The sequence below is a fragment of the Sporichthyaceae bacterium genome (genome assembly GCA_036493475.1).
In the GTDB taxonomy this organism is placed as follows: Bacteria; Actinomycetota; Actinomycetes; order Sporichthyales; family Sporichthyaceae; genus DASQPJ01.
Map to the genome: position 1 here is coordinate 1 of DASXPS010000032.1, position 56,772 is coordinate 56,772.

Below are 56,772 nucleotides of genomic sequence, written 5' to 3' on the forward strand. Positions count from 1 at the left end.
CATGTTCGTTCCCCCGACCTTCCCGGTCGACGCCAAGGCGTTGGCCGAGGACATCACCGCGGTGCTCCTGGCACCGTTCCCCACCCGGGCACAGGGCAGCGCGGTCGAGCAGGCGCAGTCCGATGGGTTGACCTACCTCGGGCTGCTCGAGCGGGCCAGTTGGATGCTGGCCGGGGAATCACGTCGGGTGATGGCCGTGCAGGTCAACCTGGCCACCGCCGAACCCGATCCGTTTCTGGACGCCGAGCACGCGGAGTGGTCGGCGTGCGCCGACATCGCGTTGATGCTGCAGGTGGCCTGCCGCAGCGCGGATGCCCGCATCAATGACGCGCGCACCCTTTATGAGCGGTTGCCGTTGACGTTGGCCAGGTTGCGGGCCGGGCACCTGTCGCTGTCCAAGGCGATCGTGCTGGTCGTGGAAACGGCGAACCTCGATGCCCCGGAGTGCGCGCGGGTGGAGGCCGAGGTGCTGGCGAACACCGCGGGCACCCGGCACAACTTTCGCCGCCGGGTGCGCGCCGCGGTGCGGCGCGTGGACCCCGAGGCCGTCGCGCGCAGGCGCGAACAGGCGCGTCGGGAACGTGAAATTGTCACTTTCGAGGCCGATGACGGGCTCAACGCGGTCAACGCGCTGATCCCCGCCGAGGATGCCGCGCGGGTTTGGCAGGTCATCGATGACCATGCCCGGACCCTCAAACTCCCCGGCGATGAGCGCAGCATCGGCGCCCGGCGCGCAGATGCCCTGATCGACCTGATCGTCAACCGCCCCGACGCCACCCCCCGGGTCACCTACCAAGTCCAGGTGATCGTGCCGGTGGGCACCCTGCTCGCCATCAGCGACGATGACGGGCACATCCCCGGCCACGGCCCGATCCCCGCCGCGGTCGCCCGCGAGCTCGCCGAGCAGGCCGCACAGTGCCGGCGGCTGCTCGTGCACCCGGACACCGGCGCGCTGCTCGATGCCACCCCCACCGGCTACCGACCGCGGATCACCAAGCTCACCCGGGTCCTCAAACCCGGCGAGCGCGCCACCGGTGAGGACACCCGGGTCCTCAAACCCGGCGAGCGCGCCACCGGTGAGGACACCCGCCTGCGCATCCCCGGCCACGGCCCACTACCCACCGAGGTCGCCGAACTGATCCTCACCGACCCCGAATGGCAGCGGCTGCTCACCGACCCCGACACCGGCCACCGACTCGACGCCCACCCCGACCGCTACAAACCCGGTGACCCCCTGGATCGGTTCATCAAACTACGCGACCAGCACTGCCGCTGGCCCGGCTGCCGGATGCCCGCGGCACGCTGCGATGTCGACCACACCATCCCCCACCACCAGGGCGGGCCCACCATCCGCGGCAACCTGGCCTGCTTCTGTCGACGCCACCACCAGATCAAACAAATACCCGGCTGGACGATCACCCAGGGCGAGCACGGTGAACTCACCTTCACCACCCCCACCCGGCGGATCTACCGCACCCGACCACCCAACCCCGACGGCACAGAACCACCGACCGAGCCCCTGTGAGTCCCCGAGCGGACGCGCCGACGCACGATCCTCGGCGTGTCCGCCGGGAAGTCGTGGAAAAATCACCCCAGAAGGGGACAAGTGGCGTCGGGGGGCGGGGCGGTGAGCCGTCGGGAGACCTTTGCGTGGGTGGCCGGCGCGGCACTCGCGCTGCTGGCGGCCGGCGACGTGGGCATCGGCATCGCGCACACCGGATACGGCGCAACCGCTGAGGCGGTGGACAACGCGTTGCCCATCCCGCCGCTGCCGGTTGCCCCGATTCTCACCGCGCCCCAACCCGCGCCGCCTGCGGCCTGCACCACCGCTCACGGTCCGTTCGTTCCCTCCGAGGTCGCGCTGCCGGGCATCGACCAGCACGTCCCCGTTCTCCCCCTGCATCGCGACGCCTACAACGTTCCCGGTGTCCCGCCGCTCACCAGCCTGGGCAAGACCGAGATGGCGTTCGACCTGGGCAGCGGCATTCGGCCGGGCGGAGCGCAGGGCAACGCGCTGTTGAACGCGCACACCTGGCCGGACGGCAGTGCGCTGGGTAACCGGCTGCTCGACCAACTGCACACCGGTGACCAGATCGTGCTGCAGGGCAGCTCCGGCCGGCTCTGCTACCGGGTGACCGACCGCGTCGAGGTCCCGGCCACCGACCCGGCGAAGCGGTATTTCGCCCTCACCGGTCAACCGCAGATCGCGCTCGTGGTCTGTTCCGGCCGGCGGTTGGGTCCGGGGCACTGGACCATGCGCACCATCTGGTACGCCTCGCCGATCAGCTGACCTGCCCTGCCTCAGACGTCGAGGTGGAACCAGACGGTCTTGCCGAAGGAGTCGGTCTTGGTGCCCCACTCGCTGCTCAGCAGGTCGATCAACTGAAGCCCGCGGCCGTCCTCGGCCTCCACCCCGGCCCGGCGCACCGCGGGCGTCGCGAAACTGGTGTCCCGCACCCGTACCTCGAGGCACTTTTCCCCGACGCACTCCACCGCGACCTCGATGGGTGGCAGCCCGTGCCGCACGGCGTTGCCGACGAGCTCGGACACCAACAGCTGGGCGTCCTCCAGCACCGTGGCCATGTGCTCGGGACACGACGCTTCTTCCAAGAATCGACGCGCGGCCCAAGCCGAGGTCGCATCACTGGGCAGCACCCTCCGCCGCTGCGGCATGCTGCATTTCACGGGCTGCACCGGTGGTTCTCCTCGGGTCGTGCTGGTTCTCCCTCTCTCTGCTCTGCCCCGCGCGGACAGCTAGCATGCGAGCTCGGGCCGCCCGGACCAGGCGTCGGAGGGATCGCGAACCATGGAGTTCCAGGAAACCGACGAGCACCGCGCGCTGCGCGAGGCAGTGCGCACCATCACCGCCAAGTTCGGGTCGCAGTACTACGTGGCCAACGCCGAGGCGGGCCAACCGTGCGACGAGCACTGGGCGGCCATCGGTGATGCCGGCTTCCTCGGCGTCAACCTGCCGGAGGAGTACGGCGGCGGCGGCGCGGGCATGGTGGAACTGGCCATGGTGCTCGAGGAGTCCGCGGCCGCCGGCTGTCCGTTGTTGCTCCTGCTGGTGGCCGTGGCCATCTCCGGGGAGGTGATCGCCGAGTTCGGCTCCGCGGAGCAGCGCGCGTACTGGCTGCCGCGCATCGCGAGCGGGCGCAGCAAGGTCGTCTTCGCCATCACCGAGCCCGACGCGGGCTCGAACACCCATCGACTGTCCACAACCGCACACCGGGACGCCGACGACTGGCTGATCAACGGCACCAAGTACTACATCTCCGGGGTCGACGGCGCCGAGGCGATCCTGGTGGTGACCGCGACCGGTCGCGACGAGCGGACCGGCCGCGGGGAGCTCACCCTCTTCCTGGTGCCCACCGACGCACCCGGCCTGACCATGACGCCGCTGCCGGTGTCGGCGAAGCTGCCGGAGAAGCAGTTCACCTTGTTCTTCGACGACGTGCGGGTCCCTGCCGGGGCCGTGGTCGGGGACGTCGGTCGCGGGTTCCAGCAGGTCTTCCACGGGCTGAACCCGGAGCGGATCACCGGCGCGGCGCTGTGTGTCGGCGTGGCCCGGCACGTGCTGCGTCAGGCATCCGATTACGCCCAGACCCGGGTGGTTTGGGACCTGCCGATCGCGACCCACCAGGCGGTCGCCCACCCGTTGGCCAAGGCGTATATCGAGACCGAACTGGCCGCCCTGATGACCTACAAGGCGGCCTGGTTGCACGACCAGGGCCTGCCGGCCGGCTCGGAATCCAACATGGCCAAGTACGCCGCTGCCGAGGCCGCCCTGGCCGCGGTGGATGCGGCGATCCAGACGCACGGCGGCAACGGGTTGTCCACCGAGTACGGCTTGCTGCCGTACTGGGGCCTGGCCCGGCTGCTGCGCATCGCCCCGGTCAGCCGGGAGATGATCCTCAACTTCGTGGCCCAGCACGACCTCGCCCTGCCGCGCTCGTACTGAGCTGCGGCACGCCGCCGCCGGGTTGCCGGGCTCGCGGCGGGCCGCGTGGGAACATCACCACAGAACGGGAAAAACGCGGCGCTGGGGGGCGGTCGTGGAGACAATCGCGGGGTGGGCCAACATGTGCGCCGGACGGCCGGGGTGCTGAGCCGTCGCGGGGTGACCGCGCTGGTCGGCGCGGCGACCTTCGGGCTGGGCCTGGCCGTGGCGGTCCCGGTGGCCCGGGCGGACGACCCACCGCCACCCAGCGGGTCGATCGGGCCGATCCCGATCCCGATCCCGCCGATCCCGCAGATCCCGCTGTTCCCGAGCCCGGAGAAACCGACCCCGGCACGCTGCAGCAACGCGAGCCAGCCATTCGTGCCCAAGCAGGTCACCATTCCCGGCATTGCCGAGGGGGTTGCGGTGGTGGCCCTGCACCGAGACGCCGCGCGGCACCCGGGGGTCCCGCCGCTGACCACAGCCGGCAAGGCTGAGATGGCCTTCGACCTGGACAGCGGTATCCGGCCGGGCGCCCGCCAGGGCAACGCCCTGTTCAACGCGCACACCTGGCCGGACGGCAGTGCCCTGGGCAACCGACTGCTCGCCGAGCTGCACCCTGGCGATCGCATCCTGGTGTACGGGAAGACCGGTCGGCAGTGCTACCGGGTCACCGACCGCATCGAGGTCCCGGCCTCGGACAAGGGCAAGCGTTACTACGCAACGACGGGCGACCCGCACTTCGCGCTCGCGGTCTGCTCGGGCAAGCGGCTCGGCGCCGGGGTGTGGACCAAACGCACCCTGTGGTTCGCCACGCCGGTGCCCTGACGGCTACTCGTAGCGCAGCGCCTCGATCGGCCGCAGGTCCGCGGCCCGGCTGGCCGGGTACAGGCCGAAGAACAGGCCGGTGAACAGCGACACCGCCAGTGACAGGTAGATCGAGTACGGCGCGATCGAAGGTTGCACCCCGGCGATCTTGAACCGGGCCGCCCCGATGCCCGCGAACACGCCGAGCACACCACCGACCAGACTCAAAATCACCGCCTCGCCGAGGAACTGGCCGATGATGTCCAGCCGACCGGCACCGATGGCCTTGCGGATACCGATCTCGCGGGTTCGCTCGGTGACCGAGACCAACATGATGTTCATGACGCCGATGCCGCCGACGAGCAGCGAGATGCCGGCGACGGCCGCCAGCAGGATGGTCAACGTGTGGTTCGCCGAGCCGGACACGTCGAGCACCTGGGAGGAGTTGAACACGATGAAGTCGGCGTGCAGCAGGCTCACGTGGTGGCGGGCCAGCATGATGGCGGTGACCTCGGCCTGCGCGGCCTTGGTGTCCGCACCCGAGGTGGACTCGACCGCGATGCCACTGATCGGCCCGGCGCCCGGCGGGTTATAGCCGTACAGCGCGTCCTGCACGGCGCTGCCGACCGCGATCACCCGGTCGTCGAGGTCCTGCTGGCCGCTGTACCCCTTGCTCTGGATGATCCCGGTCACCGTGAACGACTGGCCGTTGAGCCGGATCTGCTGCCCATTGAGCCCGCACACGTCGCCGTCGGTCAGGTCCTGTGCCACTGACGTCCCGAGCAGGGCGTAGTGCTTGTGGCTGTCGTAGTCGTCCTGGGTGAACGGCGTCCCGCACATCAGCGGGGAGTTCTCCACCTCGATGAAGTTCGGGGAGCTGCCGATCAGGATGTTCACGCTGTGCGAGGACGTGCCGTGGGTGGCCTGCACCTGCTGGATCACCACGGCCGGCGCCACCGAGGCCACGTGCGGCGCGTTGACCGGATCCTTCAATGCGTCCGCGTCCTCGAAGGTCAGTTCCGCGGCGCGGGTCTGGGTGCCGTTCACCGGCGGGGATTTGATGCCGAGCAGGCGGCGAATCTGGGCGCCGATGCCGCGCCCGGAACCGCCGTTCCCTTCGGGCAGCGGCAGCACGAACAGGGTGTTGGAGCCCAGTCGACTGATCGACGCCTGCACATCGCGCGAGGAGCCGGTGCCGACGGCCACCAGGGTGATCACCGACGCGACACCGATGAGGATGCCGAGCATGGTGAGCATTGATCGCATTTTGTTCGCCAGGATGCCCCCGAGGGCGAACCGGACGCTTTCGGTCAGTCTCATGCGGCCTGGCCGGCGGGCTGGTTGTTCACAAATGCGACCTTAACTGACGCCCCCGGGGGGTGGTGTACGGGTCCGTACTCTTCCGGTCAAGGTCAGTGCGGGGCCTCGCGGCGCTGTAACAGGTGCCCGGGTGCAGGCGCATCGGCGCGGTGGTGGAAAATACCGGGAAACGGTCCTGCGGCGACGATGCCGCCAGGCGGCAACCGGGTACGGCCCGGTGCCGACCGGCCTCCGGAGCACCGGATGTCTTCGGGCATGACCGGGCGCATACCCCGGTCATGGCTGGGCACCAATCCAATACCAACCTCGAGACGGCGTCTCGGTCCACTGCTCGACGAAAGAGAGGTACCGCAGCGATGCCCGCCAGCGCGTCCGACCTTCTTCCTCAGGACACCTCCGCGGCGGCCCCCGATCCCAAGGTGATTCAAGGGCTGCTGCAGGCCTGCGAGGAACTGAAGGCCAACGACACCGAACGCCTGGCGCTGTTCCAGGCCGCGATTGTGGCGTCGAACCTGCGCAATGACCGCGCGGACGACGACCGGCTCGGGGTGCTCGGCCAGAACGCCTTCTGGGGCCCGGCGCCGGCGCGTCGCGATCCCCGCACCGCGGCCGAGGTGTTCCTGCGCGAGGCACGGCGGCTCCGGGAAAGCGGCGGACCGCGCTTCGCGGCCCGCTTGGCGGTTCGCGTGCAGGGCGGCGGTAGCGTGCTGCGGCACCGGATGGCCGGCCGGGCGGCCAAGCACATTCTCACCGACACCGGTGCCCCGGCGCCGGTCGTCGAGGCCGTGCCGGCCGTCGCCCCGCTCGCTGCCGACGTTTGAGCGACGCCCCCGGGTCGATGGTTGACGCGGGGCCCTGCTGCCGGACACGCTGCACGGCGGCCGGCCCCGCATGGCGCGGACCTCGCCGGGTAATCGGGGCGCATGGCGACGATTCTCGGGACGAAGAGCCCGCCCAGTCCGCTGTACCGCGCCGCGACGCGCTTGGAGCAGACCTCGGCCCTCGATCCGCTGGTGCACGGCCTGGAACGGGTGCTGCCCGCGGGTCTGGAGGAAGGGAGGGCGCGGGACCTGTTGGGCGGTCGCTGGCTCGGCCACTCGCTGCACCCACTGCTCACCGACCTCCCGCTGGGCGCGTGGATGAGCGCGTCCCTGCTGGACGTTCTGCCCGGGCGCAACACCGACGCCGCGGCCCAACGGCTGCTCGGCTTCGGCTTACTGGCCACCGCTCCGACGGTGGCCGCGGGCCTCTCGGACTGGTTGTTCGCGGACAATCGGGAACGACGGGTCGGGGTGGTGCATGCGGTGGTCAATACCGGCGCGGCCGCCCTCTACGGGGCGTCTTTGGTCGCGCGGCGGCGCGGTCGGCACCGACTCGGCGTCGCCCTGGCGCTCGGCGGTGGGGTGACCGCGATCGCCGGTGGCTTCCTCGGCGGGCACCTGTCCACGGCGCGGCCGACGGCGCTGCGGGCGAGCGCCAACCTGCTGACGAGCTGACCAACACCTCGTCATCCCCGGCTGACAGGCCGTCAGTACCGGTGGTGTCGGCCGTGGTGGTAGTAACCGTCGTAGGAGTGGCCGTAGTCCCGGCCGTGATCGGTGGGGTAGCCGGAGTACCCGTAACTCTCGCAGCCGTAGCCGGAATCCCAGTCGCAGTAGTAGTTCTCGGTGTGTGCGGCGGAGGCGGCGGCAGCGGGCACACCCACCATCGCGGCGACCAGGGCCAGCCCAGTGAGCGGGCGAACAAGGCAACGCAGGACCGAACTGTTCACGGTGGTCTCCTGAAGTCGAGCGGGATGTGCTGTGGAGTTCGCACACGTGAATCAATAGGGATCGTGGTTACAGGGCCACCCTGATGGCGCGTCAGTTCGGGATGAGATCTTCCAACGGCACGTTCGTATCGGCCAGTCGCTCCCGGTCGATGGGCCGGCGCGAACGCACCATCTGCTGGATCGGGTCGGTGACGTCCCAGACGTTGACGTTCATGCCGGCCAGCACGCGACCGTCCGCGTCCAGCCAGAAGGCGACGAACTCCCGCTTGCCGGGATCACCGCGGTACACGATCTCGGCGACGTCATCGGGGGAGAACCAGCCGGAGAACTCCAGGCCGACGTCGTACTGGTCGGAGAAGAAGTACGGCACCCGGTCGTAGGGTTCGCCCTGGCCCAGCATGGAGCGGGCGGCGGCGGGGCCGGCGTTCAACGCATTGGCCCAGTGCTCGACGCGGATCGGCCGGCCGTACAGCGGGTGGTCGGCGTTCATGCAGTCGCCCGCGGCGTAGATGTCCGGGTTGCGGGTGCTCTGCAGTAGCTCGGTCACCCGGATGCCGTTGTCCACCTCCAGCTCGGCGAACTGAGCGAGTTCGGTCACCGGACTGATGCCGATACCGATCAGCACCGCATCCGCGGCGAGCTCGTCGCCGGCGGTGGTCACCACCACCGGTCCGGGTCGGACCTCGGCCAGACCGACGCCGAGCCGGACATCGACCCCGTGGTCGCGATGCAGGTCGGCGAACATGCCGCCGATCTCCGGGCCCAACACCCGATTCAGCGGCGCCGCTTCGGGTTCTATCAGCGTGACCTCGCAGCCGTAGTGTCGGGCCGCGGCCGCGCCCTCCAGCCCGATCCAGCCGGCTCCGACAACCACCACGCGACCGCCGCCGGAGAGCGCCCCGCGCAGGCGGTCGGCGTCGGCGAGACTGCGCAGATAGAACACGCCGTCGAGGTTGGTGTTCGGGATGCGATTGACCCGCGAGCCCGTGGCCAGCAGCACCTTGTCGTAGCGCTGCCGGGTGCCGTCCAGCAGCCCCACCTCATGGGTGTCCGGGTGTAGCGCGACGACGGGGACCCCGAGCCGCAACTCGACGTTGTGCGTGTCGTACCAGTCCTCGGCGTGGACGTAGATCTTGTCCTGTGCCTCGGCGCCCTGCAGGTAGCCCTTGGACAGCGGTGGCCGTTCGTAGGGGCGGTGGGTCTCCTCGCCGTAGAGGATGACCTGACCGGAGAAGCCCGCCTCGCGCAGAGCTTCAGCAGCCTTGGCGCCCGCCAGGGACGCGCCGACAATGACGAAGGTTCGCTGATCGGACATGGCTCCACGTTAGTCGCCGGTCGGAATCAGGTCCTCCAATGGCACCGTGGGATCGGCCAACCGCGTGCGGTCGATTCCTCGACGCGAACGCACCATCTTCTGGATCGGGTCGGTCACGTCCCCGACGTTGGCATTCATGCCGGCCAGTACGCGGCTCTCGGTGTCCAGCCAGAATGCGATGAACTCCCGGCTGGCGAGTTCGCCGCGGTACACCACGTCGGCCTTGCCGGGTTCGAACCACCCGGAGAACTCCACGCGCAGGTCGTACTGCTCGGAGTAGAAGTACGGCACGCGGTCATAGGGCTCACCCTGGCCGAGCATGGAGCGCGCCGCGGCCGCCCCGCCGTTCAACGCGTTCGCCCAGTACTCGTTGCGCAACGGTCGCCCGTACAGCGGATGGTCAGCGTTCATGCAGGCACCGGCGGCGTAGATGTCGGGGTCCCGGGTGGTCTGCAGCTCGGCGGTGACCCGGATGCCGTTGACCACCTCCAGGCCGGCCGCCTCGGCGAGCTCGGTGGCGGGGATGATGCCGACGCCGACGATCACCGCGTCCGCGGCGATCTCATCGCCGGCCTTGGTAACCACGATCGGTCCCGGTCGGACCTCGTCGAGGCCGACACCGAGGCGGACGTCGACACCGTGGGAGCGGTGCAGGTCGGCGAACAGGTCCCCGATCTCCGGCTCGAACCTCCGGCTGAGCGGCCGGGGTCCCGGTTCGATCATCGTGACCGGGCAGCCGCGCTGCCGGGCCACGGCGGTGGCCTCCAGGCCGAGCCAACCGCCGCCGATCGAGACCACCCGGCCGTGGCGGGAGAACACCTCATCGAGTCGGTGGAAATCCTCGAGCCGACGGAGGTAGAACACGCCGTCCTGGTCGGTGTTCGGCAGCCGGCGTACCACGGCTCCGGTGGCGAGCAGCAGCTTGTCGTAGTGCTGCCGAGAGCCATCGGACAGCTCCACCTCGTGCGCGTCCCGGTGGATGGCGGTAACGGTGGTGCCCAGGCGCAGGTCGATGTTGTGCTTGTCGTACCAGTCCTCGGCGTGGATGTAGATCTTGTCCCGCCCAGCGGTGTCCAACAGGTAATTCTTCGACAGCGGCAGCCGTTCGTAGGGCCGATGGGTCTCTTCTCCGATGAGCACGACCTGGCCCTCGAAGCCGGCATTGCGCAGTGCCTCGGCAGCCTTGGCACCGGCGAGGGACGCGCCGACGATGACGAAGGTTCGGGGGTCGGACATGGTGCAACGGTAGCTGTCAGATGGTGGGGTCGGTGTGGGCCGCCCGTATCTGTCGTTGTGCGGCTTCGACCCCGTGCAGGCCGCCACCGGCGACCCCCCGGGGCAGGTTCGGCGCGTCGGAGATGATGCGGCCGTCGCGCATGACCACCATGCGGGCCGCCCGCGAGCCGACTTCGTTCTCGTGGGTGATCACCATGATGGTGCGGCCCTGGCCGGCCAGTTCATCGAAGAGGTCCAACACATCCTCGGTGGACTTGGAGTCCAACGCACCGGTGGGTTCGTCGGCCAGCAGCAGCACCGGCTCGGTGACGATGGCCCGGGCCACCGCGACGCGTTGTTGCTGGCCACCGGACAGCTCCGAGGGCATGTGATGGCGCCGATCCGCGAGGCCGACCTTCTCCAGCGCCGCCATCGCGCGCTCCTTGCGTTCCTTCGCGGACACCCGCGCGTAGATCAGCGGCAGTTCCACGTTACTCATCGCCGTGGTGCGCGCAATCATGTTGTAGCTCTGGAAGATGAAGCCGATCTTGCGGTTGCGGATCACCGAGAGCTGGGCGTCGTCCAGCCGGCGCACGTCCACCCCGTCGAGCAGATATCGGCCGGCCGTGGGGGCGTCCAGGCAGCCGATGATGTTCATCATCGTCGACTTGCCGGAGCCCGAGGCGCCCATGATCGCCACGTACTCGCCGGGCATCACGGTCATGTCGACGTGGGCGATGGCGTGCACCGCCATGTCGCCCATGCCGTAGGTCTTGCGGATGCTGTGCAGCGCAACCGTCGGCCGCGGCGCCCTCCGGCCCGGCGCAGGTTGGGTCCCCCGATTGCTCATTGCGTTTGCTCCTCGAGAAATGGTGTGCGCCCCAGCGCCTGCACGCGCTCGTTGATCGACGGCTTGTCCGGTTCGACGGCGGCCAGAATCCCCGATGCGATGCGGCGCAACTGCTGCTGTTGGGTGTGGCTCAACGGCTCGAACACCAAGCGGCGTACCTCGTCCAGGTGTCCCGGCATGGCCGCCCGGAGCTGCTCGGCGCCCTCATCGGTCAGGATGCCCAGCGTGTACCGGCCATCGGTGGGATCCGTCGCGCGCCGCATCCAGCCGCGGTCCTCCAGCCGGGTCACCGCGTTGGACAACCGCGACAGGCTGCTGGCGGTGAAGTCGGCCAGCTTGCTCAGCCGCGCGCTGTGCTCGGGTGCCAGCGAGAGTCCGACCAGGATCTGGTACTCGAACAGACTGAAGCCGGAGACCCGCTGCATGCGCACGTCCAGCGCGCCGGGCAGCTGCATCAGCAGATACCCGAACGTCAGCCAGGTTTGTTGCTCGTCCGGATCGAGCAACCGAGGCTCCGCTCTGTCCTCCATGCCCCAACCTCACTTCAAGACCGAAGTCATTCTAAACCGGGTGACTTAAACATTGAAGTCAGGCAGCTGAGTTCACGGTTAACACTCAGCGGATCCGGGCAGCGCGCACCGCCTCGGCATTGACGACGTCGCCGCGTTCGGTCAGCCCGGCGATCACACCGTCCACATCCGCCGTCGGCCGGTTCTGACTCAGCTTGGCCTTGGCCTGCACCCGGCTGATCACCAGCTCCACGCCGACGATCGCGCGCAACTGACCGGCGATGAACGCGGCGGGCGCCTCGTCCACCGTCCAGGGACGCGCCATCCCGGCCTCGTGTTGCGCGGTCAACCGGTTCACCAGGTCGCCCAGCCACACCACGTCGTCATGCACCACCAGCCGGCCGTACACGTGCGCCGTCACGTAGTTCCAGGTGGGCACCACCCGGCCGTGTTCGGCCTTGGACGCATACCAACCGGGGGAGATGTAGGCATCCGGTCCGCGCACGATGACCAACGCCTCGCCGAGGATCTCGTGCTGCCAGTGCTCGTTGCTGCGGGCCACATGGCCGAGCAGAGTGCCGTGCTCGCCGATGCTCGCGTCGTAAAGGAACGGGAGTTGGGTGGCCACCAGCCCGTCCGGCGTGGCGGTGATGAGATCGGTCAGGCCGGTGTTGCGCAACAGGTCCTGCTCGACGGCGGCATCGACGGCGAAGTGGGCGGGTACGTACATCAGCGGCCACGCCAGACCGGGTCGCGGCGTTCGGCGAACGCGGCTACCCCCTCCGCCGCGTCCTCGGTGGCACGCGCGACCTTGCGCATGGTCTCGCCGAAGCGGATGGCGTCCACCATGGGCAGGTCCGCGCCGCGCACGGCCATCTCCTTGGTGGCCCGGGCAGCCAACGGCGCTGCCCGGCACAACCGCGTGGCAAGGTCTTGCGCCGTCGCTAGCAGGTCCTCGTGTGGCACCACCCAGCCGGCCAGGCCGATCTCCTTGGCCCGGGTGGCGTCGATGCGGTCGCCGGTGAGCAGCAACTCCATGGCGTGCTGCCAGCCGATGCGCCCCGGCAGCCGCAGCGCGCCGACGATGGTTGGGATGCCGACGGTCACCTCGGGATAGGCGAACGTCGCCTTCTCCGAGGCGATGACGAAGTCGCACCAGGTGACCAGGGTCAGCCCGTAGCCGATGCACGGACCGTTCACCGCGGCGATCAGCGGCTTGAAGATCTCCCAGCCGCTCTCCAGTGAGTTGACGGTGGGCTTTTCCCAGAACGAGCCCTTGAAGTCACCGGTTGGATCACCGGTCTCCGAGCGCAGGTCGGCGCCGGCGCAGAACGCCGGGTCGGTTCCGGTGACGATGCCGACCCAGGCGTCCTCGTCATAGCGGAATGTGTCGAACGCCTCGTTGATGTCACGGCGCATGGCGCCATCAATGGCGTTGCGGCGCTGCGGTCGGTCGTAGGTGATGGTCGCAATGTGGCTGTCGGTGACCTCGTAGCGCACAGAGTCCATCGGGGCATCGTAGGGATGCTCGCTCAGGGCCTGATGGCCACGTCCTGCTGACTGTGCGTCATGCCGACAGCGGGAGCGGATGAACCGGCTGTCTTGACGCATTGCGCGGCGGGACCTTTCGGGGCGGTCCAGGCGCCGCCCTTGATCTGCACGACGAAGTAGCAGTTGGCGGGGTTGGCCTTGCCCTTGGTGAAGTCCAGCGCGGTGGTCAGGCCGCCGAGGGTCTCGCCACTGACCTTGTGCGCGGCCTTCATGAGCGTGGCCGAGGTGAGTTGGTGATCGGCCAGTGCGGCGTTCGTGGCGATCTTCTGGAACAGCTTGGCTGCGGCCCAGCCCAGGCCCTCGGCGGGGCCGGGCTTGCCGCCCACGTAGGCGGCGAAGTCCCTGGTGTACTCGTCGATCGCCGGGCTGGTCGCGCCCTGGAACGGGAACGCGGTGTTGGCCACGATCAGGTTGTCCAGGCCGGGCACGCCCGGGGTGTCCTGGGTGGTGGTGATGGACAGCTGCGTGTACTGCGGGTTGTAGCCCTGCCGGGAGCAGGACCGGGCCACCCGGGCGAGGGTGTTCGGGTCGGCGGCGACGTAGAACAGGTCGACCTTGGCCTCCTGCGCGTTGCGGCACTCGGCGGTGAAATCCACCTGGGTCAGCGAAATCGTCGCCGAATAGACCAGGTTGGCGCCGACCGATCTCACGTTGTCCGCGCTGAGCAACGGCAGCTGGCTGGTGCACGCATTGGCCTCACGGCAGGTGAGGTAGCCGAAGTTCTTCTTCCCGCTGACCTCGACCCCGGCGCGGATCACGTTGACCACCTGGGTCTCGAAGCCGGGGCACTGTGGGAAGAAGCCGGGGTTGTCGAACCACTGCGGCACCGAACAGTCGGTGCCGATCACCGGTACGCCCTTGCCGTTCAGGTAGGAGATGCCGCCCTTCATGGACAGCGAGGCGCCGTTGCCGACGAAGGCGATCGCGCCACGGTTCTCCACCAGGTCCCGCACCGCGGAGGCGTAGCGGGCCGGGTCGCCACCGTCGTCGACCACGATCACCTGGACCTTGCGGCCGAACAGGCCACCGGTGGCATTGGTCGCGGCGGCCCAGGTCTGCACGCCGCGCGGGATGCCGGCCTGGGCGGCGCCCGCCGGGCCGCTGTAGTTACCGACCGAGCCGATCACGATCGGGCCGGTCTGGCCGGGAGTGCTTGCCGCGACGTTCGCCGAGGAGCCGGCGGGTTTCGCGGCCACCGGTTTGCCGGGCTTCGCGGCCACCGGTTTGCCGGCGGCGGGCACCTGTGCGGCAGTTGTCGCGGCCGGCGCGGCCGGCGCGGCCGGATCCGCGACCGGCGCGTTGCCGGTCGGCTGCGCCGCGGTCGGGGCGCTGTCGTCCGCGCCGGTGTCGATGAGAGTGCCGTTCGATACCGGGTGCTGGGCGGCGGTGCTGATGCCGTTGGCGGCGCGCACCTCGTCGTCGGTGTACTGCCCGGCGCAGGCGGACAGCATCAGGACGGCGGTGAGGCCGGCGGTGAGGGCGACGGGGCGGGCGAGGGGGCGGCGCATCGGTACTCCTTCGTGGTGCGGCTCAGGCGGCGCCGAGATAGCGGGCGGCGAGGGCGTCCGCGTCGAGCTCGCCGGGTTCACCGGCGAAGTCCACGACACCCTTGGTCAGCAGGTAGACCATGTCGGCGAACGCGAGCGCCTTGGTCACGTACTGCTCGACGAGCAGTAGAGCGGTCCCGCGCGCGGCGAGTCGGCGCAGGAAGTCATAGATCGTCTCGACCACGATGGGCGCCAGACCCATCGACACCTCGTCGAGCAGGACGTAGCGGGGTCCGGTGAGGTAGGCGCGGGTGAGCGCGAGCATCTGCTGCTCGCCGCCGCTCATGGTCCCGGCGAGCTGGTCCAATCGCTTGCCCAGTACGGGAAATGCTTCCCGGGCCAGCTCGACGGTGTCCGGGCGTAGTTTGCCGCCGACCATCACCCGCAGGTTGTCCCGCACGGTCAGACCGGGGAACACCGCGCGGTTCTCCGGGATGTGGCACAGGCCCCGGCCGGCGAGCTGGTGTGGCCGGGCGTGGGTGACGTCCTTGCCGGCCAGCGTGATGGTGCCCGCGGTCGGGTGCAGCATCCCGGAGCAGGCGCGCAGCAGCGTGCTCTTGCCGGCCCCGTTCGGGCCGAGCAGCGCCACCACCCGGCCGGCGGGCACGGTGAGGTCGACGCCGCGCAGCACCGGGGTGCCGCCGTAGCCGGCCTTGATGTTGCGCAGCACCAGACTCATGCGCGCACCCCCGCCAGTTCGTTCCGGGTGCGCTCGCGGACCGGGCTGCGGCGGATCCGGTCGGCGTGCCGCGGGGCGTCTGCGGCCAGCCACCGGGACACCGATGGACCGAAGGTGGAGGCGAACACCGCGAGCACGCCGAACGCGATGGTCTGCCACTGCACGGTGTCCGGATCGGTGAAGTAGCTGGGCATGACCACGAGCACGAATGCGGCGAGCACCGGGGCGAGCACCGGGCTGCGTCCGACGAAGGACAGCACAGCCAGCCACAGCAGGCTGTTGAACGACACCAGCGCGGCGGCGCTGGTCCCGGAGCTGGACACCGAACCGGTGACGCCGACGAACAGCGCGCCGCCCACCCCGGCCAGGGCCGCGGAGATGCAAAACACGCCGACCCGGGTGATGTTCACCGACGCACCGTGGGTGGCCAGCGCAACGGGGGAGTCGGCCAGGGCGTTGAGCAGGCGGCCCAGCCGGGAGCGGCGGATCAGCACCACCAGGCCGATCGCGGCGACCCCGAAAACCAGGCAGAGATAGAAATACCCGGTGTCGGTGTTCAGATTGAGCAGGTGCGGGCGGCCGCCCTCGCGCTGCCCGTAGCGGCCGAACATGACATCGCGGTTGTAGAGCAACTGCTCGACCAGGATGCCGAAGCCGAGCGTGGCCAGCGCCAGGAACAGCCCGGACAGCCGGATCGCCGGGATGGCCACGAACGCACCGATCGGAATGGCCACCGCGGCTGCGGCCAGCACCCCGAAGCCCCACGGCAGACCCCAGCCGTGCGTGACGTGGCTGAAGGTCGTCGCGCCGATCGCGACGAATGCGACCTGACACAGCGTCACCTGGTTGGACAGTTCCACCAGCAGGTACAGCGAGGCGTAGATGACGATGAACACTGCGCCGAGCGTGTAGACGGGGACCCGGGTGTTGAACACGTGTGGGATGGCGATGGCGCCCGCGGTGGCGGCGAGCAGCAGGGCGCCGTTGACCGGGCGGGGCAGGCGGATCGGCTCGCGCACGTCGCGGCGCGCGGAGCGTTCGATAAACGAGCCGCTGCGGGTGAACACCAGCACGCAGAACAGCACCAGGAACGGGAGGCTGGTGTCCAGGTTCGGGAGATCCTTGAGGAACCCGACGTTGCGGGTCACCTTCGGTGCGTGCAGCAGCGCCGCGGCCACGCCGATGGCCAGACCGCCGATGAAGGTTCGGCCCAGGTGGGTGAATCGGCCCACCGCGGCGGCGCCGAACGCCTGCACCACCACCAGGGTGAGCAGCAACGCGTCCAGCCCGATGGCCGGTGCGATCAGCAGCCCGGACAGGCCCGCGAACGCCGACCCGATCGCCCACGACTTCACCTGCACGCCCGCCGGTGCGGTGCCCGCAAGGTCGAGCAGGTCGCTGTTGTCCACCACCGAGCGCATGTGCAGGCCCAGAGTGCTGACCCGGAACAGCAGGCCGAGCGCGAGCACCGCGATGACCGCGATGGCGAAGGTGATGGCTTGGTCGTAGCCGATCCGAACGTCGGCGATGGTGAACGTCTTGGTGGGCAGCGGTGTGTCCAACGGGAACGGCGCGATGCCGTACCGCACCTGCAATCCGCCCTGGATGGCCAGCACCACGCCGATGGTGGCGACCACCCGTCGCGCGGTGCCGGCATCGGCCAGCCGGGACGCGATCAGCGCCAGTACCAAGCCGCCCAGTGGGGCCGCGACGCCGACGGCGAGTAGCACGGCCACCCAGGCGGGCAGGCCCTGCCGGTCGCGCAGGTCGTAGAAGATGTAGGCGGTTGCGGCACCCACCGCGCCGTGCGCGAAGTTGAAGATGCCCGAGGTCTTGTAGGTCAGTACCAGGCCGGCCGCGGCCAGCCCGTAGAGGGAGCCGGCGACCAGGCCGATGACGACGAAGGGCAGCAGGTCGGTCATGCGCACCACTCGCACGGGACGCGGCCGGCGCTCTGCGGAGTGCCGGGCAGTCGTTCGATGTCCTTACCGGATAACAGTTCGCAGCCGCGCCGGTGCGCTCGCACGGTGTTGCGCACGGCGTACCAGGCGGTGTCCACGATGCTCGGGGCGACCCGGGTGGTGACGGGCCGCCGGGCGCGCAGCACCCGGTGTCGTCGCAGCGCGATGATCCGGTGCGCCCACAGCACCAGGGCCGCGCCGCCGCCCACCGGCAGCAGCATGGCGGCGACTGCCAGGACCGCCCAGCCGAGTTGAGTGTGCACGTCGGTGGCGTTGGCCGCACCGAGCCAGGACACGGCGATCAGCACGCCGCCGAGGCCGGCGGCGAGAACCACGAACCGAATCTGGGCGTGCGACCAGAGGGTCCGGGTCGAGCTCACCCGGTTCTCGCTTCCGCCCGCTCCGTCGGCAGTACGTCCACGTGATGTACCGCGGGCTTGGCGGCCGGGCGCTCGATGACGGTCTGGTCGTCGTCGAGGTCGTCGAGCTTGCGCCACTCGTCGCGCAGATCCGCGGACAGCCAGAGAATGCCGCCCAGGCCGAGCAGGAACAGCCCGCCGATGCCGCCGGAGACCAGGTACGGCAACTGCTGTGCGGTGAGGGCCTCCTTGGACACCCCGTGCCAGCCGAGGATCAGCGCGATCGCACCGGCGAGCGCGCAGGTGCCGGCGGCGACGCGGTCCCACTGCACCCGGACCCAGCGCAGCAGGTTCATCGTGCCCCCAGCCTTCGAACCATGCGGATCCACAGCACCATCGCCAGGCCGGCGATGGGCAGCACCAGGTAGAAGTGGCTGAGGTCCAGCCGGGTCACCAACGCGTTGGGGGAAGCCACCGGCGCGAAGGTGACAGTGGGGGGTTTCGCCGCGGGTGCGCCCGGCGCAGCGGGCCCGGTCGGCACAACCGGCACGCCGAGGACGGCGCTCGGCGCCACGCCGGTCGGCGACGGCACGCTGGTGTCGATCCCGGCCGGCGACGTGATCGCCGGGTTGCCCGTTAGGAGCGGCAGGGCACGGTTCTCCACGCTGGCTGCGGTCTGACCGATCGTCACCTCGGCGATGACCTGTTCCACGCCCGAAGCCAACTGGGACGGGGGATGCTGCACGCTGCGGATGCGCAGCCCGGCACTGGTGATGCCGTCGGCGGTGCGGATCTCCGGCAGGTAGCTGATGGTGGTGCCGGAAGCCTCCAGCGCCTTGAGCATCGCGGCACCGGCGGCCGAGGTCGCGGTGAGTGCGCCGTCCGGGCCGGACAACTTCTCCCCGAGCGGCACGCGCTGGCCGGCGATGGTCAGCGCTGCCACGGAGAAGTCCGCGGTGAGCTGCAGCTGCCCGGACGGGGCGCGGGTGGCGGTGGCCACGCTGCGCACGCCGTTGATGACCAGCTGGTCGGAGATGGCGATGTCGGTGGCGATGCCCTCGGCGCGGGCGACGAGTTGCCCGGACGAGGGTTCGTAGTGCACGTCGGCCAGGCCGGTGTTCGCGCCGTTGGCGGTGTGGCCGCGGCTGGACGTTTCCGCGGAGTCGGCCTCCAGAACCACCGGACCGGCCTCCACGCGCTGCTCGGGCTGGGTCGGGTTGCTGCTCGACGCGATCAGCGGATAGTTCGGGATGACCTGCGAGGTCTGGCCGTTGGACAGGCCCGCGATCAGGCCGGGCGCGAGCACCGCGGACTGGCTGGGGTACGGGTCGGAGGCGAACGCGGTGGAGGTGCCCAGCGAGGTCAGCTCGGCCTGCACCACAGACGCGCCGCCGTCGATGAGTTGGCCGAACACCACCGCGGGCTCGGCGGTGAAGTTGACCGCGATCAGCCGGGCGTCGGCCAGGCCGCTGTAGGTGGAGTCGGCCCGGGCGGGCGGCGACCCAACCACGCTCAGGACCACGGCACCCGCGGACGCCAGCAACCCGACCGGGCTTGCCAGTCGATTGCGTCGCCCCGGGACTGAGGTCACCATGCCATTCAGCCTCCGAAACACCCCCTGTGTCAAGGAAATCGATGCCTGATTTTCCGCGTCGCGGAGGCGTGATTCCCGTTCAGGGGTGGGTAATCGGCAGCGGAAGGAGCGATCTGGCGGCCGTCCGTGGCCGGAAACCGGTTCAGGCCACGCGTCGGCCTGCGATGAAGGTGGCCACCGTGTGTTCGCCGGGGCTGCGCAGGACCAGGTCGGCGGGACAGCCCACGGTGATCCGGCGCGGTGGACCGCCGGGATCCTCGGGCGGCGCCAGGTAGCCGGCCAGCGCGGTGGCGTGGTCCAGGCATTCGGCGGGACCCAGCGCCTCGCCGTCCGGGGTGCGTCGGGTGACCGCGGCGTCGATCACCGCCCACGGGTCCAGCGGGCCGTTTGGGGCGTCGCTGGACAACGCAACCGGGATGCCCGCGGCGTGCAACGAGGCGCAGCGGTAGAGGTCTTGCTGGTCGGCCGCGGGCACGTCGCGGCGGTAGTCGTGGCCGCGGTCGGCGAGGAAACCGGGTTGGGTGACCACCCGGAGGCGGTGCTTGACCAGCAGGGGGATGGCTTCGGCGGGCACGATGGCGGCGTGCTCGAGGCGGTCGCCGGGGCGGGTGCCGACGGTGTCGAGGGCGGCGAGCAGCAGCGCGAGGGCCTCGCGGGTCACGCAGTGCACGGCCACGGCCCGGTCGGTGTCGTGCGCGGCGTCGATGCGGTTGGCGAGCTCGTCGAGGTCGGGCAGGGCGCCGTCGGCGAGCACGAGCTTGTAGGGCCCGACGCTGACGCCCGGCGGGGGGTGGCTCCCCGGGCCGATGCCCAACGCGGTGACGTGCTGGGGGAGTGCGCCGGCGTCGAGGGTGTCCAGATCTGGGGTGGCGTCGGTGACGGCGGTGATGCCGTGGCTCGCCAGCAGGGCACCGACCGGGGTGAGGTCCGGCGGGGTGGCGGGTAATCGGCTGCGCAGCCAGGGATCCGCGCGCCAGAGCCGGCCGGTGGGGGCACCGACCGGGTCGCGTTCGATGCCGGGGTGGTCGGCGGTGGCCAGGCCGAGGAGGTGCGCGCCGAGGGTGTTCACGCTCCACAGCGCGCCGCTGCGGTGCTGGACGCGGACCGGGCGCTGGGCGTGCAGGGTGTCGAGGGTGGCGGCGTCGAGGTCGTCGGCGCTGCCGGTGGCGCGGATCCAGCCGTGCGCGTCGGGGGTCGCTGCGCCAAGCGCCGTGCGGGCGGCGGTGTGGTCGAGGCCGGCCAGACAGACCGAGGTCAGTGCTGCGGCGAGGGCGTGCAGGTGCAGGTGGTGGTCGACCAGGCCGGGCAGCACGGTGGCGCCCACGGCGTCGAGGACTTCTTCGCCGCGCAGGTCGCTGCCGATCTCGGTGACGCGGCCCTGCGCCAGTCGCAGGTCGACGACGCGGCCGTCCAGCGTGGCGTTGCGGATCAGCATCCGATTTCCTTGCGGACGGTCTCGGTGTCCGCGCCGGAGGTCGGTGCGTCGCCGCGCGGGGTGCGTGCGCGTGGCGCGGCGAGGTCGCCGGTGGCGATTACTGTCGGCTCGGCGTCGATCAGCGTGCTCGCGATCACGTCGTGCATGGACACCTCGACCAGGCTGCCCGGTGCCGCGCTGACCGCGCGGGCGGCCGCGGTGAGGCCGGCCAGCGGATCCGCGATGGCATCGCCGACGAACACCGGCCCGTGCGCGTCGGTGGCGACCAGGCCCGCGCCGGCGGCGACGTCGTCGCCGAAGCCGATGCGGTTGCTGTGGCGGCCGGCCGCCGTGATGGACACCCAGGTGGCGTGCGTGGATTCGGGTCCTAGGCCCCACGCGGCCAGTGCTCGCGGGCGGGATGCCTCGATCACGATGTCGGCTCGTTCGACCAGGGCGTGCAGCAGGCGTTGACCGTCGGGATCTGCCGGATCGGCGACCACCGAGCGGTGCCCGGCGTGCAGCAGGCGGTAGAACTCCGCGTTGCCGTAGCGAGCGCCGTCCGGGCGGTCCGGCGTCTCGACCTTGATGACCTGCGCCCCGGCCAGGCCGAGCAGGTGCGCGCACAGCGGCCCCGCCCACAGCGCGCTGAAGTCGACCACCAGCAGCCCCGGCACCGACCGCGCTGCCGCCCAATCTGTCGTTGCGTCCGAAGAAGAGTGTCCGGGCACCCGCACTTCTTCGGACGCTACGGCAGTGGCGGCGACGCCGAGGAGCGCGGCGCGCTCGGCGAGGTCGGCGGCGGGGCGTTCGCGCAGCCAGGCGCCGACTGCCGGCCACGGGTCGCCGACCACCTCTCGGCCGATGAGTGCGCCGAGCAGGGCCGGGTCGTCGGGCCGGGTGCAGGACACGGCCGCCCAGCCGTGGGCGGTGGGCAGCAGTCGGCAACTGCCGCCGAGCGAGATGGCGCCGTTGCGTCGATGGCCGGTGAATGCGGCCCGCTCGGCCAGCAGCCCCGCGCCGTCCACGCCGAGGTACTCGCCGAGTTGGCGCGCCCGGCTCGCGGCGTCGCCGGGGGGGATCAGTGCCGGGCCACCCTGACGCCCCGTCAGGTGTGCGATTCCGCCGGCCAGCCAATCGGTGATGCGCTGTCCGGCCGGCACCGCGCGACCATACACTCGGCGCCCGTGAGCGCTCGGCAGGCCGTGATGGTGGGCAAGCTCGCGATGGCGTTCGTCCCGCGGGGTGCGGAGAGCTCGCCCGACGAGATCGGCGTTGACCACCTGCGGCACGTCGCGCGGCACCTCGATGAGGTGAACCGGGTCCACCCCGGCGCCGTCGCCGCCGTGGTGGACGTGCTGGACCAGACCCTGGCCCTCGACGTCGAGGCCGCGCTCGAGCTCGAGTCGCGGGCCTACTCGGCTCTGTTGGCCGGGCCCGAATTCGCGCGTTGGCTGGACAACCGCGGCCCCCGCCCACTGCCCCCGCTGGTCGATGACCCGGTGCTGCTGCGCCGCGACCGTGACGTTCTGTACGTCACGCTCAACCGGCCCGAACGCCGCAATGCCTACGGCGCGCAACTGCGCGACGCCCTGGTCGCTGCGCTCGACGTGGCACTGCACGACCCCGACGTGCGGGTGGTGCTCGACGGCGCCGGCCCGTGCTTCTGTGCCGGCGGCGACCTGGCCGAGTTCGGCACCGCGCCGGACCTGGAGACGGCGCACCTCATCCGGACCCGGCACGGCGCCGCCCGACCGCTGCACGCGCTGGCCGAGCGCACCGAGGTGCGGCTGCACGGGCCGTGCATCGGCGCGGGCATCGAGCTCGCCGCGTTCGCCGGGCGGGTCCTTGCCGCGCCGGGCACGACCTTCCGGCTGCCCGAGATCGGTATGGGGCTGATCCCCGGCGCGGGCGGCACGGTCAGCATTCCGCGACGCATCGGGGTGCCCCGCACGCTCTATCTCGCGCTGAGCGGGGTCGACCTCGACGTCCAGACCGCGCTGGCGTGGGGTCTCGTCGACGAGATCAGCCCGGACTTAGCACATCGAGCACGCCCGTGCGGACCAGCTCGGCCCGGCAGGATTCCCGGTCGGTGAACAGGATCGGGTGCAGGCCCAACGCGGCGGCGGCGTCGGTGTTGCGCGGTAGGTCGTCGACGAAGGCGACCTCGGCGGGGTCCTTGCCGAGCCGCTCGCACAGCGCGAGATAGATGCGCGGGTCGGGCTTGCGCACGCCGACCTCGCTGGAGTCCAGCACCACGTCGAACAGCTCGAAGCGGAACGTCTCCCGCCACCCGGCGTCGGCCACGTTGTTGGTGACCAGCGCCACCGGGCAGGACTTCCGCACCTCTTCGACGAGGTCGAGCATGAGCGGGTCGAGCCGCTCGCCCTCGCCCGCGGCCAGCGCCAAGCGGCGGATGTCGATGCGTTGGCCGTGCCGCCGCTCGGCGTCGGTGCACACGTACTTGAAGAACTCCCGCGAGCTGATCTCGCCGATCTCCAGCCGCGCCATCTCCGGGTCGTCGCGGAAGTAGCCGACCAGGGCCGCCGCGGGCAGCCCGAGCTCGTCGCCGTAGGTGGCCAACCCGCCGAACGAGGTGTAGGTCAGCACCCCACCGAAGTCGAACGCCACCGCGGTTACCGTCACCGCCAAAACATAGAACGATTTATTGCCTTTCGCCAGGACGTCGATGGTGCACCCGCTCGCGCTACGGCAAATAATTCGTTACAGTATTTAGCGACTTCAAGACAGGGAGGTCGTCCGTGGCGGGTCCGATGGCGGGCGTGCGCGTGCTGGAGGTCGCGCAGTACACCTTCGTGCCCGCGGCCGGCGCGGTGCTGGCCGACTGGGGCGCGCAGGTCGTCAAGGTCGAGCACGCCGAACGCGGCGACGCGCAGCGCGGCATCGTGAAACTGCTCGGGCATGACCTGTACAGCCAGGGATCGTCGTTCTTCCCGGTGATGGAGGGTCCGAACCGTGGCAAGCGCAGCATCGGTCTGGCGCTGGACAACCCCGCGTCGCGGCCGGTGCTTTCCGAGCTCATTCGGCGCAGCGACGTGTTCCTCACCAACTACCTGCCCGCGGCGCGGGCCAAGCTCGGCATCGACCTTGCCGACGTGCGCGCGCTCAACCCGGACATCGTCTATGTGCGCGGCAGCGGTTTTGGCCAACGCGGGCCGGAGGCGGACAAGGGCGGCTACGACAGCACCGCGTTCTGGGCCCGCGGCGGGTCTGCGGCCGGCGCGACGGCACCCGGCGCGGAACAGCTGGTGCGCATGCCGTCGGGCGCTTATGGGGACTGCACCGGCGGCATGACCATCGCGGGCGGCATCGCCGCCGCGTTGTTCAAGCGGGCGATGACGGGGGAGACGTCGGTGGTCGACGTGTCGCTGCTCGGTGTGGGCGCGTGGACCACGCAGTTCACCGTCAACTTGGCGCTGATGAACGGCGGCCCGTTGCCGCAGAACAACCGGCCCAAGAACGGGTCGGCGGCCAACCCGCTGTCCGGTTCCTATCGCACCGCCGATGACCGGTGGTTGGAACTGACGATGCTTCAGCCGGGTCGGTACTGGCCGGAGTTCTGCGCGGCGGTGGGGCGGCCGGAGCTGGCCGCGGATGCGCGGTTCGCCGATACCGCTGGGCTGATGGCCAATGCCGGGGCGGCTGCCGAGTTGGTCGCGGAGCTCCTCGCGTCGCGCCCGTTGGCCGAGTGGATTGACATCCTGGGCAAGGTTGCGGGGCAGTGGGCGGTGGTGCAGAACTCCTGGGAGGTCGCGCAGGACTCCTCGCTGCGCGCCAACGGCGGCATCGGTGCGGTGGTTGACGCCGAGGGCGTCACCCGCGAGCTGGTCACCAACCCGGTGCAGTTCGACGAGACCGCGCCGAGCTTGACCCGCGCCCCGCAGTTCGCCGAGCACACCGACGAGGTGCTGCGCGAGCTCGGGCTGTCCGACGAGGAGCTGATCACGTTGAAGATCGTCGGAGCGGCCACGTGAAGGCGGGCATCGGCCAGACATTGGCCAGCGCAGTGGATGCCACCACGGTGGTCGTGGTGCGCTGGCCGGATGTCGATCTGGAGCTGACCTGCGGTGGCGCGGCGATGGTGGACGCCAAGGATCCGGCGACGGGCAGTGGTACCCCCGACCCGGCGCACGCGGCGGGTTCGCAACTCGGCAAGCGTTATGTGGATGCCTCCGGTGGCGTGGAACTGCTGTGCACCAAGGCGGGCACCGGCACCCTCGCGGTGAACGGCGAGCCTCTGACCATCAAGGCCGCGCAGGCCCTGCCCGCGTCGGACTGAGGTCGCCGTGCACCTGAGCATGCTGCTCGACATGGCCGTCGACGGCTTCGGCGACCGGGTGGTGGTCGGACCACGCGCCGGTGGTCTGACGCCTACTCAGCTGCAGCGATTGGCCCGCGGGGGCGCCCGTCTGGCCGCGGACGCCGACGCGATCGTGTACCTGGCGGTGAGCGGCCCGGCGTTCCCGGTGGCGCTGTTCGCCGCGGCGTATGCCGGGGTGCCGCTGGTGCCCATCAACTACCGGCTCGGCGCCCAGCAGCTGGCCGACCTGCTGGGCCGGCACCCGCGGGCGTTGGTGATCGCGGACGACACCTCGGAGAAGTTCCTTGTCCATGCGGCGAGCGCGGACCCGGTCGATGCGCCCGCGGACACCGACGCGCCCGCGGTGGTCATCTACACCTCCGGGACCACCTCGGCGCCCAAGGGCGTGCTGCTGCGCCACGCGAATCTGGTCTCCTACGTGTTCGGCACGGTGGAGTTCGCCGCCGCCGATGCCGACGAGGCGGCGTTGATGAGTGTCCCGCCGTACCACATCGCCGGGGTCTCCAACGTGCTCAGCAATCTGTTCGCGGGCCGCCGGGTGGTGTCGTTGCCCGCGTTCGAGCCGGTGGAGTGGCTGGCCACCGTGCGCGCGGAGGGCGTCACCAACGCGATGGTGGTGCCGACCATGCTGGCCCGCATCATGGCCGTCCACGGCGACCGTTGCGTGCCGTCGCTGCGCACCTTGGCCTACGGCGGTGCGGCCATGCCGCCGCGGGTCATCGAGGCCGCGCTACGCCAGTGGCCACACGTCGGCTTCGTGAACGCCTACGGTCTGACCGAGACCTCGTCGACGGTGTCGGTGCTCGGCCCGGACGACCATCGCGCCGCGCTGTCCTCGGACGATCCCGAGGTGCGCGCCCGGCTGCACTCGGCGGGCCGCCCCGTGCCCGGCGTCGAGGTGGAGATCCGTCACGGCCGCATCTGGATCCGTGGTGAGCAGGTGTCCGGGGAGTACGCCGGCGCCGGCCCCGCGGTGGACGCCCGCGGCTTCTTCGACACCCGCGACTCCGGCCGCCTGGACGACGCGGGCTTTCTGTTCGTCACCGGGCGCGTCGACGACACCATCATCCGCGGCGGGGAGAACATCGCCCCGGCGGAGATCGAGGACGTGCTGCTGCGGCATCCCGACGTCGTCGACGCCGCAGTGGTCGGTGTCCCCGACGAGGAGTGGGGCCAGCGACTGGAGGCCGTCGTCGTCTGCACCCCCGGTCCGACCCCGGACCCCGAGGACCTCCGCGCCCACGTCCGCGCCGCCCTGCGTTCGTCCAAGACCCCCGACCGCATCGTGTTCCGCGCTCAGCTGCCGCGCACCCCGACCGGCAAGCTGCTCCGCCGCGACGTCGTTTCCGACCTCGTCACCGCCCACTGACGTTCCCGCGGTAACGCTTTCTGTCGCGTACGGGGACAAGCTCCAACTCGGCTACACCGTCGCGCTGTTGTGCGACGGGGAACGACGCAACGCAGCAAGCCTCAACTGACCGATCAGCGGTCGCGGGTGAGCAGCAGGGCGCCGGCGATGGGGCCGCCCCCGTTGCTCACCAGGGCCACCTCGGCGTCGCGCACCTGACGCGCGCCGGCGGCGTGCCGCAGCTGGGCGATGGCCTCCTGGATCAGCCCGTAACCGTGCAACCGTCCGCCGGAGAGCTGCCCGCCGTTGGTGTTCAGCGGGAGCCGTCCGTCCAGTGCGATGTTCGCGCCGCCCTCCAGGAACGGGCCGGCCTCGCCGTGGCCGCAGAAACCCAACGCCTCCAGCCAGACCAGCGCCAGAATGGAGAACCCGTCGTAGAGCTGGGCCACATCCACGTCGGTGGGGCGCAGGTCGGTGCGGCTCCACAGGTGGTCGGACGCACCCTGCGCGGCCATCGAGGTCAGATCTGCGTACTGGTCCCAGGACAACCGACCCCGTGCCGCGGTGCCCACCGCCTCGATGCGCACCGCTCCGTTCGGGGTGTTCGGTGCATGCGCGGCGGTGGACACGATCAGTGCGGTGCAGCCGTCCACCGGCACATCGCAGTCCAGGAGGCACAGCGGGGTGGAGATCATCCGCGCGGCCAGGTATGCCTCGAGGCTCAGCGGGGCGGTGAACACTGCTGCCTCGGGGTCCAGCGCGGCGTGCCGGCGGAAGGTCACTGGCAGCTGGCCGAGTTGCTCGCGGGTGGTGCCGAACTCGTGCATGTGTCGCATCGCCACCGGGGCCAGCCAGTTCACCGGCGAAGTGCCACCGAACGGCGCGCTCCACACGCCGTAGCTGTGGGCGCGTTCCGACCCCAGCACCGCAGCGCGTCCGCCGCTGCCCTGGGCAGAGGACTCGGTCACCGTCCGGTACACCAGCACGTGTCGGCACAGGCCGGTGGACACCGCCATCGCCGCGGCCACCACCGCCCCGAGTTGGCCGGGAAGCTCCGCACTGCCCTGAAACCACGTCAGATTCAGTCGCAGCGCGTCCTGTACCTCCTGCGGCGGTGGGCCCGCGTAGCCGAAGGTGACATCGGCCGAGCCGCCCGGGTAGGTGCAGATGCCGTCGATGTCGCCCCGGGCCAACCCGGCGTCGGCGATCGCAGCGCCCGCGGCGTCCACGGTGAGGTCCAGGGCGGAGCGTCCCAGCCGGCGGCCGATCGCGGAGCGCGCGACGCCGCTGATCACCGCGTCGTGTTCGAACTTGTCGCTCACGTCGCCTCCGGGACGAACACCGGGTAGTAGGCGTCATTGCGGTCAACGAAGGCGACCCGGACCTGCTGGCCGATACGCACCTCGTCGATCGGGCAGCCGACGACGTTCGTGGTCAGCCGCAGGCCGTCTTGCTCGGGGAACTCCACGATCGCGTAGACGTAGGGCTCCTGGCCCGGCGTCCACGGCTGCACGTTGATGGTGAACGTGTGCACGGTCGCGCGCCCGGACACCGGCTGCGGCGCGACGTTCGCCGACAGGCACTGTGGGCAGCGGGAGGACGGCGGATGCAGCCAGTACCCGCAGTCGCCGCAGCGCAGGAAGCGCAGCACGCCATCGGCACCGGACTGCCAGAAGAACCGGCCCAGCGGGTCGTCCGAGGGGGCCGGTCGGTGCAGCAGTGGATCCTGCATCAGGGTCGGAAGTCCGCGACGTTGAGGTACCCACCGGCGTCGATGCGCAGCTGGGCGCCGCCGGTGATCAGCGCGACCTTGCCCGATACTCGGCCGGTCCGAGCCTGCGTCATGCTCAGTCCATCAGGTCGAGCACGGACCGCGCGCCGGGTGCGGAGAGCAGGTGCGCGTCGCCTGCCTCCAGGTGACGGCGCCACAGCGATTCGGCACCGGCCACGTCCCGCGCGGCGATCAGGTCGATGAGCTTGCGGTGCGCGCGGTGCGCGACCTCCAGGCCCTCACGGGTGCTGGCCTCGGTGCCGTGCGCGGCGAGGAAGCGGTCGGCCTGCACCTGGATGATCCGGTTGGTTACCGAGGTGAGCACGTCGTAGGTCATGCACCCGGTGAGCTGCACCACCAAGTGGTGGAAACGCCCGTGCGCGCGGCTGGCCTGCGCCGGGTCGTCCATCGCCGCGGCCTCCTCGGCCAGCGCGCCGCGCAACACCGCGACGATCTCCGGGGTGCCGCGCTCGGCGAGCAGACCGGCGGCCGGCGCCTCGAGCATGACCCGCGCGTGATGCACGTCGGCGAGCGTCGCACCCTCGTACTGCAGCAGCAGCCCGATGTAGCGGGACACCATCGGCACCGCCGGGGTCCGGATGCGTGCCCCGCCGCCCGCGCCGCGGCGCACCACCAACAGCCCCTCGGACTCCAGGATGCGCAGCGCCTCCCGCACCGTGGTGCGCGCGACCCTCATCTCGGCCATCAACTGGTCCTCGGGCGGCAGCGGGTCGTCGGCCTCGAGTTCCCCGGTGACGATCTTGCGGCGCAGCGTGCGGGCGACGATCTCCGCGGCCTTGGGCAGCCGGATTGCCTCGAGCTTGGGGGTCGCCACGGCCGCTCCTCGGTGATTGGCGAAATAAATCGTAACAGGATTAGGCTATTTCCGTGTCGACCCCCGCTGAGGACCTGCGCGCCACGTTGACGACCCTGCCGGCGCAGCTGCGCCGCGGGTCCGACGCCTCGTTCGAGGAGGCCTTGGAGGCCCAGCGATGGCTGGCCTCGGTCGGCTGGGCCGCGCCCGGCTGGCCGGTCGAGCACGGTGGGCGCGGCCTCGGCGTCGGCGACCGGATTGCCTGCGACCGCGAGTTCTCCGCCGCCGACGTGCCGCTGCCCGCGGGCATTCTCGGCCTGGCCAACGTCGGCCCGGCGCTGATGGAGTTCGGTACCCCGGAGCAGCGCGCGAGCCTGCCGCGGATCCTGGACGGCAGCGAGATCTGGTGCCAGGGATTCAGTGAGCCGGATGCGGGCAGCGACCTGGCCGGGCTGCGCACCCGAGCCCGGCTCGACGACGATGACTTCGTGATCGACGGTCAGAAGGTGTGGACCTCGCACGGCATGTGGGCCACCCACTGCATGCTGCTCGCCCGCACCGACCCGAATGCGCCCAAGCACAAGGGCATTTCCGTGCTGCTGGTGCCGATGGACACCGCCGGCATCGAGCGACGGCCGATCCGGATGATCTCCGGTGACTCGGAGTTCGCCGAGGTGTTCTTCACCGACGTGCGGGTGCCGCGTTCGGCGCTGATGGGACCGTTGCACGGCGGTTGGGGCGTCACCGTGCGCACCCTGGTACACGAACGCACCGGCGTGCTGACCCGGGCTGCGGCGCTGGCGGACCGAGCGCGCCGGATTGCCGCCGGCAGCGGCGATCCGGCCCCGTTGGACCGCGACGAACTGGTGCGCCGCTACGTCGACGCACGAGTGCTCGGTCAGCTGGGTCGGGCGACGTTGGCCCGCGGTGAGGCGGGGGAGGAGACGTCCGGCCTGCAGACGCTGATCAAGCTGTCCTGGGGCATCACCGACCGCGCCCTGGCCGAGACCGCACTCGACCTCGGCGGCCTGCCCGCCGTCACCGGCCTGCGCGAGGACCTCGCCTACCGCTGGCTGTTCACCCGCTGCTCGACGATTGCCGCGGGCACTACCGAGGTGCTCAAGGACCTCGTCGCCGAACGCGTCCTCGGCCTGCCCCGCGCCTGAGGCGCGCTTCCGGCTTGCTCATTCATGAGCGCAGCGGTGACTGTCATACGCAGGGCGTCATTTCCGCGCCCGGTTTGTCCAGGTTCTGTGACGCCTCGGGTATGACAGAGCGCGCTCAGATCATGAATGAGCAACCGAGCGGCGCCCTCGTGCGTCAGTCGAAGAACACCGTGATGGCGCGCTCCGGGCACTCGCCGGCACCGCGAAACGCGGCCTCGGCAAGCTCCTCGGGGATCTCGAACTCGCCGCCGACGTTGTAGCCGTCGTCGTCGAGGGTGTACACCTCCGGCGCCGTGGCGAAGCAGCGGGCGTTGCCCTGGCAGACCGCCCGGTTGACCTTCACACGCACGACAAGCTCCTCACTTCGGGGCCATCCGGATCACGCCGTCGAGGCGGACGGTCTCGCCGTTGAAGTACGAGTTGGTGAGCATCTCCAACGCCAGGGAGGCGAACTCGGCGGGTCGCCCGGGCGCTTGGGGAACGGGACGCCGGCGCCCAGCGACGCCGCCACCCGGGGTCGTTCACCGGCCGCTCCCGTCTTGCCGTAGAAAGAATTCGTTATAAGATAAAGCGACCAAAGCGCCCGGAGCAATCACGAGGTGAGCCGAATGCCGCTGCGGGACGACATGCAGCTGATCTCGGTCGACGATCATCTGGTCGAGCCCCCGCACGTCTGGCAGGACCGTCTGCCCGCCGCGCTGCGCGACGCGGGCCCGCGCATCGTGCGCGAGGGCGGGCCGCAGGGCGCCACCGACGTGTGGGTCTACGAGGGCCGGCGCTACCCGCAGATCGGGCTGAACGCGGTGGCGGGACGCCCTCCGGAGGAGTTCGGCACCGAGCCGATGCGCTACTCCGACATGATCCCTGGCTGCTACGAGCCCGAGGCCCGGATCATCGACATGGACCTCGACGGCGTGCAGGCCGCGATCTGCTTCCCGTCGTTCCCGCGTTTCGCGGGCACGGTGTTCCTGCAGGCCGAGGACTTCAAGCTGGCGCTGCTCTGCGTGCAGGCCTGGAACGACTTCATGATCGACGAGTGGTGCGCGGCCGCAGCGGGGCGCTTCATTCCCATCGCGATCCTGCCGCTGTGGGACGTGGCGGCCTGCGTCGCGGAGATCCAGCGCACCGCGGCCAAGGGCGTCAAGGCGATCTCGTTCACCGAGAACCCGGTGCCGCTGGGCCTGCCGTCGTTCCATACCGACCACTGGGACCCAGTGTTCGCTGCCGCGCAGGAGGCGAACCTGCCGCTGTCGATGCACTTCGGCACCTCCGGCCAGGCGCCCACCACCGCGCCGGACGCCCCGTTCGCGGTGACGATCACTCTCTTCGGCTGCAATTCCATGTTCGCTGCCGCCGACCTGATCTTTTCGCCCGTCTTCCACAAGTTCCCGAACCTCAAGGTTTCCCTCGCCGAGGGCGGCATCGGGTGGGTGCCTTACCTGCTCGAGCGCGCGGACTACGTGTGGGACCGGCACCGCTGGTACCAGAACGTGAACCAGGATGTGCCACCCTCGGAGCTGTTCCGCCGGCATATCTGGGGCTGCTTCATCGACGACGTGCACGGGCTGAACAGCCGTTACGAGATCGGCATCGACCACATCACCTGGGAATGCGACTACCCGCACTCGGACTCCAACTGGCCGAACAGCCGCAAGCGGGCGATCGAGGTGTTTGCCGAGATCCCGGACGACGAGGTGCACCGGATGGTCGAGTGGAACAGTCGCGAGCTGTTCAACTTCCCGCGGGCCATCTGATGCCGCGGCCGGCGGAGAACGCCTCCGATTGGTCCGACCTCGACCTGCTCACCGTCGAGGAGGCCACCGAACGTCTCACCGCGGAAATCGCCGCCACCACCGAGGAACTGACCGGGCTGCCCGACGGTCCTGAGCGCTCGGCCGCCCAACATCGCCTCGGGCTGTTGGCGAAGGCCAAGGAGCGCGCCGCCCGCGGCGCAAGCCGCCCGCTCTATGGGGAGCAGACGTGACCGCCGCGCCTCCCGATCACGTGCCGGCCGAGTTGGTCCGGGACGTCGACCACGTGTTCGGCGCGGACTTTCTCGCCGACCCGTTCGCCGCGTTCCGCACCCTGCGCGACCAGCACGTGCTGTGGAGCCCACACCACGGCGGCTACTGGATCCTCACCCGCGCCGAGGACATCCGCGCCGCGCTGCAGCAGCCCGAGTTGTTCTCCTCGGTCGCCACCGGCATCCCGGCGCATGTCGCCCGCAAGGAGAAGTTGGCCCCGTTGGAGCTCGATCCGCCGGAGCACACCGCCTACCGACGGGTGATCGCGCCGTTGTTCGCGCCGAAGGCGGTGACCGTCCGTACCGCGGCGATCTCCGACACCTGCGTCGGTCTCATCGACGGGTTTTCCGACCGCGGGCGCGCGGAGTTCGTAACTGAGTTCGCCGAGCCGTTCCCCACCCGGATCTTCACCAACATCCTCGGTCTGCCGGCCGCCGAGGCGCCGCGTTTTGTGCAGTGGAACGCCAAACTGCTGCACAGTCAGGACCAGCCCGAGGTCCGCCGCGAGGCCGGTATCGAGATCAACGACTACCTGCGCGAACTGATCGCCGCCCGGCGCGCGGCCCCGCGTGACGACGTGGTCTCCGCGCTGCTCGGCGGCGAGATCGACGGCCGGCCGATCTGCGACGACGAGGTGCAGAACATCTGTTTCCTGCTGTTTGTGGCCGGGTTGGACACCGTCACCGCGGCATTGACCTGGTGCTTCCACTTCCTCGCGCAGAATTCCGACCACCGGCGGCAGCTCGTCGCCGACCCGGCGATCCTGCCCGGCGCGGTGGAGGAACTGCTGCGGGTGCACTCGTTCATCAACCCCGCCCGCACCGTCACCCGAGACCTGGAGTTCGCGGGGGTGTCGATGCGCAAGGGCGAACGGATCCTGCTGTCCACGGTGTTGGCCGCGCAGGATCCCGAGGAGTTCCCGGACGAGGCGCAGGTGCGCTTCAACCGTACCGCCAACCGGCATCTGGCTTTCGGGGCCGGGCCGCACCGCTGCGCGGGGTCGCATTTGGCGCGTGACGAGATCGGTACCGCGCTCGCGCAATGGCACGCCCGCATCCCGGACTACGCGATTGCTGAGGGCGCTGAGCTCTCCATTCACGCGGGCGGTGCCATGGGCATCGACCGCCTGCCCCTGGTGTGGTCGGCATGACCGATCGCCCGGACCGCAACGGTCTGTCCGCGGACGAGCTCGCCGCCGAACTGCGCGTGTTCCTCGCCGAGCACCACCCTGGCCGCACCCCGCCGGCCACAGTCCCGACGGCGGCCGCGGAACGCCTCGCGTTCCAGCGCACTTGGCAGGCCACGCTATTCGATCATGGCTGGGCCGCGCCCGGCTGGCCGCGGCGCTGGGGCGGCATGGGGCTGCCGCTGCGGCTGCAGGCCGTGCACCACCGGGAGATGGCGCTGGCCCGGACCCCGGTGGCGCCGTCCCGCATCGGCTACATCGTCGGGCCCTCGCTGCTCGCCTACGGCACCGAGGCGCAACTGGAACGCTTCCTGCGGCCACTGATCCGCACCGACGAGCTGTGGTGCCAGGGATTCTCCGAACCCGACGCGGGATCTGACCTGGCGTCACTGCGAACCAGAGCTGTGCTCGACGGCGACGTTTACCGGGTAACCGGACGCAAGGTGTGGACCTCCGGTGCGCAGTTCGCGGACTGGATGCTGTGTCTGGCCCGCACCGGACCGGCCGGTTCCGGGGCGGCGGGCATCACCGCGCTGGCACTGGACATGCACGCGCCCGGCGTCAACGCTCGCCCGCTGCGGGACATGACCGGCGGCGCGCACTTCGCCGAGGTGGAACTCGACGACGTGCGGGTACCCGTTGCGTACCGGGTCGGTGATGAGAACGCCGGTTGGGCGGTTGCCCGCGCCACGTTGGGCCACGAACGGTCCACCTCGCTGGCCTCGGCCGGCATGCGCTATCGCCGGGTGACCGGTGACCTGTTGGAGCTCGCGCAACGCCGCGGCCGCACGGACGACCCTTACGACCGCGATGCCCTGGCCCGTGCGGTGACCGATGCCCGGCTGTTGGAGTGGAGCGGGCAGCGGGTGCTCGGCCGGGTGTTGGAGGGTGGCGAGCCCGGGCCGTTGGCCTCGGTGATCCGGCTGCAGCACGCTCTGTTCGAGCAGGGGCTGCACGAACTGGCCACCGACCTGCTCGGCCCGCACGCCGCGCTGGCCGCGTCCGAGGCACACCTGGCCGCGGGCGGCAAGCAGGACGGCGCCTGGCTGCGCGGCTTCCTGCGCACCCGGGCCAGCACGATCGGGGCGGGCACCGCCGAGATCCAACGCACCACCATTGCCGACAAGGTTCTCGGGCTTCGGGAGGTAGGACGATGAGCGCCGTCGACGTTGAGAGCAGCGCGATGTTCGTGTTCAGCGACGAGCAGAACGCGCTGCGCGCCACCGTGCGCCGCTTCCTCGCCGAGCGGTCGCCGGAGACCGAGGTGCGTCGGCTGATGGAGACCGAAACCGGGTATGACACCGCGGTCTGGCAGCTGATGGCGGGTCAGCTCGGCCTGCAGGGCCTGGCGCTGCCGGAGAAGTTCGGCGGGTCCGGGTTCGGCTTCGTGGACCTGCAGATCGTGCTGGAGGAGATGGGTCGCGCGCTGCTGTGCGCGCCGTTCCTGTCCGGCGTGGTACTCGCCGCCAACGCGGTGCTGCTCTCCGGCGACGAGGCAGCCTGCGCGCAGTACCTGCCGGGCATCGCGGAGGGCGGCACGATCGCCGCGCTGGCGGTCACCGAGGCCTCGGGCAGCTGGCGCGCCGGCGACGTCACTACCGCGGCCACCGCGGTCGTCGGCGGCTACGCACTGAGCGGGGAGAAACTATTCGTGCCCGACGGGCACGTCGCCGACCTGTTGTTCGTGCTGGCGCGCACCGCGGTCGGTCCGTCGCTGTTCGCCGTCGACCCCGCGGCGGGCGGCGTCACCCGCGAGCCGATGGGCACCCTGGACGCCACCCGCAAGCAGTCCCGCCTGACCTTCGACGGGGCCCGGGCACGCCTCATCGGCGAGGACGGCGGCGCCGAGCGCCCGCTGTCCCAGACGTTGGACCTGGCCGCCGCCGCGTTGGCCGCCGAGCAGGCCGGCGGTGCCCGCCGGGTGCTGGAGATGGCCGTCGAATACGCCAAGGTGCGCGAGCAGTTCGGCCGGCCCATCGGCTCCTTCCAGGCCATCAAGCACAAGTGCGCGGACATGCTGCTCGCGGTGGAGTCGGCGACCTCCGCGGCCTACGCGGTGGGTTGGGCCATCGACGAGGGCAGCGACGAGGTCGGGGTGCTGGCCAGCCTGGCGAAGGCGTTCTGCTCGGAGGCCTACACGCACTGCACCGCGGAGAACATCCAGATCCATGGCGGCATCGGGTTCACCTGGGAGCACCCCGCGCACCTGTACTTCAAGCGGGCGAAAAGCACGGAGATCCTGTTCGGCAACCCGCGCTATCACCGCGCCCTGCTCGCCGACCGGCTCGGCATCTGAGGATGGACGCCACCGCCGCGCGGGCGCTACTGCCGGGCAGCACGTGTTGGGTCGGTGGTGGCCTCGTGGAGGGCACCGGGCAGAGCCGCACCTACGTGCACCCCGGCGACGGCAGCGTCACCGGCGAGTCCCGCCTCGCCGGGCCGGACCAGGTGGAACACGCGATCGCGGCCGCGCGCAAGGCGCAACCGGACTGGGCGGCCAACGCCGCCACCCGCCGGGACGCACTGTTCGGCGCGGCGCTGACGATCCGTCAGCATGCCGACGAGCTGGCCGCGCTCACCACGCTGGAGATGGGCATGCCGCTGCGTGCGGCGAAGGCGGGCGTGCTGCACGCGGCGGAGTGGTTCGCGCACTACGCGGGCTGGGCGGACAAGCTCGGGGGTGCGGTTGCCCCGGTGGGCGGTGAGGTACTCGACTACACCGTGCCGTCGCCGCACGGGGTGGTCGGCGCGATCATCCCGTGGAACGGACCGGTGATCGCCGCGGCGCTCAAGCTCGCGCCGGCGCTCGCGGCGGGCAACGCCGTGGTGCTCAAGCCATCCGAGCTCGCGCCGTTCGCCGCGGTGCGCCTGGCGCAGTTGCTCGATCTGCCCGACGGTGTGCTCGGCGTGCTGGGTGGTGCCGGTGATGTCGGCGCCGCTCTGGTCGACTCGGTCGACATGGTCAGCTTCACCGGCGGGGAGACCGCGGGCCGCGCAGTGTCCGTCGCCGCCGCCACGCAGTTCATTCCGTGCGTGTTGGAACTGGGCGGCAAGTCCGCATCGGTGGTCTTCGATGACGCCGACCCGGCACGGGTCGGCAAGCTGGGTGTGCTCCTCGGCGCGGTGCAGAACAGCGGCCAGGGCTGCTTCCTGCCCACCCGCTTGCTGGTCCATCGCGGCATCTATGACGCCGTGCTCGAAGCCGCGGTGGCCGCCGCGGGCAGCGTGCGCCTCGGCGACCCGTACGACCGGGCCACCGGGATGGGCCCGGTCGTCGACATCGCGGCGGCCAACCGCATCCTCGCCGTGATCGAGCAGGCGCAGGGAAATGCCGAGGGCCGCCTGGTCGCGGGTGGGGGGCGCGGACCGGGCGAGGCCTACGTGCAGCCCACCGTGTTCGCCGACGTCGACCCGGCCAGTTCCCTGGCCCAAAAAGAAATCTTCGGCCCTGTGTTGGCCGTCACGCCGTTCGACTCCGAGGACGAGGCGGTGGAGATCGCCAACGGCACCCGCTACGGGCTGGCCGGATACGTGTGGACCGCCGACGTCGCCCGCGCCCATCGCGTGGCCGGTCGCCTGGACGCCGGGTACGTGTCGGTGAATGGCCTGGCGGGGCTGCCGCCCGCCGCACCGTTCGGCGGCTGGAAGGCCAGCGGCCGCGGCACCGAGGGAGGACCGCAGGGCCTCCGCGAGTTCCTCAAGGTCAAGAACATTCACGTGGGTCTCGCATGACTCCCGACGAGTTCGAGGCCGAGGTCGTCGAATTCCTCTCCGCTCGGGTGTCCCGGCGCGGCCCGGTGTCCACCGAGTGGGGGCACGGCGAAGAAGGTCTCGCGCTGTTCCACGAGACCACCGACGCGCAGGAACGTGCCGAGGCCAACGCCGCGCTGGCCTGGCAACGGGAGCGCTGGGCCGGCGGCTTCGGCTGGATCACCGGACCTGTCGCCCACGGCGGCGCCGGGCTGCCGGTGTTCTACGACCGGCTCTACCGCACGCTCGAGGCGCAGTTCGACATCCCCGACATGAGCCCGCTGCGCATCGGCCTCGGGACGCTGAGCCACGCCCTGCTCAGCAACGGCACCGACGACCAACTCGCCGCGCACGCCCTGCCGCTGCACCGCGGCGAAACCATCGGCTGCCAGTTGTTCTCCGAACCGGACGCCGGGTCAGACCTCGCCGGCGTGCGCACCCGCGGTGTCCGGGACGGCAACACCTGGCGCATCGACGGACAGAAGGTGTGGACCTCCAACGCCACCTTCGCCGACCTCGGCCTGGCGTTGGTGCGTACCGACCCGGACGCCCCCAAGCACCGCGGCATGACCATGTTCCTGATGCCGATGAACACCCCCGGGGTCGAGGTCCGGCCGTTGCGCCAACTCACCGGCGGCGCCAGCTTCTGCGAAACCTTCCTCACCGACGTGGTGCTCGACGACGCGCTGCGTCTGGGCGACGAGGGCGCCGGCTGGGCCGTCGCCACCGCCGCACTCGCCGGCGAACGCAGGGCGGTCGGTGATCGCTCGCACGAGGCCAACGCGCGCGCCATGGCACTGCTGCGCACCCTCGTGCAGCGCAACGGCCAGGCCGCCGACCCGGTGGTGCGCGACGCCTGGGCCGATCTGCACACCCGACTGCGGGTCGCGCGGTTCCAACAGCAACGCATGCAGGCGCTGCCCGAGGAGTCGATGTCCGGCGCGGAACGGGCGATGGACAAGGTACTGCTGGCGAGTAATCAGAAGCGCATCGGTGACCTGGCCGCGCAACTGCTGGGCCCGGCGTTCGTCGCGGACACCGGGGACTGGGGCACGTTCAATTGGAACCGCTGGCTGATGGGCAGTATGGGCTACCGCATCGCCGGCGGCACCGAGGAAATCCTCAAGACCATGCTCGCCGAGCGCGTGCTGGGGCTGCCCCGTGAACCGAAGGAGACCAAACGGTGAGCGAGTACAACACCGTGCTGTTCGCCCTCGCCGAGGGCGTCGCGACCATCACACTGAACCGACCCGAGGTGCTCAACAGTTTCAACCAGCAGATGCTCGATGAGTTCTGCGACATCTGGAAGCGATGCCGGGTCGACGACGAGGTGCGGGTCATCGTGCTGCGCGCCGCGGGCGGCCGCGCGTTCTCCACCGGCGTGGACCGCAAGGCCGGGCGCACCCGCCACCCCAACCCGTGGAGCGCGGATGACCCCGGCTTCTTCCTCGGTGCCAAGCAGAACCGGGTGTGGAAGCCGCTGATCTGCGCGGTCAACGGCATGTGCGCAGGCGGGGCGTTCTACTGGATCAACGAGGCCGACGTGGTGATCTGCTCGGCCGACGCCACCTTCTTCGACCCGCACACCACTTACGGCATGCTCTCCGCGCTGGAGCCCGCCGGGCTGGCCCGGCGCATCCCGCTGGGCGAGGCGATGCGCATCGCATTGTTCGGCCTCGACGAACGCATGGGCGCCGAACGGGCGTACTCCATCGGCCTGGTCAGCGAGATCGTCGTCGGTGGTGAGGCGGAGCTGTGGAACCGCGCGCAGGTGCTGGCGGAACGGCTCGCCGAGAAACCACCGCTGGCCATCCAGGGCACGGTGAAGGCGGTGTGGGACTCGCTGTCCATGTCTCCGCACGCTGCCCGCGAGGTGCCGCTGGTGTACCCGCAGTTGTCGAATCCGTTGTCCCAGACAGATTTCACGCCCGGCAAGGGCGGGGAACCGGAGATCCGATGAGCGGACGGTTGGCGGGCAAGGTCGCATTCATCACCGGCGCGGCCCGCGGTCAGGGTCGCAGTCACGCGCTCACGCTGGCCAAGGAGGGTGCGGACATCATCGCCGTCGACCTGTGCGCCGACGTCGACACTGCGCCCTACCCGATGGCCACCGGAGAGGACCTCGCCGAGACGGTGCGATTGGTCGAGGCCACCGACCGGCGCATCGTCGCCGAACGTGCCGACGTGCGGGACCTGCCCGCGCTGCAGAAGGTGCTGGAGACCGGCGTCGGCGAACTCGGCCGGTTGGACATCGTGCTGGCCAACGCGGGCATCGCGCAGTACGCGCCCGCCGTCGACCTGACGGCGGATCAGTGGACCACGATGATCGACGTCAACCTCACCGGGGTGTTCTTCACCGTCAAGGCGGCGCTGCCGCACTTGATCGCCGGGGGCAACGGTGGCTCGATCGTGCTCACCAGCTCGGCGGCCGGGCTGCGCGGTATCGCCAACTGCGTGCACTACTGCGCGGCCAAGCACGGCCTGGTCGGCATGATGAAGGGCCTGGCGCTGGAACTCGGCCCGCACCGCATCCGGGTCAACACCGTGCACCCGACCACGGTGAACACCGACATGGTGCACAACGACTCGACCTACGAACTTTTCCTGCCCGGCAAGGACAACCCAACGACCGAGCAGTTCGCGCGCATCGCGCAACGGCTCAATGTGCTGCCCGAGCCGTGGGCGGAGCCGGCAGATGTCAGCGCCGCGATCGCCTTTCTGTGCTCGGACGAGGCCCGGTTGGTTACCGGGGTGAGCTTCCCGGTCGACGCGGGCATGGCTGTCCGCTGGTGAGTCGCCGCGAAATCGACTATATATAGAACGATTTATTTCGGCGAAGGAGCGCGCATGACGACGATGGAAATCCCCGGGTCGGTCGAGGCCGAGGACGAGGAGGCCTTCGGTCGGCTCACCGCCGCCGGCATCGAACGGTTCCGGGAGAAGATCGGCCTGGACTGGCCCTATGACCGCTGGACCACCTGGAACGAGCAGGCCGGCCGGGACGGCATCCGCCACTACGCGCATGGCTTCGGCGACGACAACCCGCTGTACACCGACCCCGAGCACGCCGCCCGCAGCCGCTGGGGTGCGGTGATCGCCCCGCCCGGCTTCCTGGAGGGCGCCGGGCTCACCCCGGAGATTCCCCGCCGCCCGCAGGACAAGGGCCGCGGCAAGGGCGCGCTGTCCGGCGTGCACATGTTCTGGGCCGGCGACGCCATCCGCTACTTTGCGCCGGTGCGCGAGGGCGACCGGCTGTGGGTGCGGCGGTTCTACGTCTCCATCGACGAGAAGGAATCCCGGTTCGGCGGGACGTCCGCGTACTCGGTGCGCCGCCGCGTCTACTGGAACGACGCGGGCGAACTCATCGCGATCTGGGACGCCAACTTCGTGCACACCGAACGGGACACCGCGGCCAAGCGCAACAAGACGCAGACCGAGCCGCCCGCTCAGCACATCTACACCGAGAACGAACTGGCCGAGGTGGACGCGCACTACGTCGCGGAGATCACCCGTGGCGCGGACCCGCGTTACGTCGAGGACGTCGTGGTGGACGAGGAACTGACGCCGCGTTACCGCGGTCCGATGGTCATCGGCGACATCATCGCCTGGCTGCAGGGCAACGGCCGGCACGAGATCTACCCGTACAAGCTCAATCACCGCAACCGCTCGCGGATGGGCGGGTTCTACTCGCGGAACTCCGACGGGGCCTGGGATTCCGCGATGCGAGTGCACTGGGATGACGAGTTCGCCCGCTCCGTGGGGGCGCGGCGCGCCTACGACTACGGCATGCTGCGCAACGCCTGGATGGCGCACGCGGTCACCGACTGGATGGGCGACGACGCCATCCTGGTCAGCTGCGACGACCGGATTACCGGGTTCAACACTCTCGGCGACCTGACCCGCATCACCGGATCGATCACCGAGGTGGACAGCACGGGGGATTGGCCCGAGGTCGGGGTCAGCGTGGCCTGCCACAACCAGTTCGACGAGCGCACCGCGCACGGCACGTTCCGGGTGCGGCTGCCCTCGCGGGAGCGCGGCCTGCCGGAGTTCCCTGCCGCGCCGGCCGACCATGGTTTGCTGCCCGGCATGCCGACCCCGATCAGCGGCCCGTGGGCGAACTGAGCACCCCGCCGACCCCGGCGCTGCCCTGTGCGGCCGCGGGGTTCGTCGACGGCGCTTGGGTTTGCGGGGACGCGGACGTCGAGCAGGTGCTCGACCCGGCGACGGGTGCGGTGCTCGGCGCGGTGCCGCACGCCACGCCCGCGCAGGTCGCGTCCGCGGTGGCCGCCGCGCGTCGGGCCGCGGACGGGGCGTGGGGTCGCGAGACGCCGGCCGGGCGCAGTGCGCTGCTGCGCCGACTGCTGGACACCCTTGCCGCCGAGGCCGACCGCATCCTCGAGGTGGTTGTCGCCGAGACCGGCTGCCCGGTTACCCTGGCCCGCGGTCAGCAGGTCGGGTTGCCGCTGCAGCACCTGGCGTACTGGGCGGACGCCGCGCTGCGCCCCGAACTCGACCCACGCCCGCCGGTCGTCACGACGCGCTCGGACGGCTCCGGCGTGGTCGGGAACTGGGTGGTGCGCCGCGAGCCGTACGGCGTGGTTGCCGCGATCACCCCGTACAACTTCCCGTTCTTGGAGAACGTGATGAAGCTCGGCCCGGCACTGGCCGCCGGGAACGCCGTGGTGCTCAAACCCTCGCCGTACACGCCGTTCTCGGGGCTGCTGCTCGCCGAGGCGTGGCAACGCGCGGACCTGCCGCCGGGTGTGCTGAACGTGGTCACCGGTGGCGCGGAGGTCGGCGTCCCGCTCACCTGCGACCCGGGGGTGGACCTGATCTCGTTCACCGGCGCGGATGCGGTCGGCGCCGCGATCCTCGCCGCTGCCGCACCGCGGCTGACCAAGGTGTTGCTCGAACTCGGCGGGAAATCCGCGCTGATCGTCCGCGCCGACGCCGACCTCGAACTCGCCGCGCGGCTGGGCGCGGCCGGCGTGACCACGCACGCGGGGCAGGGCTGTGTGCTGACAACCCGTCACCTGGTTTATCCATCGGTGCGCACCGAATACCTGGATCGAATGGCGACGCTGCTGAGCAAGGCCGTGGTCGGCGACCCACGCGACCCGGTCACCACCATGGGCCCGCTCATCCGCACCGTGGCCCGGGACCGGGTGGAGGATTATGTGGCCGGGGCGCTCGCGCAGGGCGCAAGGGTGGTGCACGGCGCCGCCCGTCCGGACAACCTGCCGGCTCATCTCGGCGGCGCCTACTACCTGCCGACCGTGTTAGCCGAGGTCGACAACACCTGGCCGGTGGCCCGCGAGGAGATCTTCGGCCCGGTCGCCGTGGTGATCGAGGTGGCCGACGACGACGAGGCCATCGAGGTCGCGAACGACTCGCCCTACGGCTTGGGCGGGCACATTGTCGGCCGGGACACGGCCGCCGCGTTCGCGATGGCCAACCGACTGCGGGTGGGCAGCGTCGACCTCAACGGCGGACCCGGCTGGACCAACCCCGCGGTGCCGTTCGGCGGCATGAAGCGCTCCGGGCTCGGCCGGGAGAACGGACCCGAGGGCCTGGACGAATACACCCAACTCAAGACGATCAAGTTTCCGGCCCGATGAGCGACCGTATCCCCGGCGGTTCGCTGGCGAAGCTGCTCGCTTGGCGCGCGGCGGAGAATCCCGACGCCGGCTTCGTGTTCGTCGAGGACGACGGCCCGTGGACCTATGGGCAATTGGCCGCGGCCGCGTCTCGCATCGCCACTCAGCTCACCGTCACCCCCGGCGACCGGGTGATCGTCCGCGTTGGAAACGACGAACGCTTTCTGCCCGCGCTGTGTGCGGTGTGGCTGCGCGCGGCCGCCGTCGTCCCCATGCACCCCGCAGCACCCGCGGCCGAGGTCACGCGGGTGGTCGAGGCACTGGACGTCAGCGCCGTCATCGCCGACCCCGACGACCCATGCCGCATCGAGGTCGCCGTCCCCGTCACCCCCTTCCCCCGCATCCCCCTCACCACCCCCGTTGCGTCCGAAGAAGTGGGGGTGCCCGGACCCTCTTCTTCGGACGCAAGGCAGGGGGTGGGGTCGCAGCCGGCGCTGGTATTGCTCACCTCGGGGACGACCGGTGCGCCGAAGGGTGTGGTGCTCACTCACGACAATGCCTGGTCCAATGTGCGCGCCACGGTTTCCGCGTTCCGCAGCGACACCACGCCGACCCCGCTCGCCGCCGAGGACAAGCCGCCGAACCTCATCGCGAACCCGCTCTCGCACACCGCGGGCGTGGTGCGGCTGATCTTCGCGCTCTACGTCGGGCGGCGCGTCGTGTTGCTGCGCAAGTTCGACGGCCGCACCACCAAACGACTACTGGACCGGCACGGCATCGACGCATTGACGTTGAACCCGACGATGCTGCGGATTCTGCTCGACGCCCTGGAACCCGGTGCGGACCTCGGCCGGGTGCGCTACGTCGGGTCGGGCACCGCGCCGTTGCCGCCCGCGCTGCGCGAGGAGTTCGAGGCGCGGTTCAAGGTGCCGGTGCTGCAGGCCTACGGGCAGACGGAGGCGTTCGGCGGCATCACGGTGGAGAGCGTCAAGGACGTGTTGGCCGGCCGCCGCCGGCCGGGCTCGGTGGGCCGCGCGCTGCCCGGCGTCGAACTGCGCATCGTCTGCGCCGACGGCTCCGCTGCCGCGCCCGGCGAGCAGGGCGAGATCCAGGCCCGCAGCAGATCCTGCACGGCCGGCTACCTCGGCGCGGAGCCCGGCGCCGGCCCGCTGGATGCCGACGGCTGGCTGCGCACCGGTGACCTCGGGCACCTCGACACCGACGGTTACCTCTACATCACCGGCCGGTTGAAAAACACCATCATTTGCGGCGGTTTCAACGTCATCCCCGAGGAGGTCGAGGCCGCCCTGGAGGAAGACCCACGGGTGCGCGAGGCGGTCGTGGTGCCGCTGCCCGACGACAAACTCGGCGAGATCCCGGTTGCCGTGGTGGAGGCCGACGCCACTCCCGCCGACGTGTTGGCCGCGGTGGCACCGCGGTTGGCGCCGTACAAGCGGCCGCGGCAGGTGTTCGTGGTGACGCAGCTACCCCGGGTGCCCAACGGCAAGGTGGACCGGCCCGCCGCGCAGGCGATGGCCAAGGGCGCGGCGAGCACGCTGTGACAGCTGACGGACGCTCAGATCTCCAGGTCGAGCACGCTGGCGGTGTCCACGGTGGCGGCCAGCCGGTTGTGGATGAACTCCAGGTGCTCCCGCCACACCCGAGCCGCCGCGGCGAAGTCGCCGGCTTCGATCAGGGTGACCACCTGGTCGTGCGCGTCCAGCGACTCCTTGGACCGCGACGGCTCCCGGGTGCGCACCCGCTGGTTCTCGAACCGCGCCGCGTGCGCATCGATGAGCTGCTGCACCAGTTCCTGGAACAGGGTCAGCGCGGGGCTGCCCGCCAACGCGACCAGTTCGGTGTGGAACCGGCCGCCGACGGCGCACAGCTGCGCGAAATCCAGGTCCTGTCGGGTCTGCGCCACCAGGTCGCGCAGCACCGCGATCTGCTCGGCGTTGGGCGGGCGGTGGGCCAGCTCGCTGATCGCCGCCGGCTCCAGCAGCAGCCGCGCGGTGTGTACGTCGTCCAGCGACGTGACGTGGAACATCAGCACGTTGCCCAGGTAGCGCCCGGCCACCTTCGCCGAGGGCCGGTTCACCCGGGTGCCGCCGCGCCGGCCGCGCTGCACGGTGACCAGCCGCTCCGTCTCCAGGATGCGCAGCGCCTGACGCAAGGTCGGCCGGGACACCTCCAGCTCGGCGGTCATCTCCGCCTCGGGCGGCAGCATCTCGCCCTCGGCGCGCGTGCCCAGCACGATCTCCCGGCGCAACTGCGCCGCGACGACCTCGGCCGCCTTGAGCACCACGGGCGCCGCATCGGTCATGCCGGCGATGGTAACCGCCCGGCGGGGTGCTGACATGCGCGTGTCCGTGCGTGTTCGCTACGCGGCACCCGCCGCCCTGGAACCGCTGCTGGTCGCCGCGGAAGACTTCGGCTACGACGGGTTCTGGATCAGCGAGCCGTGGGGCGTGGACGCGTTCGCGGTACTGGGCTGGTGCGCGGCCCGCACCCGTCGCATTCCGCTCGGCACGCACGTCGCATCGGTGTTCGCCCGCACCCCGGCGGCCACCGCGGCCGCGGCGGCCACCGTGGCGAGCTTGTCGGGGGGCCGGTTCCGGTTGGGGCTGGGCACGTCCGGGCCGAACGTGGTCGAGGGCTGGCATGGGGTGCCGTTCGACGCGCCGGTGGAGCGCACCCGGGACACCATCGCCGTGCTGCGGGCGGTGCTGTCCGGCGAGAAGGTGGCGCACGACGGGGCCACCGTTTCGGTGCCGCTGGGCGAGCGCCGTGCGTTGCGTACCGCGCTGGCCGATGAGGTGCCGCCGGTGCCGGTGTACCTGGGCGCGCTCGGACCGCGCAATCAGCGGCTCACCGCGGACGTGGCCGACGGCTGGACGCCGACCCCGTACTCACCCGACTTCGACGCGGGTTCGGCCGGACCGCTGCGGGAGCGCCTGGCCGGCAACGGGCGCACCGTCGCGGTGGCACCCACGTGTCCGGTGGCGATCGGCGCGGACCTGAGTGCGCTGTGGGAACTGGAGCGCGGCTGGTCCGCGCTGTACCTCGGCGGCATGGGCGAGTTCTACGCGACCGCGGCCCGGGCCATGGGGCAGGACGCGATGGTGGAGCGGATCCGCGAGCGCTGGGCGGCCGGTGACCGACGTGCCGCCAAGGCCGCGGTGGGCGACGACTACGCCGACGCCATCGGGCTTTTCGGGTCGGCCACCCGCATCGGCGAGCGGGCTGCACGCTACGTCGCGGCCGGGGTGGACGAGTTGGTGCTCGAACTGCGCAAGCCGGACCTCGAGGACCAGCTCGCCGACCTGCGTGCGGTGCGGGAGGCGTTGTCGTGACGAGGAGGTGCGATGCAGTCGGGTGAGTTCACCGAGCTCACGTACGCGGTGAACGCGGGTGTGGCCACCGTGACGCTGAACCGGCCGGACCGGCGCAACGCCTGGTCGGGCCGCACGGCGGTGGAGTACCGCTGGGCGCTGCATTATGCGGACATCGACCCAACAGTGCGGGTGGTGGTGCTCGCCGGAGCCGGCCGCGACTTCTGCATCGGCGCCGACTCGGGCGCGTTGGATGCCATCACCTCGGCCGACGGCGCCTACACACCGGCGAAGCTGCCACTGCCGCCTTACCCCGACGGCGCGCCCAACGGCATGCAGCGCAATCACCTGATGCCGTTGCTGATCTCGACCCCGGTCATCGCCGTGCTGCACGGCGCCTGCGCCGGAGCGGGCTTCGTGCTCGCCACCTACGCCGACTTCCGATTCGCCGCCAAGGACGCCCAGATCACCACCTCGTTCGCCAAGCTCGGCCTGCCCGCGGAGTACGGCATCGGGTGGCTGCTACCCCGCCAGATCGGGCTGATCAACGCCGCGCAGCTGCTGTACACCGCCGAGGTCTGCGACGGCGACCGGGCCCGCGAGCTGGGCTGGGTGCAGCAGGTACACGACGCCGACGCGGTGCTGCCCGCCGCGCAGTCCTTTGCCCACGAGTTGGCCCGGCACAGTTCGGGAGAGTCACTGCGCATGATGAAGCGTCAGTTGATGGTGGACGCCTGGGGGTCGTTCGACGACGCCTACACCCGCTCCGTCGAGGACATGAACGCGGCCCTGAAACACCCCGACATGCGGGAGGGATTGGCGGCGCTGACGGAGAAGCGGCCGACGGATTTCCTGCGCGGTCGGTAATCAGCGGTTATTCAGCCCGAGGAACACGAGGTCCTGCAGCGTGCTCGGCAGATTTCGAATGGTCACCGCGCCGCCCAGGCGTCGCGGGATGGTTACCACGCGCGCGTCGCGTTCCACGGCGTCGGTGAGTTGACGGGCCACGTCCGCAGGCGTCAGCACCGGCAGCACCCGGGCCAGCCGTGCAGACACCGCGGCGATCTTCTTCGACTGCCGGGCCTGCTCCATCATGTGCGTCCCGGCCACCTCACCGAAGGTGGCCAGCGTGGTGCGCACGCCGGTGCCCTTCAGATCGCGCTGCAGCACCGAGGTGTAGTGGTGCAACGCCGCCTTGCTGGCCCCGTAGAGCGCCAACTCCGGCACCGCGCTGACCGCGGCCAGCGTGGACACGTTCACCAGGTGGCCGCGGCGGCGGGCGATCATGCCGGGCAACGCCTGCCGGCACAGTTCCATCGGCGCGACCGCGTTCACGTCCATCAGCAACTTGGCGTTGCCCGCTACCGCATCCTGGGCGGGCGAGACAGCGGTGAGCGCGGCGTTGTTCACCAGCACGTCCAGCGGTCCCAGCCCGGACTCCACCTCGGCCAGCAGATTGCGCAGCCGATCCGGATCGGCCAGATCGGCGACCACCGGGCGGGCCCCGAGTTCCTCCGCCACCGAGGTCACTCGCTCTTTGTCCCGACCCAGCACGGTGAGTCGAGCGCCGCGCCGGCCGAACTCGCGGGCGATCTCCACCCCGATCCCGTGCGAGGCTCCGGTGATCAGCGCGTGCGCCCCGGCCAGTTGCACGGCGCCCTCCTCAAACTGTGGTGGCCCTCAACGGCTTACCGCTATATTAGGTAGCGATTTATGGCTGCGGGAAGGGTATCGACTCGATGAGCGAGGACGCGGCACTGCAGCGCTACCAGGAGCAGCTCGACGACGAGCTGTGCACGTGGCCGCGCGAGCCCGCCCTGTACACCCGGGCCAACGCCAACGACCAGTGGCCGCGCCCGATCACCCCGCTGACCCAGGACCTCATCGCGCTGCCGCAGGAACGTGGCCTCGGCGTCGCGTTCGCCGACGAGCTCGGCGTCGCGCCCGACCACGGCCCGTGGACGTGGAACGCGGTGTTCTACGGCTGGTACACCTACGCCGTCGAACCGGCCGCGGCCATGGCCGACAACCTGCCCGGCTACTCACGCACCGGCGTCTACGGCGACTACTTCGGGGTGGTCGAGGACCCGGACGCGCCGAAGACCGCCGCCGGCAAGGGTGCCGGGCCGCTGACCCTGGCGAGGATCGGCATCAACTTCGTCCGTGCATTGCGCAGCTATCCCAAACGTTCGCAGCGCTACCGCGCCGAGGCGCACGCCCGGCTGCGCCGCGACCTCGCCCGCGACTGGACCGCCGCCGCCGATGCCGAACTCACCGACCGGCTGCGCGCCCACCATGACGAGGCCGTGCGTTACCGGGTGCCGCACGTGCTGGCCAGCGTCATCTCCGCACCGCTGTTCAAACAGGTCAACGAAACCGCCGCGAAGTTCGCCGGTCCCGGTGCCACCGGCATGGTCACCGCTGCGGTCACCGGCCTGGGCGGCATCCACATGCAGGAGGCCACCGCCGCGCTCGGGAAGGTCGCCCGTGGCCGGACGACCCGCGCGGATTTCCTCGACCAATTCGGCTTCCGGGGCTTCAACGAGTTCGAACTCGCCGCCAGGCCGTGGCGCGACGACCCGACCACCGTGGACCGGCTGGTCGCCGGTGCCGCCGTGGGCGACCGCGCCGAGCAGACCGCGAAGACCCGCGCGGAGGCGCGGGCCGCGCTGCAGCAGAAGGCCGGGCGACGCTGGTTGATGTTCGGTCGGCTGCTCACCATGGCCGAGACGCACATTCGCTGGCGGGAGAACGGCAAGGTGCCGATGGCCCTGGCCACCCACTCGATCCGGCTGATCGTGCGGGAGTCCGGCCGCCGGCTGGCCGCGGCGGGTCGGTTGGCCGGCGCCGACGAAGTGTACTTTCTGCGGCTTGCCGAACTGCTCGACGAACTCGACGGCCACCCGGTGCCCGACCTCGCCGAGCGCATCGCCCGCCGCCGGCGCAACCACGAGCTCGCCGCGGATCTGCCGCTGCCGGAGATGATCGACGCCAAGCACGGCGCCATCTCGGTGATCGCCGCGGAACGCTGGCGGTCCCTCGGTGTGCTGCCGCCGGCGGCGTCGCAGACGGCGAGCGACCGCCTGGTCGGCGCGGCCGGGTCGCCGGGCCGGGTCACCGGCCGTGCCCGCATCGTCGCCGACCCCGACGCGGTCGAACTCGACGACGGGGACGTGATCGTGGCCTACGGCACCGACCCCGCGTGGACCGCGCTGTTCTTCCAGGCCGCCGCCGTCGTGGTGGACGTCGGCGGCCCCATGTCGCACTCCGCGATCGCCGCCCGGGAGATCGGCATCCCGTGCGTGGTCAACGTCAAGCACGGCACCACGCTGATCCAGGAGGGTCAGCAGATCACCGTGGACGGCGACACCGGCGAGGTGCTGATCGCCTCGGCGGCATCAGCGGCCTGACGCTGCCTCAGTCCGCCGGTTCGGGGTCGCGCCACTGCTGCAGCGCGTCCACCGAGGGCACCACGTAGTAGGCCCCGGTCAGCGGCGTGGTGTACCGGGTGAGCGCATCCCGCACCCCGTCACCGACGCCGGCCATCCGCTCGAGCATCAGGTGCAGCACCCGCTGGCGTGCGCAGAAACCGACGAACATGGTGCCGTGGTCGGTGACACCGCCGTAGGGGGTGTTGCGGCGGAAGATCTCCAGCTCCACGCCGTTCTCCTCGATCACGTTGCGCGCCACGTGCGAGTCCGGTGGCATCTCGGTCTCGTCCAGCTCGATGCTGTCGGTCTTGGTGCGCCCGATCACCAGCTCCTGGGCGCGGGTTTCCAGGGCAAGCCACGCGGTGTCGTGGGTCCACTGCTGCACCAGCACCACGCTGCAGCCGGCGCCCGGTTCGCCGTCCGGCACCGCGACCACACCCGGCGCGTCGACAAGTGGCGGATTCTCCGTGCCGTCGATGAAGCCGGTAAGGTCGCGCAGCCGGCGATAGGGCCAGCCGTTCACCTCGGTCACCGGGTGCGCCACGGATGCCACGTCGTTCAGCGCGGACATCGCGACGTCGAAGACCAGATCCTGCGTCGGACCGGAGACCCACACCCAGGCATCGTGCTGGGTGGCAGGCATGGTGAACCCGTCCGGGCCGACGACCGGTGCGAGGAAATCCCGCACGCCGAAGGCATCCGCCGGAGCCGCCGCCGCCCACAACGACGGGCGGATGCCAATGACCACATTGGCGCCGCCCAGGGTCGCCGCCGGCTCGTCGAAGTTCGCCAGCGCGTGTACCAACGCCACCGGATCCGCGCCGGACGCCAGGTCGAACTCCAGATAGGACTGCGCCGCGGTGCCGAGCGCGAAGATGCCGGGCTGAGGAGTCACCGCGTCATCAAATCAGGTCACCAGGTGCCGGCTGTCGATCCTCCGTCCACGGTCATGATCGAGCCGGTGACGTAGCCGGAGTCGGTCAGGTACTGCACCGCGTTCACCACGTCCTGCGGCACGCCGGTCTTGCCGTTGGGCGCGAACGTGCGCAGGAACGCCCAGGTGCCCTCGTCCCGCGGGAACATCGGGGTGTCGATGACGCCCGGCGCCACCGCGTTGACCTGGACCCCGGTCTGCGCCAACTCGATGGCCAGCGCCTGCACCGCGTGATTGAGACCGCCCTTGACCAGCGCGGTCATCGAGCACGGCAGCTTGGCGTTCGGCTGCATGGCAATGCACGCGGTGATCGCGATGATGTGACCCGCCCCGTTCGCGGTCATGTGCTTGGCGGCGGCCTGCGCCGGATAGAAGAAGCCCCGCAGGTTGGTGTCGATGAGTGAGTTCACCTCGTCCTCGGTGAACTCGGTGATCGGCTTGCCGATGAAGACGCCGGCATTGGCGATGAGTACGTCCACCCGGCCGAACGCCTCGATCGCCCGGTCGAACAGCGTGGTGGCGGTCTGCGGCCTGCCGATGTCCCCCTCGACCAGCAGGAAGTTCTCCGGGCTGCCGATGGAGGCCGCGGCCTCCTGCAACCGGGCCATGGTGCGGGCGTTGCCGACCACGTTGTCCCCGCGCTTGAGGTAGGCCTCGGCCAGCGCCAGTCCGATGCCGCTGGACGCTCCGGTCACGATGACCGTCTTGGCTGACGTCATGTCAGATCACCCTTCTGCTGCGGTCAACGGGTCATAGTCCGGGTTCTGCAGCAGCGCGTGCAGCGCCTTGCGTCGCACGCCCATGTTGCCGCCGGAGAACAGCGGCAACACCAGTGCGTCCTGCAGCAGCCCGTTGAGCGGGTCGAGGTCGTCATAGCTGTCCACGCCGACCACCCGCATCAACTCGGTGATCACCCGCACCGCGGTTTCCGAGCCGAAGATCTTCGAGTAGTTCGCCAGTTCGGCGGTGGCCGGGTGCCCGGCGTCCACCGCGGCGCAGGCCCGCAGGGCCAGTGATCGCGCCGCCTCGATGTTCATCTTGGCGTCGGCCAGTGCGTAGCCGACCGCTTGGTGAGCGAGGATCGGCGCGGTGCCGCCGCGGTGCTCGGTCCTTGCGAAGCGCAACGTGTGGTCGAACGCCGCGCGCATCAGTGCCACGCTGAGGATGCCGACGAGCGCGGTCGCGCCGGTGAAGGCGGCCCCGGCCAACCTCAGGCCACCGCCCTGTTCACCGAGCAGGTTCTCCTCCGGCGCGGCGAGGTCGTGCAAGGAGAACTCCGGCAACAGGTGACAGCGATAACCGGGGGAGTCGATCACCCGGTCCAGCGTGACGCCGGAGGTCGGCCTCTCCACCGCGATCATCGAGATGCCCAGCCCCGGCGCAGCGTCGGGGTCGGTGCGGGCGACGATGCACAGCAGGTCGGCGCCGTCGCGCTGCCAGCCGGTCGCCGAGGACACCCACTTCTTGCGGCCGTTGATCAGCCATTGCCCGTCGACCCGCACCGCCCGGGTGCGTACGCCCTCGCCCGGCGGCGGCGAGGCGGGGTTCGCGCTGCCGCCGGGCTCGGTGGAACAGAACGCGGCCAGCGGCGCCCCGGTGGTCTCCAGGAACGGGGCCAGCATTCGCTTGCGCTGCTCGGGTGAGCCGCCCACCAACACCGGCTGGCACCCGAGCACCGTGGCCAGCAGCGTCAACGCGACGCTCGGGTTCTGGCAGTACAACTCCTCCATCAGCACCGCGGTGTCGAGCAGGCCCTCGTTCTCGCCGCCGTCCGAGGTGGGGATGCACGCACGCAAAAACCCGTCGGCGACCAGACGCTGGTACGCGGGCTTGGTGGCGAGGAACCGCTCCTCGGGCGTGGGCAATCGTTCCGCGGTGGTCTTCGCGTCGCGGAGTACATCCCGGGCGAAGGTCCGGGCTTTCCCGCGCAGCGCACGTTGCCGGTCGGTGAGGTCGATCGTCACCTGTTCAGTCTCGGCACGAACGGCGGCGCCGGCTCGAACGATTCTGCGTCCGCGGTGGAACGAGACTGCACCCCGCACGGACACCGGGCATTCATCTGCGGGATAGCCAACTCCCGGGTTGTCGAAAGCTCGGGGCCGGCGCAGGGACAGCTGTGCCGGGCAGGCTGCCTGCATGATTCGATCCCGAACGCTCGACATGTCCCGATTCACCCGCCGCGCGGCCGCGTGTGCCGCATTCGGTGTCCTGGTCCTGACCCTGTCCGCGTGCGGGTCGCAGCAGAGTGCCGGCACCGCAGCGGCACCCGCGCCTGCGGCGAGTACCGTCGACCCCTCTCTGCAGCCCACCCCGGACGCCACGCCCGGCCCGACGGGCACCGGCGCCGCGTACGAGGTGTTCCCCGCCGCGGTGCCCGCCGACAACTGGGAGATCACCGACGCCGCGCGTAAGGACGACCCGGCGACCGTCGACGACCTGCAAGAGGTGGCGGGCCTGGACTGGTCGGCGCAGTACCAGGACGGCAGCGTCGACGACGAGACCACGGCGCCCTACGTCATGGTCTCCGGCTACAGCGCCACCTTCGACGACGTGGTCAACGACGTCGCGGGCGACGGCGCGCAGAAGACCACCGGTGATGTCAACGGCCACAAGGCGGCCTGGGGCACGCTGACCGGGGCGGACGCCGGCGACACCAACACCTTCGTGATCTTCGAACAGACTCCCGGCCACGCCGTGGAGTTGGACGGCGCGAACCTGACCGTGGACACCCTGAAGACCTACGCGGGCATGCTGCAGCCCGCCTCCGAGCAGGACTGGGCGCAGGTGCACGCCAATGCGGCCACCAACGACGACGACAGCGACGCCACCGACGACCCGGAGCCGGACGGCTCCACTACCGATCAGTAAACGGAGGCGGGCGGCCGCGGCAGCGGAATCACCTCGACGGTGGGGTGGGAGGGCCCGAGCGGCCCGCAGTACCGCACTGCACAAGCTCCGGGTGGCAGCGGGGATTGCGGTGAAACAGCGGCGGCGCCCGCCGCCGTCGGCGTCAGCACGACGGTGGCCAGCGCAACAGCTGCGACCCATCTCATGCCTGTCGCATACCCCTGAAGACGGTCGACCACACCGATCCCGGTCAGCTCTCGGTAACCGCCATCTGGTCGGAGCTGGGGAAGTCCTCCAGCGGTCCGCGTCGGTGTTCATCCCAATCCGCGAAGGTCAGGTCGCTCTGCACGTAGGCCGCGACGAGTTCGGCGGTACTGCGGATCGCCTGCACCGTGGTGCGTTCGTGTCCGTGCGTGGCGTCGGTGCCGAAGCCGACCAGTGCGGCGCGCATCTCCGCACCGGCCTCGATCGCCGCGGCCGCATCGGAGCGGTAGTAATGGAAAACATCGCGCACGTGGTCGATGTCCAGTTGCCGGCACAGCGTGGCCAGCCGGCGGGTCAGGTGGTAGTCGAACGGGCCGGTCATGTCCTGCATGGCCAGCGTCACCGCGTTCTCCCGGGACTCCTGGCCCGGCGCCACCACCGCGGTGTCAATGGAGACCATCTCGGCCACGTCCTTGTGCAGGCCGTGCGAAGCGCCCTGGCCGACCTCCTCGGCGATGGTGATCAGCAGATGGGTGGTTACCGGCAGGTCCACACCGGCCTCGACGACGGCCTTGAACGCGGCCAGTGCGGCGGCGATGCCGCCCTTGTCGTCGAGATGCCGGGACTTCACGTAGCCGCTGTTGGTGATCTCCGCTAGCGGGTGGTGCGCGACGAAGTCGCCGACCTCGATGCCCAGTGCCCGCACGTCCGCAGCGGAGTGCACCAGTTCGTCGACGCGGATTTCCACGTGCTCCCAGCCCACGCCCTGGGTGTCGACCGCCTCGCCATAGGCATGCCCGGAGGCCTTCAACGGCAACACCGTGCCGGAGTAGGACACCTGCGGGTCGTCGGTGAAGATGGTGACCCGCGCGCCCTCGGAGAACCGGGCGCTGTGCGAGCCGATCGGCTCCGGTTGCAGTCGGCCGTCGACCTTGATCCGCCGCACCGACATGCCGATGGTGTCCGCGTGCACCACCACCGCGCGGGCGGGCACCGTGCGCAGCCCGCGCAGCGTGGCCAACAGGGCGCCGCGCCGGGTCAGCTCGAACGGGATCTTCAGCTCGGTCAGAGTTTCCCCGAGGAACTGCATGATCTGGTCGGTTCGACCGGTGGGGCTGGGGATCTCCAGCAGAGCGAGCAGGATGTTCCGCATCCATGTCTCGTCGACGGGCAGTCTTTCGACGTCGCTCACCCGATCGCCTGCACCAGGTGATCCGCGCCCTTGCCGGTCAGCCCCGGGTCCCAGGGTTGCGGCAACGGACGGGTGGCCGGGAACAACAGGTCGATGAACCGGGCCGCGGTGGGTTGCGGCTCGTGGTTGGCCAGGCCGGGGCGCTCGTTGGCCTCGATGAAGTAGAAATCCGGACCATCCACCCGGGGCACCATCAGATCCAATCCGACCACCGGGATGTCCAGCACCTGCGCGGCCCGTCGCGCGGCGGTGGCCAGCTCGGGGTGCAGCATCTCGGTGACGTCGTGGATGGTCCCGCCGGTATGCAGGTTAGCCGTGCGGCGCACGGTGAGCTGATGATCGGCGGGTAGCACGTCGTTCATCTCCCACCCCGCCGCCGCCACCACCGCGCGGCAGGCGTCGTCGATCGGGATCCGGGACTCACCGCCGGTGGCCGCCGCGCGGCGGCGGCTCTGCGCTGCGATCAATTCCCGCACGGTGTGCCGGCCGGTACCGGTCACCCGGGCCGGGCGACGCACCGCCGCGGCGACCACCTCGGAATCGATCACCACCACGCGCAGGTCCTGGCCCGCGACCAGTTCCTCGATCAGCACGTCCGGGCAGTGCTGCCGGGCCTCGGCCACCGCCGATGCGAGCTCCGGCGGGGTGCGCACGCCGACGGAGATGCCGCGGCCCTGCTCACCGCGGGCGGGCTTGACCACGACCTCGCCGACCGCGGCGAGGAATGCCTCGTCCGCAGCGACGTCCTCCGGCGGGCCGGCCGAGCGGCCACGGGGCACCGGAAGTCCGGCGTCGGAGAGAATGCGCCGGGTCACCCGCTTGTCGTCACAGCGGCTCATCGCCACCGCACTGGTCAGTTCGGACAGCGACTCGCGAGTCAGCACCCGCCGCCCGCCGTGGGTCAACCGCAGCTCGCCCCATTGCGGGTCGAGCACCTCGACGTGGATGCCGCGCCGGATCGCCTCGTCGGCGATGATCCGCGCGTACGGGTTGCACCGGGCCAGGTCATCGGCGGCCGGCACGAACAACGGCTCGTTGATCGGATTCTTGCGTTTCACGCAGAACACCTGCGCGCGGCTGAAACCCAGCTTCTCGTACAGCGCGATGGCCGGGGCGTTGTTGTACAGCACCGACAGGTCCAGGTGCGCGGCCCCCGCCGTGGCCAGTCGCTCGGCCAGCGCTACTACCAGGGCCTCCCCGACGCCGGGTCGCTGCGACTGCGGGTCCACTGCCAGGCACCACAAGCTGGACCCGGCTTCGGGATCGCCGAAGGCTGCCCGGTGATCGACGCCGGTCACCGTGCCCAACAACCGTCCGGTACCGGCCTCCTCGGCGACCAGATAGGTGAAGACATCGCTGCGTTGATTGGCGATCAATGTCTGCGGGTCGACGGTGAGCATGCCGGCGCCGGCGTAGAGCCGGTTGACCGCGTCGGCGTCGGCCGGCCCCGCCAGCTCGCGCACCCGGATGCCCTGCGTGTCGGGCAGCGCCGGGCGAACCTCGGCGGACAGCGGGAGTCGGTAGGTCACCGACGGATCGATGAACAGTTCGTCGGGCGCCAGGCCGACCAGGACCTGCGGTTCGTGCACGTACATGCAGATGTCGCGACGGCCGGGCGCCTCCCGACGCAGTACCGCCAACAGGTCGGTGTGATCGGTGAAGGTGTGGCCCATGATCAGCCGGCCCCACCCGCATTCCAACGCGACGTCAGATGCCATGGGCCTGCAACCACATCTCGAGCAGTCCGAGTTGCCAAAGTCTGTTGCCGCGCAGCGGTGTCAGCTCGGCATTGGGGTCGGCGAAGTGGTGGCGTAGCTCCGTGCTGGTGAACAGGGCGCGGTCCCGCGCGGCTTGCGTGTGCAGCGCATCGCGGACGAGTTCCAGCACCGGGCCGGACAGGTGCTTGAGGGCGGGTACCGGGAAATAGCCCTTGGGGCGATCGATCACCGCGTCCGGGATCACCCGGCGGGCGGCCTCCTTGAGCACACCCTTGCCGTCG

The 56,772-nt window shown here is 70.6% G+C and carries 57 protein-coding genes (1 of these 57 only partly in view); 27 read left to right on the top strand and 30 right to left on the bottom strand.

What is annotated here, in order from left to right; translation table 11 throughout:
* The coding region (locus VGJ14_03730; GenBank protein HEY2831509.1) for a DUF222 domain-containing protein at positions 1–1,525 on the top strand (1,525 nt) is incomplete at its 5' end.
* Between the two features lie 102 nt (positions 1,526–1,627).
* Complete coding sequence (locus tag VGJ14_03735; protein ID HEY2831510.1) at positions 1,628–2,290, top strand: class F sortase; 663 nt, start codon at positions 1,628–1,630, stop codon at positions 2,288–2,290.
* A gap of 11 nt (positions 2,291–2,301) precedes the next feature.
* On the opposite strand, the gene VGJ14_03740 is transcribed toward VGJ14_03735, so the two are convergent.
* Entirely contained in the window at positions 2,302–2,673 is a 372-nt protein-coding gene (locus VGJ14_03740) for an ATP-binding protein (GenBank protein ID HEY2831511.1), read from the bottom strand.
* A 133-nt stretch (positions 2,674–2,806) separates the two neighbouring features.
* On the opposite strand from VGJ14_03740, the gene VGJ14_03745 reads away from it, so the two are divergent.
* Both VGJ14_03745 and VGJ14_03750 read left to right on the top strand, forming a co-directional pair.
* Positions 2,807–3,961, top strand: coding sequence for an acyl-CoA dehydrogenase family protein (locus VGJ14_03745; protein ID HEY2831512.1), 1,155 nt, complete (start codon positions 2,807–2,809; stop codon positions 3,959–3,961).
* 111 nt (positions 3,962–4,072) lie between these two features.
* Positions 4,073–4,768, top strand: coding sequence for a class F sortase (locus VGJ14_03750; protein HEY2831513.1), 696 nt, complete (start codon positions 4,073–4,075; stop codon positions 4,766–4,768).
* 3 nt (positions 4,769–4,771) lie between these two features.
* Here the strand turns inward: VGJ14_03750 and VGJ14_03755 are convergent, their stop codons facing one another.
* Complete coding sequence (locus tag VGJ14_03755; protein ID HEY2831514.1) at positions 4,772–6,004, bottom strand: ABC transporter permease; 1,233 nt, start codon at positions 6,002–6,004, stop codon at positions 4,772–4,774.
* 419 nt (positions 6,005–6,423) lie between these two features.
* Between VGJ14_03755 and VGJ14_03760 the strand changes: the two genes are divergently transcribed.
* A complete protein-coding gene (locus tag VGJ14_03760; GenBank protein ID HEY2831515.1) occupies positions 6,424–6,888 on the top strand; it encodes a hypothetical protein in 465 nt (154 codons plus the stop codon).
* Positions 6,889–6,990: 102 nt separating this feature from the next.
* Positions 6,991–7,563 carry a DUF2231 domain-containing protein gene (locus VGJ14_03765; GenBank protein ID HEY2831516.1) on the top strand — a complete coding sequence of 191 codons (573 nt, stop codon included), beginning with the start codon at positions 6,991–6,993 and terminating at the stop codon, positions 7,561–7,563.
* A gap of 32 nt (positions 7,564–7,595) precedes the next feature.
* On the opposite strand, the gene VGJ14_03770 is transcribed toward VGJ14_03765, so the two are convergent.
* From VGJ14_03770 to VGJ14_03840, 15 genes are all read right to left on the bottom strand, one after another.
* Positions 7,596–7,838, bottom strand: coding sequence for a hypothetical protein (locus VGJ14_03770; protein HEY2831517.1), 243 nt, complete (start codon positions 7,836–7,838; stop codon positions 7,596–7,598).
* 91 nt (positions 7,839–7,929) lie between these two features.
* Positions 7,930–9,153: an FAD-dependent oxidoreductase gene (locus VGJ14_03775; protein ID HEY2831518.1), complete on the bottom strand. Its 1,224-nt coding sequence runs from the start codon at positions 9,151–9,153 to the stop codon at positions 7,930–7,932.
* Positions 9,154–9,162: 9 nt separating this feature from the next.
* Complete coding sequence (locus VGJ14_03780) at positions 9,163–10,389, bottom strand: FAD-dependent oxidoreductase (protein ID HEY2831519.1); 1,227 nt, start codon at positions 10,387–10,389, stop codon at positions 9,163–9,165.
* 16 nt (positions 10,390–10,405) lie between these two features.
* Positions 10,406–11,218 carry an ABC transporter ATP-binding protein gene (locus VGJ14_03785; GenBank protein HEY2831520.1) on the bottom strand — a complete coding sequence of 271 codons (813 nt, stop codon included), beginning with the start codon at positions 11,216–11,218 and terminating at the stop codon, positions 10,406–10,408.
* On the bottom strand, positions 11,215–11,748 hold the full coding sequence (locus VGJ14_03790) for a MarR family transcriptional regulator (protein HEY2831521.1): 534 nt from the start codon (positions 11,746–11,748) through the stop codon (positions 11,215–11,217). The genes VGJ14_03785 and VGJ14_03790 overlap by 4 nt, the downstream gene beginning before the upstream one ends.
* An 85-nt stretch (positions 11,749–11,833) precedes the next feature.
* Entirely contained in the window at positions 11,834–12,457 is a 624-nt protein-coding gene (locus VGJ14_03795; GenBank protein HEY2831522.1) for an FMN-binding negative transcriptional regulator, read from the bottom strand.
* Complete coding sequence (locus tag VGJ14_03800; GenBank protein HEY2831523.1) at positions 12,457–13,236, bottom strand: enoyl-CoA hydratase-related protein; 780 nt, start codon at positions 13,234–13,236, stop codon at positions 12,457–12,459. Before VGJ14_03800 ends, VGJ14_03795 begins: the two co-directional genes overlap by 1 nt.
* A gap of 23 nt (positions 13,237–13,259) precedes the next feature.
* The gene (locus VGJ14_03805) at positions 13,260–14,786 is read right to left on the bottom strand and encodes an ABC transporter substrate-binding protein (GenBank protein HEY2831524.1); all 1,527 of its coding nucleotides are present in this window, start codon (positions 14,784–14,786) and stop codon (positions 13,260–13,262) included.
* 22 nt (positions 14,787–14,808) lie between these two features.
* Positions 14,809–15,504, bottom strand: a complete 696-nt coding sequence (locus VGJ14_03810) for an ABC transporter ATP-binding protein (protein ID HEY2831525.1) — start codon at positions 15,502–15,504, stop codon at positions 14,809–14,811.
* Positions 15,501–17,426 carry an ABC transporter permease gene (locus tag VGJ14_03815; GenBank protein ID HEY2831526.1) on the bottom strand — a complete coding sequence of 642 codons (1,926 nt, stop codon included), beginning with the start codon at positions 17,424–17,426 and terminating at the stop codon, positions 15,501–15,503. Before VGJ14_03815 ends, VGJ14_03810 begins: the two co-directional genes overlap by 4 nt.
* A complete protein-coding gene (locus VGJ14_03820) occupies positions 17,423–17,845 on the bottom strand; it encodes a hypothetical protein (protein ID HEY2831527.1) in 423 nt (140 codons plus the stop codon). Before VGJ14_03820 ends, VGJ14_03815 begins: the two co-directional genes overlap by 4 nt.
* Positions 17,842–18,180, bottom strand: coding sequence for a hypothetical protein (locus tag VGJ14_03825; protein ID HEY2831528.1), 339 nt, complete (start codon positions 18,178–18,180; stop codon positions 17,842–17,844). The genes VGJ14_03820 and VGJ14_03825 overlap by 4 nt, the downstream gene beginning before the upstream one ends.
* On the bottom strand, positions 18,177–19,418 hold the full coding sequence (locus tag VGJ14_03830; protein ID HEY2831529.1) for a hypothetical protein: 1,242 nt from the start codon (positions 19,416–19,418) through the stop codon (positions 18,177–18,179). The genes VGJ14_03825 and VGJ14_03830 overlap by 4 nt, the downstream gene beginning before the upstream one ends.
* Positions 19,419–19,560: 142 nt before the next feature.
* Positions 19,561–20,853 carry an amidohydrolase family protein gene (locus VGJ14_03835; GenBank protein HEY2831530.1) on the bottom strand — a complete coding sequence of 431 codons (1,293 nt, stop codon included), beginning with the start codon at positions 20,851–20,853 and terminating at the stop codon, positions 19,561–19,563.
* Entirely contained in the window at positions 20,847–21,995 is a 1,149-nt protein-coding gene (locus VGJ14_03840) for a CoA transferase (protein ID HEY2831531.1), read from the bottom strand. The genes VGJ14_03835 and VGJ14_03840 overlap by 7 nt, the downstream gene beginning before the upstream one ends.
* A 24-nt stretch (positions 21,996–22,019) precedes the next feature.
* On the opposite strand from VGJ14_03840, the gene VGJ14_03845 reads away from it, so the two are divergent.
* Entirely contained in the window at positions 22,020–22,928 is a 909-nt protein-coding gene (locus VGJ14_03845) for an enoyl-CoA hydratase/isomerase family protein (protein HEY2831532.1), read from the top strand.
* Here the strand turns inward: VGJ14_03845 and VGJ14_03850 are convergent.
* The gene (locus VGJ14_03850) at positions 22,858–23,478 is read right to left on the bottom strand and encodes an HAD family phosphatase (GenBank protein HEY2831533.1); all 621 of its coding nucleotides are present in this window, start codon (positions 23,476–23,478) and stop codon (positions 22,858–22,860) included. The genes VGJ14_03845 and VGJ14_03850 overlap by 71 nt on opposite strands.
* Before the next feature lie 116 nt (positions 23,479–23,594).
* Between VGJ14_03850 and VGJ14_03855 the strand changes: the two genes are divergently transcribed.
* Genes VGJ14_03855 through VGJ14_03865 form a run of 3 tightly spaced genes read left to right on the top strand, consistent with a single transcriptional unit; the run spans position 23,595 to position 26,543 of the window.
* On the top strand, positions 23,595–24,827 hold the full coding sequence (locus tag VGJ14_03855; GenBank protein ID HEY2831534.1) for a CoA transferase: 1,233 nt from the start codon (positions 23,595–23,597) through the stop codon (positions 24,825–24,827).
* A complete protein-coding gene (locus VGJ14_03860) occupies positions 24,824–25,132 on the top strand; it encodes a hypothetical protein (GenBank protein ID HEY2831535.1) in 309 nt (102 codons plus the stop codon). Before VGJ14_03855 ends, VGJ14_03860 begins: the two co-directional genes overlap by 4 nt.
* Before the next feature lie 7 nt (positions 25,133–25,139).
* Positions 25,140–26,543 (top strand): long-chain fatty acid--CoA ligase, encoded by a 1,404-nt coding sequence (locus VGJ14_03865; protein ID HEY2831536.1) that lies wholly within the window; start codon positions 25,140–25,142, stop codon positions 26,541–26,543.
* A 113-nt stretch (positions 26,544–26,656) separates the two neighbouring features.
* On the opposite strand, the gene VGJ14_03870 is transcribed toward VGJ14_03865, so the two are convergent.
* From VGJ14_03870 to VGJ14_03880, 3 genes are all read right to left on the bottom strand, one after another.
* Positions 26,657–27,844: a thiolase family protein gene (locus VGJ14_03870; protein ID HEY2831537.1), complete on the bottom strand. Its 1,188-nt coding sequence runs from the start codon at positions 27,842–27,844 to the stop codon at positions 26,657–26,659.
* On the bottom strand, positions 27,841–28,254 hold the full coding sequence (locus VGJ14_03875; GenBank protein HEY2831538.1) for an OB-fold domain-containing protein: 414 nt from the start codon (positions 28,252–28,254) through the stop codon (positions 27,841–27,843). The genes VGJ14_03870 and VGJ14_03875 overlap by 4 nt, the downstream gene beginning before the upstream one ends.
* A gap of 115 nt (positions 28,255–28,369) precedes the next feature.
* Positions 28,370–29,128 carry an FCD domain-containing protein gene (locus VGJ14_03880; GenBank protein HEY2831539.1) on the bottom strand — a complete coding sequence of 253 codons (759 nt, stop codon included), beginning with the start codon at positions 29,126–29,128 and terminating at the stop codon, positions 28,370–28,372.
* A gap of 53 nt (positions 29,129–29,181) precedes the next feature.
* Between VGJ14_03880 and VGJ14_03885 the strand changes: the two genes are divergently transcribed.
* Positions 29,182–30,273, top strand: a complete 1,092-nt coding sequence (locus VGJ14_03885; GenBank protein HEY2831540.1) for an acyl-CoA dehydrogenase family protein — start codon at positions 29,182–29,184, stop codon at positions 30,271–30,273.
* 154 nt (positions 30,274–30,427) lie between these two features.
* On the opposite strand, the gene VGJ14_03890 is transcribed toward VGJ14_03885, so the two are convergent.
* The gene (locus VGJ14_03890) at positions 30,428–30,622 is read right to left on the bottom strand and encodes a ferredoxin (protein ID HEY2831541.1); all 195 of its coding nucleotides are present in this window, start codon (positions 30,620–30,622) and stop codon (positions 30,428–30,430) included.
* Between the two features lie 259 nt (positions 30,623–30,881).
* Here VGJ14_03890 and VGJ14_03895 point away from each other — a divergent pair, with 259 nt between their 5' ends.
* From VGJ14_03895 to VGJ14_03950, 12 genes are read left to right on the top strand one after another with little or no spacing between them, the layout of a single operon-like run.
* Positions 30,882–32,027: an amidohydrolase family protein gene (locus tag VGJ14_03895; GenBank protein HEY2831542.1), complete on the top strand. Its 1,146-nt coding sequence runs from the start codon at positions 30,882–30,884 to the stop codon at positions 32,025–32,027.
* Positions 32,027–32,257: a hypothetical protein gene (locus VGJ14_03900; GenBank protein ID HEY2831543.1), complete on the top strand. Its 231-nt coding sequence runs from the start codon at positions 32,027–32,029 to the stop codon at positions 32,255–32,257. The genes VGJ14_03895 and VGJ14_03900 overlap by 1 nt, the downstream gene beginning before the upstream one ends.
* Entirely contained in the window at positions 32,254–33,447 is a 1,194-nt protein-coding gene (locus VGJ14_03905) for a cytochrome P450 (GenBank protein HEY2831544.1), read from the top strand. Before VGJ14_03900 ends, VGJ14_03905 begins: the two co-directional genes overlap by 4 nt.
* Positions 33,444–34,640, top strand: a complete 1,197-nt coding sequence (locus tag VGJ14_03910) for an acyl-CoA dehydrogenase family protein (GenBank protein HEY2831545.1) — start codon at positions 33,444–33,446, stop codon at positions 34,638–34,640. The genes VGJ14_03905 and VGJ14_03910 overlap by 4 nt, the downstream gene beginning before the upstream one ends.
* Positions 34,637–35,779 (top strand): acyl-CoA dehydrogenase family protein, encoded by a 1,143-nt coding sequence (locus tag VGJ14_03915; protein HEY2831546.1) that lies wholly within the window; start codon positions 34,637–34,639, stop codon positions 35,777–35,779. The genes VGJ14_03910 and VGJ14_03915 overlap by 4 nt, the downstream gene beginning before the upstream one ends.
* A gap of 2 nt (positions 35,780–35,781) precedes the next feature.
* Entirely contained in the window at positions 35,782–37,215 is a 1,434-nt protein-coding gene (locus tag VGJ14_03920; GenBank protein HEY2831547.1) for an aldehyde dehydrogenase family protein, read from the top strand.
* Positions 37,212–38,420 carry an acyl-CoA dehydrogenase family protein gene (locus VGJ14_03925; GenBank protein ID HEY2831548.1) on the top strand — a complete coding sequence of 403 codons (1,209 nt, stop codon included), beginning with the start codon at positions 37,212–37,214 and terminating at the stop codon, positions 38,418–38,420. The genes VGJ14_03920 and VGJ14_03925 overlap by 4 nt, the downstream gene beginning before the upstream one ends.
* Positions 38,417–39,193 (top strand): enoyl-CoA hydratase/isomerase family protein, encoded by a 777-nt coding sequence (locus VGJ14_03930; protein ID HEY2831549.1) that lies wholly within the window; start codon positions 38,417–38,419, stop codon positions 39,191–39,193. The genes VGJ14_03925 and VGJ14_03930 overlap by 4 nt, the downstream gene beginning before the upstream one ends.
* A complete protein-coding gene (locus tag VGJ14_03935; protein ID HEY2831550.1) occupies positions 39,190–40,026 on the top strand; it encodes a mycofactocin-coupled SDR family oxidoreductase in 837 nt (278 codons plus the stop codon). The genes VGJ14_03930 and VGJ14_03935 overlap by 4 nt, the downstream gene beginning before the upstream one ends.
* 54 nt (positions 40,027–40,080) lie before the next feature.
* A complete protein-coding gene (locus VGJ14_03940; GenBank protein ID HEY2831551.1) occupies positions 40,081–41,358 on the top strand; it encodes a MaoC family dehydratase N-terminal domain-containing protein in 1,278 nt (425 codons plus the stop codon).
* Entirely contained in the window at positions 41,346–42,854 is a 1,509-nt protein-coding gene (locus tag VGJ14_03945; GenBank protein ID HEY2831552.1) for an aldehyde dehydrogenase family protein, read from the top strand. Before VGJ14_03940 ends, VGJ14_03945 begins: the two co-directional genes overlap by 13 nt.
* Positions 42,851–44,395, top strand: coding sequence for a class I adenylate-forming enzyme family protein (locus VGJ14_03950; GenBank protein ID HEY2831553.1), 1,545 nt, complete (start codon positions 42,851–42,853; stop codon positions 44,393–44,395). The genes VGJ14_03945 and VGJ14_03950 overlap by 4 nt, the downstream gene beginning before the upstream one ends.
* Positions 44,396–44,409: 14 nt before the next feature.
* On the opposite strand, the gene VGJ14_03955 is transcribed toward VGJ14_03950, so the two are convergent.
* The gene (locus VGJ14_03955; protein HEY2831554.1) at positions 44,410–45,156 is read right to left on the bottom strand and encodes an FCD domain-containing protein; all 747 of its coding nucleotides are present in this window, start codon (positions 45,154–45,156) and stop codon (positions 44,410–44,412) included.
* A gap of 34 nt (positions 45,157–45,190) precedes the next feature.
* Between VGJ14_03955 and VGJ14_03960 the strand changes: the two genes are divergently transcribed.
* A complete protein-coding gene (locus VGJ14_03960) occupies positions 45,191–46,186 on the top strand; it encodes an LLM class flavin-dependent oxidoreductase (GenBank protein HEY2831555.1) in 996 nt (331 codons plus the stop codon).
* Between the two features lie 12 nt (positions 46,187–46,198).
* A complete protein-coding gene (locus VGJ14_03965) occupies positions 46,199–47,032 on the top strand; it encodes an enoyl-CoA hydratase-related protein (protein ID HEY2831556.1) in 834 nt (277 codons plus the stop codon).
* Here the strand turns inward: VGJ14_03965 and VGJ14_03970 are convergent, their stop codons facing one another.
* Positions 47,033–47,818: an SDR family NAD(P)-dependent oxidoreductase gene (locus VGJ14_03970; protein HEY2831557.1), complete on the bottom strand. Its 786-nt coding sequence runs from the start codon at positions 47,816–47,818 to the stop codon at positions 47,033–47,035.
* Between the two features lie 86 nt (positions 47,819–47,904).
* On the opposite strand from VGJ14_03970, the gene VGJ14_03975 reads away from it, so the two are divergent.
* A complete protein-coding gene (locus VGJ14_03975; GenBank protein HEY2831558.1) occupies positions 47,905–49,575 on the top strand; it encodes a PEP-utilizing enzyme in 1,671 nt (556 codons plus the stop codon).
* 7 nt (positions 49,576–49,582) lie between these two features.
* Here VGJ14_03975 and VGJ14_03980 read toward each other — a convergent pair whose 3' ends face one another.
* Genes VGJ14_03980 through VGJ14_03990 form a run of 3 tightly spaced genes read right to left on the bottom strand, consistent with a single transcriptional unit; the run spans position 49,583 to position 52,494 of the window.
* Complete coding sequence (locus tag VGJ14_03980) at positions 49,583–50,491, bottom strand: Dyp-type peroxidase (protein HEY2831559.1); 909 nt, start codon at positions 50,489–50,491, stop codon at positions 49,583–49,585.
* 17 nt (positions 50,492–50,508) lie between these two features.
* Entirely contained in the window at positions 50,509–51,249 is a 741-nt protein-coding gene (locus VGJ14_03985; GenBank protein HEY2831560.1) for an SDR family oxidoreductase, read from the bottom strand.
* 6 nt (positions 51,250–51,255) lie between these two features.
* Positions 51,256–52,494 (bottom strand): acyl-CoA dehydrogenase, encoded by a 1,239-nt coding sequence (locus VGJ14_03990; GenBank protein HEY2831561.1) that lies wholly within the window; start codon positions 52,492–52,494, stop codon positions 51,256–51,258.
* Positions 52,495–52,666: 172 nt separating this feature from the next.
* On the opposite strand from VGJ14_03990, the gene VGJ14_03995 reads away from it, so the two are divergent.
* Positions 52,667–53,398 (top strand): hypothetical protein, encoded by a 732-nt coding sequence (locus tag VGJ14_03995; protein ID HEY2831562.1) that lies wholly within the window; start codon positions 52,667–52,669, stop codon positions 53,396–53,398.
* A 229-nt stretch (positions 53,399–53,627) separates the two neighbouring features.
* On the opposite strand, the gene VGJ14_04000 is transcribed toward VGJ14_03995, so the two are convergent.
* The 3 genes in view from VGJ14_04000 to VGJ14_04010 are tightly spaced (each overlapping or abutting the next) and all read right to left on the bottom strand, a layout consistent with a single transcriptional unit that may run on beyond the window.
* A complete protein-coding gene (locus VGJ14_04000; protein ID HEY2831563.1) occupies positions 53,628–54,773 on the bottom strand; it encodes an osmoprotectant NAGGN system M42 family peptidase in 1,146 nt (381 codons plus the stop codon).
* Positions 54,770–56,491 (bottom strand): N-acetylglutaminylglutamine synthetase, encoded by a 1,722-nt coding sequence (gene ngg / locus VGJ14_04005; GenBank protein HEY2831564.1) that lies wholly within the window; start codon positions 56,489–56,491, stop codon positions 54,770–54,772. The genes VGJ14_04000 and ngg overlap by 4 nt, the downstream gene beginning before the upstream one ends.
* Positions 56,481–56,772: the final stretch of an N-acetylglutaminylglutamine amidotransferase gene (locus VGJ14_04010; protein ID HEY2831565.1), read on the bottom strand. The gene runs 1,487 nt beyond the window's last position; 292 of the gene's 1,779 nt are visible here — the last part of the coding sequence; its start codon lies off the right edge, out of view; the stop codon is at positions 56,481–56,483. The genes ngg and VGJ14_04010 overlap by 11 nt, the downstream gene beginning before the upstream one ends.

Coding starts and splice junctions, on each gene's coding strand:
- VGJ14_03810 (HEY2831525.1), bottom strand. CDS start 15,504: ATGAGTCTGGTGCTGCGCAACATCAAGGCCGGCTACGGCGGCACCCCG.
- VGJ14_03830 (HEY2831529.1), bottom strand. CDS start 19,418: ATGGTGACCTCAGTCCCGGGGCGACGCAATCGACTGGCAAGCCCGGTC.
- VGJ14_03925 (HEY2831548.1), top strand. CDS start 37,212: ATGACTCCCGACGAGTTCGAGGCCGAGGTCGTCGAATTCCTCTCCGCT.
- VGJ14_03740 (HEY2831511.1), bottom strand. CDS start 2,673: ATGCCGCAGCGGCGGAGGGTGCTGCCCAGTGATGCGACCTCGGCTTGG.
- VGJ14_03960 (HEY2831555.1), top strand. CDS start 45,191: ATGCGCGTGTCCGTGCGTGTTCGCTACGCGGCACCCGCCGCCCTGGAA.
- VGJ14_03915 (HEY2831546.1), top strand. CDS start 34,637: ATGAGCGCCGTCGACGTTGAGAGCAGCGCGATGTTCGTGTTCAGCGAC.
- VGJ14_03985 (HEY2831560.1), bottom strand. CDS start 51,249: ATGACGTCAGCCAAGACGGTCATCGTGACCGGAGCGTCCAGCGGCATC.
- VGJ14_03875 (HEY2831538.1), bottom strand. CDS start 28,254: ATGCAGGATCCACTGCTGCACCGACCGGCCCCCTCGGACGACCCGCTG.
- VGJ14_03755 (HEY2831514.1), bottom strand. CDS start 6,004: ATGCTCACCATGCTCGGCATCCTCATCGGTGTCGCGTCGGTGATCACC.
- VGJ14_03825 (HEY2831528.1), bottom strand. CDS start 18,180: ATGAACCTGCTGCGCTGGGTCCGGGTGCAGTGGGACCGCGTCGCCGCC.
- VGJ14_03900 (HEY2831543.1), top strand. CDS start 32,027: ATGCCGCGGCCGGCGGAGAACGCCTCCGATTGGTCCGACCTCGACCTG.
- VGJ14_03935 (HEY2831550.1), top strand. CDS start 39,190: ATGAGCGGACGGTTGGCGGGCAAGGTCGCATTCATCACCGGCGCGGCC.
- VGJ14_03955 (HEY2831554.1), bottom strand. CDS start 45,156: ATGACCGATGCGGCGCCCGTGGTGCTCAAGGCGGCCGAGGTCGTCGCG.
- VGJ14_03760 (HEY2831515.1), top strand. CDS start 6,424: ATGCCCGCCAGCGCGTCCGACCTTCTTCCTCAGGACACCTCCGCGGCG.
- VGJ14_03950 (HEY2831553.1), top strand. CDS start 42,851: ATGAGCGACCGTATCCCCGGCGGTTCGCTGGCGAAGCTGCTCGCTTGG.
- VGJ14_03995 (HEY2831562.1), top strand. CDS start 52,667: ATGATTCGATCCCGAACGCTCGACATGTCCCGATTCACCCGCCGCGCG.
- VGJ14_03895 (HEY2831542.1), top strand. CDS start 30,882: ATGCCGCTGCGGGACGACATGCAGCTGATCTCGGTCGACGATCATCTG.
- VGJ14_03775 (HEY2831518.1), bottom strand. CDS start 9,153: ATGTCCGATCAGCGAACCTTCGTCATTGTCGGCGCGTCCCTGGCGGGC.
- VGJ14_03800 (HEY2831523.1), bottom strand. CDS start 13,236: ATGGACTCTGTGCGCTACGAGGTCACCGACAGCCACATTGCGACCATC.
- VGJ14_03805 (HEY2831524.1), bottom strand. CDS start 14,786: ATGCGCCGCCCCCTCGCCCGCCCCGTCGCCCTCACCGCCGGCCTCACC.
- VGJ14_03835 (HEY2831530.1), bottom strand. CDS start 20,853: ATGCTGATCCGCAACGCCACGCTGGACGGCCGCGTCGTCGACCTGCGA.
- ngg (HEY2831564.1), bottom strand. CDS start 56,491: ATGGCATCTGACGTCGCGTTGGAATGCGGGTGGGGCCGGCTGATCATG.
- VGJ14_03790 (HEY2831521.1), bottom strand. CDS start 11,748: ATGGAGGACAGAGCGGAGCCTCGGTTGCTCGATCCGGACGAGCAACAA.
- VGJ14_03780 (HEY2831519.1), bottom strand. CDS start 10,389: ATGTCCGACCCCCGAACCTTCGTCATCGTCGGCGCGTCCCTCGCCGGT.
- VGJ14_03795 (HEY2831522.1), bottom strand. CDS start 12,457: ATGTACGTACCCGCCCACTTCGCCGTCGATGCCGCCGTCGAGCAGGAC.
- VGJ14_03815 (HEY2831526.1), bottom strand. CDS start 17,426: ATGACCGACCTGCTGCCCTTCGTCGTCATCGGCCTGGTCGCCGGCTCC.
- VGJ14_03975 (HEY2831558.1), top strand. CDS start 47,905: ATGAGCGAGGACGCGGCACTGCAGCGCTACCAGGAGCAGCTCGACGAC.
- VGJ14_03940 (HEY2831551.1), top strand. CDS start 40,081: ATGACGACGATGGAAATCCCCGGGTCGGTCGAGGCCGAGGACGAGGAG.
- VGJ14_03745 (HEY2831512.1), top strand. CDS start 2,807: ATGGAGTTCCAGGAAACCGACGAGCACCGCGCGCTGCGCGAGGCAGTG.
- VGJ14_03965 (HEY2831556.1), top strand. CDS start 46,199: ATGCAGTCGGGTGAGTTCACCGAGCTCACGTACGCGGTGAACGCGGGT.
- VGJ14_03920 (HEY2831547.1), top strand. CDS start 35,782: ATGGACGCCACCGCCGCGCGGGCGCTACTGCCGGGCAGCACGTGTTGG.
- VGJ14_03910 (HEY2831545.1), top strand. CDS start 33,444: ATGACCGATCGCCCGGACCGCAACGGTCTGTCCGCGGACGAGCTCGCC.
- VGJ14_03785 (HEY2831520.1), bottom strand. CDS start 11,218: ATGAGCAATCGGGGGACCCAACCTGCGCCGGGCCGGAGGGCGCCGCGG.
- VGJ14_03765 (HEY2831516.1), top strand. CDS start 6,991: ATGGCGACGATTCTCGGGACGAAGAGCCCGCCCAGTCCGCTGTACCGC.